The organism is Pseudofrankia coriaricola, from assembly GCF_001854805.1.
Lineage (GTDB): Bacteria > Actinomycetota > Actinomycetes > Frankiales > Frankiaceae > Pseudofrankia.
Map to the genome: position 1 here is coordinate 1 of NZ_MBLO01000011.1, position 56,925 is coordinate 56,925.

Genomic DNA, 56,925 nt, shown 5'->3' on the forward strand with positions numbered 1-56,925 from the left:
GCGCCGCGTACCAGTCGGCGGCGCCGAGGACGAGGCCGAGCACGATGAGCGTCGTCGCGATCAGCCGCAGGTCCCGGAAGGGGCCTTCGATCGAGTCCTTCAGCGTCACGCCGAGGACGGAGATCGGGATCGACCCGATGATGATCAGCCAACCCATCCGGGTTTCCTGGGTGCCGCGGTACTTCGGGTTCCTCAGGGACCGCGCCCAGCTGGAGACGATCTTCGCGATGTCCTTGCGGAAGTAGAGCAGGACCGCGGTCTCGGTGCCGATCTGGCTCACGGCCGTGAACGCCGCGCCCGGGTCCGGCCAGCCCACCAGCGCCGGCAGGATGCGCAGGTGCGCGCTGGACGAGACGGGCAGGAACTCGGTGAGCCCCTGGACCACGCCGAGGACGCCACCCTGGAACCAGTTCACGCGGCCGCCACGCGGGAGTGGCGCGCCGCGCCCGGCCGGCCGGCCTCGCGGGCGGGCGGGGTGGGGCCGTCGCCGAGGATGCCGACATGGACGGCGTCTGTGGCAAGGGCGCCGCGGCCCTCGGGCAGGCCGCCCGGAGGAGTTCCGTACCTGGTCACGACGCCTCACAGTAGCCGACGTCACCGACCGGCCGGCAGCCAGCCCACGCCCGCCCACGGCGGGCACCCCGGCCGGTCCGCTATGCCGGAGATGGGTCTACTTCCGGACCTGTTGCTCTGGCAGAGCTAGTCTGAGCCTCGACAAATCACCCAGGTGCGCCCGTCCGCGCGCGCCGTCGAGGTCGCCCCCGGAGGGGCCGGCCGCCCCGGCATCGCGCCTGGCGGCGCTGGCGGCTACCGTCGGAACCGGGCCTTCGGGCGCGGTACCGGGCCTCGCCGCCGCCGACGGGCAGTGACGGCTGGTGTCGGGTGCCTCATCGGAGGGACCTATGACTCTCGGTACGTTCAGGAAACTTGGACTGAACGGCGAGGAAACTCCGGTAGAACAGGCTTCGTGATGTGCGGACTCCTCAAGGAACCCCTCCGGGGCGAGCGGTCCACCTTCCCGCCCGTCGCCACCCCCAGCCGTCCCACCCTCCCACGCCCGCACCTCGTCCCGGCCCCGACGCCACCGCCCGCAGGCCCGGCTCCCACGCGGCCGACAGCGAACCGGCGCGGCCACACGCGGCGCCGTCTGTCCCGCTGGCGCCACTCGTCCGGGTCCCCGCGCCCCGTAGCCCCGAGCCGGCCCGACCACGGGCGGCCGACATGACCGCCTCGACCGCGCGCGGGGCCACGTCGAACGGTCGGTACCGGGTCGCCCGCGAGACCGTCCTGTCGGTCACGGCGGCCCGGGACGGACGCACCGAGGAACTCGCCGGCGAGGTCGTCGAGGCCGCGCGGCAGCTGTGGCGGGTCGTCGGCGCCGAGAAGCCGACCGCGGCCCCGGCGGTGTTCGAGAAGCTGCGGCCGCGCCACATCCAGCTGCTGCGCCTGCTCGCCAGCCAGCCGGGCATGTCGGTGCGGCAGGCCGCCGAGGCGCTGTCGATGCGCCCGCACAACCTGAGCACCCTGATCACGGACCTGGTCGGCGCCGGCCTGGTGGAGCGGCGCGGGGACCCGCACGACCGCCGCGTCGCCCGCCTCTATCTGTCCGAGACGGCCCGCGCCGAGGTCGAGGGCGTCGAGCGCGACCTGCACACCGCCGTCGTCGAGGTGCTCGCGCGCCTCACCGACGTCGACCAGGGCCGCATCCGCGCCGCCCTCCCGGCGCTCGCGCGCCTCGTGACCAGCCTCGAAAACCCGGCGCCACTCACAGGCGCCCGCTGACCCCTGCCCATAGCGAGGGGCAGCCGGACACAACCGGGCCCGGCGTGCACCCGCACTCCCGTCCATCGAGCCTCCTCGGAAAACCCCTTGAGGTCACGCCGGCTCCAAGGCATCCTTGTTCCAGGCGCTCGAACGGAGCACCAGAGCACCAGACAGCGCGACACTCAACAACACCGCGGCGAGCGACGAGCAGAGGAGGCCTGCGGCATGCGACCGACATCCACGTCCCAGCTCTCCCAGGCCGATATTCTCCGAGGTCATCGCTCATATGTGGCCACGCCCATGTGGCGCGGCGGCGAAAGCCCGGGGCGGACGTCCTGACCTGACAGGTCACTGGACTCCGACCGCCCCGGGCAGCCGCCCGCGAGGCGGTCTTCTCTTTTCCAGCCAGACAGCCATTCTTGGCCATTCCCTAGGGATGTAGCTCAAAGGTAGAGCGGCGGTCTCCAAAACCGTTCGTTGGGGGTTCGAGTCCCTCCGTCCCTGCTCGCGCGCCCTTTTCGGGAAGCGCTCGCACGATTGAAAACTCCACAGCGGACACGACATGCCAGGACGCCATCCCTGGCACACCGGTGGCCCGAGGCGCCTCGCCTCGGGCCACCGGAACGGGACGTGGGGTAGAGGTTGCCCACCTGATTTGGGATCAGGCCCACGTCGGTTCGAATCCGGCCGTCCCGACGACGCCGTCACGCCCGAGGCTGCTATCGCGGTTATCCGGGCGCCCGGCGACACACCCCTCTAGCTCAGAGGAGAGAGCGCCCGGTCGCGACCCGGGAGGCCACAGGTTCGACTCCTGTGAGGGGTACCAGCGGGGCCACCTGCCCCGTGGCACGCGGTCGTAGCTCAGTGGCAGAGCAAGTGCCTTCCAAGTCGACCTCCCAGATCGCTTACCTCCCCGATCACGACCTCCCAGATCGGCTTCGCCGATCCGGCAGGGACCCCGTCCGCCGATCGAGCAGGGACCCTGTCGCCGATCCGGCAGGAACCCCGAGACCGGAGTTCGATTCTCCGTGACCGCTCGAGGGGCAGGGCCTGGTAACAGGACCGGCTCCCCTGATTTGTCGGGGACCCAGGGCAATCGGCCGGTCAGGGCCGGAGGCCGATATCCGGGACCCCCACAGTGCCTCCGTAGCTCAGCTGGCAGAGCGGCCGCCTCGTAAGCGGCAGGTCGGCGGTTCGAATCCGCCCGGCGGCTCCCGGCCCGGACGAGACGCAAAAGTACTCTTTTTCGCGTCTCCCACGGACCTCGCGGTGGCATGGCGCGCCCTTGTGGCACAGCGGTAGTGCGTCCCCCTGGTACGGGGAAGGCCGGCGGTTCGAATCCGCCCTTGGGCTCGGTTTTTCGTGTGGGCGTGGTGCAGTTGGCAGCACATCACCTTGCCATGGTGAAGGTCGCCGGTTCGAACCCGGCCGTCCACTCCAGGGGTCTGTAGCTGAGAGGGATCAGCGCCCGCCTGAAGAGCGGGAGAGGAAGGCTCGATACCTTCCGGGCCCACGCGGTACACACGATGAGGTGTCGGCCAATGGCAGGCCGCCGGGCTCTGGACCCGGAAATATAGGTTCGAGTCCTCTCACCTCAGCCTTTTCACATCCGCTCCGCACGGTCGTCTAGCTCATCAGGTCAGAGCATCCGCCTGATACGCGGAAGGCGCGAGGTTCAAGTCCTCGGGCGACCACTGGAACTACTTTCCGACGCGTCGCGGCCCGCGGCGCCCCTGCATCCGCTCGCTACCGGCAGGCAGGGTTAAGGGCTAGGTACCAGCCCACGGGCCACCATGCCGCTCCAGCCCAGCGGGCAGAAGCACCGCGCCGCGATCGCGGCCATCGGCCGGACGAGACGCGACAATGTCCTTTCTTCGCGCCTCCGGAGGCCTCGATGCGAAAGGGCAGGTTCGACTCGTCCGAGCGGCACCATGCTCCGTTGGAGTAAGAAGGTCAACTCGCCGGACTCTCAATCCGGAGACTGCGGGTTCAAGTCCCGCACGGAGCACTGGGCCGCGCCCGCGGCCCTTCTGGAAGATGAAGTCACCGTTGGGGTGGCCACCGTCCCGAAAACGGATGGGCGGCGCAAGCCGTTGGGGTTCGAGTCCTCCGTCTTCCGCGCTACCCGGCCGGGTAGCCCGCCTGATGGCGGCCACGGACCGGGCACGCGGCATCAAGAAAGGCTGTGCCGCCCGTGTAGCTCAGTCGGCAGAGCGGCCGCCTCTTAAGCGGCATGGCGGAGGTTCGAGGCCTTCCACGGGCACGGCGGGGTAGAGGAGTTCGGCCGTCCTCACGGGGCTCATAATCCCGGAATCGTGGGTTCGAATCCCACCCCCGCTACCAGTGGCATGCGGTTCAGTCGGCGGCACATCTCCCCGCTGAGAGGAGGTCCGATCAAAGGAGGCACGACGGTGTTCGTCCGTCGCGTCTCCGGAGGCCGTCCGACGGCACTCGGGGCTCCCGCCACGCCAACTGTTCGGATATCAAGGGGTCTTAGCTCATTAGGCAGAGCGTCTCCTTCGCACGGAGAAGGTGCGGGGTTCGAATCCCCGAGGCTCCACTCGGCGCATGGTGACCGATGCCGAAGCGGTCGAGGCACCAGGTTGTGATCCTGGCCACGAGAGGGTTCGAGTCCCTCCGGTCACACCATTTCTCGGGGCTGTAGCTCAGCGGGAGAGCGGCGGTCTGGCAGACCGTAGGTCGGGAGTTCGAGTCTCCCCAGTTCCACGGTTCCACGATGCTGGTGTCGCCTAGCGGCCAGGGCACCTCCTTGTCAGGGAGGACATCGGGGGTTCGAGTCCCCTCACCAGCGCGACGCCCGGGTAGCTCAGCAGGGAGAGCGGCTGCCTTACAAGCAGAAGGTCGGGGGTTCGAACCCCTCCCTGGGCACGCGCGCCGGCCAGGACGGCCAGGCGCGACCGACCGCGCATAGTTCAAAGGAGAGAACGCAGCCCTCCGACGGCTGAGGTTGTAGGTTCGATTCCTACTGCGCGGACTGCACGGACGACAACCGGGGCATTCCCCCGGTGGCCACGCGGGACGCAGATGTCTCTGTGGCATCTCGCTGGCGCTGGGCACTGGTGAGCCCAACGGCCTGTAAAGCCGCCGCTTCGGCTGTGGGAGTTCAAATCTCTCCGCCAGCACCGAACACTCGGACACATACCGCCGCCGTCACCACCATCGGCGGCGCGCGCCGGATCCATGCCCACGTAGCCCAACTGGAAGAGGCGTCCGGTTCAGAGCCGGAATGTTGGGGGTTCGATTCCCTCCGTGGGTACCAGTCACCGAACAATGGAGGGTTGCCCGAGTCCGGTAAGGGACGCGCCCGCTAAGCGCAGGTCGGGTTCTGCCCGCGGAGGTTCGAATCCTCCACCCTCCGCCGCATCCGTCCCCTGGCTCGACGGAACCGACGACGCCGCCGACGCTCCGGCGCTCCGGCGCTCGCGGTTTCCATCGTCACCCGACGCCGTCACCTGACGCGCCGGACCGCCGGCCTCGTGTCCGCTGTGGATGGTGCGTGTCACCAGGCCGTTGCCTTCGAGCTCTCGGAGCCGGTCGGTGAGCGTTTTCGGGCGGCGGCTGGTCCGGTCTCCGGTCGCCGATGCCGGGCTGGTCGCGGTACGAACGGACCCGGCCTTGACGGACAACGGAGACCCCGGAGCCGTGCCCGCCGGTGTCCGCCTGGACGGCACGCTTGGCCCGATCGCGCCCAAACGCCGGATCGGTCGGCTCGGCTCCGGTCTCGGTCCTCCCCCGTCACGACGTGTCGCGGGGTCCTCGCATGGTGCGCGCGAGGACCCCGCGATCGTTCTCTCAGCTGCCCAGATCTCTCAGCCGCCCAGCTGCGGGTCACTCACCGATGGCTTGCCGTCCTCGAGGTGCCCGGCGAAGCCGCGCACCCAGGTCGTGCCGGGCGCGGACACCGTGATGTCGTACCAGCCACCGGTGCCCTTGGTGTCGACGGTGACGTTCTTCGAGCCGGCGCCGCGCGCGGCGTGGCTGTCGTACGCGTTGCGCACGTCGACGGTGACACCCTTCGGCACGTCGACTCCCTCCGTGGGTACCAGCAGCCGCAGACGATGTCCAGGTCACCTCGTTACGGGGAGGAGACAAGCCGAACGCGCAATGGGTTAAAGCCGAAGAGTTCCGTCAGCAACGTCTCCGTGTCTGGGTTCGCGCTGCGAAGCCGGGCTATGACAAGGGAATCGGCCAGCTCCTCCAGGGCGGCATCGATGACGTCGAGGTCTGCGCGATCCAACGTGGGGACTTTGCGGGCCAGCCGTCGCAGTTCGGCATCGACGACGCTACGGCTGCGATATTGCACTCGGTCGACGAGACCCGACGAGGGCTCCTCGGACCGGAGAGCAACGACCTGCGGGTCAGTGGGCATGGCTCGCGTCTTCGAAGGGTGTGCTGACGCCGTCGTAGACGAGCCGCAGCATCATGCCCTGGTTCGCATGGGGCAGGTTGTGGCAGTGGTTCATCCAGATCCCGGGGTTGGTGGCCTGGAACGCCACCTCCCAGACCTCACCCGGCCTGACGTCAAAGGTGTCCGCCCACACCGGGCTGCCGGAGGAGGGGGTCCCGTCCCTGGAGAGGATCAGCACGGTGTGGCCGTGCAGGTGCCAGGGGTGAGTCTCGAGGCTCCGGTTGACCACGGTGAACCGGACGAGGTCTCCCTCGCGGACGAGCTGGTCGGGGATCGACGGATGTCCGCGGCCGTTGACGGTGTGGGCATAGGTCGGGTGGCCGTCGATCATGGCCACACCTCGGTCCAGGACGATCGTGAAGTGCCGGTCGGCTTTGTCGGCGTCGAACGGCACGGCCGCGGGGGCGCCGTAGTGCAGCAGGTCGAGCTCCGGCCAGCCGGAGGTGTCCGGCACGGCGGGGTCGTCCCCTGCGTGGTCAGCCGGGCGCAGCAGTACGCCGACGTCGTGGTCGTGGTCGAGTACGAGCGCCACCGGTGTGTCCGGCATGTCGAAGACCACGTCGTACCGTCCGCCCGCGGGTAGGCGTAGCCCGACCTCACGCACCTCGTCTGGTTGATTGAGATCGCGGCCGTCGGCGGCCGCCACCCGAAACGTTGTGCCGGCCAGCGCGAACCAGTGGGGATCCGAGTCGGTGTTGATCAGTCGCAGCCGCACTGGCGCACCGGGGCGGGCCGTGTGGTCGGTGCGCCTGTCCTGGTCCCCGATCACCACGGTGTCGTCGAAGGTGTGCACGGGCAGGGTCAGGTCCAGCTCCCGTTCCTCCCCCTGCCGTCCCTCTCGCGGTCTCACGACGAGGGACCCGTACAGCCCCTTGCGCACGCTGGGGTGCGATGCCTGGTGTGTGTGGTACCAGTAGGTCCCCACCTGGTCGGCACGGAACCGGTAGATGAAGTCGTCGCCCGGTGTCACCGCGTGCTGTGTGGCGCCCGGCGCGCCGTCCTCACCACATGGCACGTCGTAGCCGTGCCAATGCAGGGTGACGCCGTCCTCGATGTCGGTGTTGCGAAGCGTTACCTCGATCAGGTCACCTTCTGTCGCGGTGATTGCCGGACCGGGCACCTGGCCGCTGTAGGTCCACGCGTCGATGTCGCGTCCAGACGCGAGGCCTACCGTGGCGGTCTTGGCGGTGAGTGTGTGTCGCCGTCTGGTGCCGCCCGGGGCCGGTACGTCGGGGCCTCGCAGGTCCGCCACCGAGACCGTTGCCCGGGACCCGGAGGCACGTCCCGGCCCACCTCCGGTGACCGCGGCCTCGGGAGCCCTGAACAGCAGGCCGACACCGGCCGTCCCTGCTCCTACCACGGCCACTCCACTGGCCACGCCAATGAACCCACGGCGGGAGAGTCCCGAGCGACGTCGCGCTGCCGGTGCTCGCGTGCTGTCCGAGGAATCGGCATCGGTGCGCTCCACGGCCGGTGTCGCGACCACTTGCGCGGTCAGTAGAGCGCCGGCGCAGACGGGCGAGACGGCGATCAGCGCGGCGCTCCAGGTCAGGGGGTATCCGGCGAGGAAGGTCACCACCAGGCCGGCCAGCGCGGCGTATCCGACGGTGAGCAGCGAGACAAGGCTGCTTGCCGGCAGGCCCTCGCCCGGCGTCCGTCTCGCCGCGAGCAACCGGGGCCCGGCGATGAGCACGGCGGCCAGTCCCGCGGCTCCGAGCATGGGAAGCCCCAGCAGTACCTTCTCCTGCACGAACCACCAGCCCCGACCGGACAGCGTCGCCACGGTGGCCAGTCGGGCAAGCGTCGCCAGGACAGCCCCGATGAGGAGGCCGAACGCGAGCCGATAGCGCCTAAGCGCCACCGTGACACCGGTCCCGAACCAAGTGGTGACACCCAGCAGTGCTACGACATGGTCCAGAAGGATCCACTGGACCGTGGTCATGACGCTGTGCGAGTCGAGCCTGCCGCTGGCCCGGCAGCCGGAGCGTCGTCGCCCGCACCGGCCCGGGTGGTGGGCGCCGCGGGCGTCGACAGCCCTCGCGCCTGCCGGAGGATGGTGCCGACCACGGCGATGATGACCAGCCCGTTGACCGCGTGCAGGCCGAACACGAGCTGACCAGCGGCCGTGGTGTCTCCCGTGTCCCCGAACGCCTTGGCGATGGCCGCGATCACGGGCTGCAAGATCCCAAGTCCCGCGACCAGACCGGACAGGCCGATGAGCCGGCCGGGTATCCGGACCAGCGCGGCGAACACCGTCAACACCGCGGCGAAGAGAACGATCCCGTACCCCAGGGCACGGTGGGGTTGGAATGACTCATCGTTGGGTGCGGTGTCGAACGCGCCGCTGGCGGCCAGGAAGAACTGCGCTACGACGGCGAGCAGCAACAACGCCGCCAGTCCGGCGAAAACTTTACGCATGGGAGAGCCCCTTCAGGTTGGTACGCATCCGGCCTCGGCAACGAGACGGTGGTGGCGAAGTCGCCGCCGAACGCCGACCAGAGCCCGATGGCGATGCCGAGGGCCAGCACCCAGGCGAGTAGCACGAAGCCCCGTCGGCGAAATGCGACGCTCGCCAGCCTGCACAGTGGTCCGGCCGTGACGCGGAACGCGTGACGCGGCGATCGTTGAGCGACGACACGTCGATCGTGGATGCCTCCGTCGGTGGTTGCACGGAAGCGATCGTCGCACCGACGATGTTGGGGAGTCCTCCGTCAACGGATGGCGACGTCTACGCGCTCCGACGTAGATATCTCGCCCTGACCGCGCTCCTCGTCGTAGATGCCCGCGGGTCTGACGGGGAGTCGCGTCCGTCGTCGCCTGGGTATCTATGATTGCGATATGCATGACCGCGCCGTGTCGTTCCGTCTGCCCGCGCTGGCACAGGACCTGATCCTCGCGCTCTTCATCACTGTGATGCAGGTCCAGGGAACCCTCCGCCGGGTAGCGACGGAACCTGAATCGGTGCTGCGCCCACTTACCGACCTCGGACACCTGGGTTATGTTCTGTTGATCGTCAGCGGCACCGTCGTGGCCGTGCGCCGCCGCTGGCCGGTAGCGGTGTTCGTCACGGTCGCGCTCGCCAGCCTGGCGTACTACACCCTCGACTTTCCCGACGGTCCGGGTTGGATCGGGCTCTTCGTCGCCATCTACACGCTCACCGCCCTCGGCGACGGGCGCCGGTCTCTGTTGACGGCCAGCGTGGGGATCACGGCGTTGGCCGCCTGTTGGCTGATTGCCGCAGCCGATATCGAACCTCGTGCCGCGATGGGATGGGTGTTCTTCAGGATCGGGGCGAGCATTATGAGCGCTGCCCTGGGCGAGTCGGTCCGATCCCGACGGGTCATCGCGGCCGAAGCATTGGAGCGAGCTGAATTGGCCGAACGGACCCGGGAGGAAGAAGCGCGTGCCCGAGTCGACGCCGAGAGACTCCGGATCGCCCGAGAAGTCCACGACACCGTCGCTCACGCCATCGCAATCATCAACGTCCAGGCCGGTGTCACCGCGCACGTGCTCGACAAGCGGCCGGAACGGGCACGCGAGACGCTGGAAGCCATCGAGCAGACGAGCTCCCGGGCGTTGTGGGAGATGCGGGCCATCCTCGGGGTGCTGCGGGATTCCAACGAGGGACGGGCGCCGCACCCCGGTCTCGGGCAGATCGACGAACTCACCGCGAAGGCGCGCGATGCCGGACTCGATATCAGCCTCGAGGCGACGTCGCCACCGTCGCCACCGTCGAGCGCGGTGAGCGGCGCCGCCTACCGCATCCTGCAGGAGTCGATCACCAACGTGATCCGCCACGTCGGCCCGACCCGGGTGACGGTGGCGCTGGACTACGGGATCGATACCTTGGAGGTCCGCGTGACCAATGGGGCTGGTCGTCACGATGCAGCTGACGGCCGCATAGGCCTGCACGCGGGCCTGCACGCGACAACCGCGGCCAGCAACGGCACCGCCAACCCGGCCGAGCCCGGCCGCGGCATCCTCGGAATGCGCGAACGCTGTCAGCTCCTCGGCGGCGACCTGGCCGCCGCGGCCCTGCCTGACGGCGGATTCGAGGTCAAGGCACGGCTGCCCCTAGCACCTACTGGAACGGCGCATCTATGAGCACAGCAAACGCGTCACCCGGCAGTGCTCCGATCAAGGTGCTGCTCGCCGATGATGAGTGGCTGGTGCGCTCCGGGTTCAAGGTTCTGCTCGACGTCGAGGACGATATCGAGGTGGTGGGAGAGGCCACCACCGGGGCCGAAGCCGTGGAACGGGCCCGTGCCACACGACCGGACGTCGTACTCATGGACATCCGGATGCCCAAGGTGGACGGGATCCAGGCCACCAGCCAGATCGCCCGGACCGTCGGGCTGCAGCGGGTCCGCGTGCTGATCCTGACCACCTACGAAACCGATGAGTACGTCTTCGAGGCACTACAAGCCGGCGCGTCCGGCTTCCTGCTCAAGGACGCCGGGCCGGCCGAGCTCCTGCATGCCATCCGTGTCGTCGCCGCTGGAGAGGCGTTGCTGGCGCCGCGGATCACCCGCCGCCTCATTGCCCAGTTCACCGTGGCACGGACCGCCTACAAGGCCAGCGAGGACCGACTGGCGGTGCTGACGCCACGTGAGCGTGAAGTACTGGCTCTGGTGGGTCAGGGCCTGAACAACGACGAGATCGGTACCGTGCTCTTCCTCAGCCCTGCCACCGCCCGCACCCACGTCAGTCACGCGATGGGAAAGCTGGGCGCCCGCGACCGTGCGCAACTGGTTGTCATCGCCTACCAGACGGGATTGGTGAGCCCCCAGCAACACGGTTAGCAGCGCGTGGGTGATCCTCGCGGGACTCCGTCCTGCCGCTCCGGCCGTTCATGCCTCCGTGGGAAACCGTCCAGGCTTGCGCGCATCTCGGTGAGCGCCGGTCGGGTTCGGCTGCGGGCCTCCCCCGTCGCGACGTCGCGGGGTCCTCGCGTGGTGCGCGCGAGGACCCCGCGACGTCGCGTCAGCCGCCCAGCTGCGGGTCGCTCACCGACGGCTTGCCGTCCTCGAGGTGCCCGGCGAAGACACGCACCCACGGCGTGCCGGGAACGGACACGGTGATGTCATACCAGCCACCGCTGCCCCTGGTGTCGATCGTGACCTTCTTCGAGCCGGTTCCGTGCGTGCCCTGCTTGTCGTACGCACTGCGCACGTCGACGGTGACGCCCTTCGGCGCGTCGATCGACACCTGCAGGGAAGACGACTTGCCCGAGCGGCGCACCGAGACGGAGGCCTTGTCCGCGCCGGCCTTGCCGGCGTAACGCCGGAAGAAGCCGTTGGGGCCGTGGACGTGGATGTCGTAGTTCCCGCTGACCAGCCACTTCGCCGTGAGCTTGTCGCCCGCGCCGACGGTGTAGCTGTACGGCGCCCCGGCGGGGGCGAGCAGGCGGGCCTGGAAGTGGGCGCCGAGCGCGCCGTCGTTGTCGAACTCGACGGCGATCGTGGCGGCGCCCGCCTTCGACGTCTCCTCGGCGGAGAGTTCGTACGGCGTCGGCCGGGCCGGCCGCTGGCCGCGCTCCTGCCGCGGCATCGCGCCGGTCGCCGGCACGGCCGGGTAGTAGGTGGGGTGCCGGTCGTGGTCACGCGGGGCCCACGAGCTGGTGTCGGGGAGCTTCGGCGGGTTCGCCTTCTCCTTCGAGAAGTCGAAGGCCGAGGTGAGGTCGCCGCAGATCGCGCGGCGCCACGGCGTGATGTTTGGCTCCTTGACGCCGAACCGCCGCTCCATGAGCCGGATGATCGACGTGTGGTCGAATGTCTCCGAGGCCACCCAGCCGCCGGTGCTCCAGGGTGAGACGGCGTACATCGGGACCCGTGGCCCGAGGCCGAAGTGGCCGTTGCCGAGCGGGCCGCGGTAGACCTCGTTCGTCGTCGGCACGGTGCTCGCGCCCGGGATCAGCTCGCTGTTCACGTGCGGCGGGACGAGGTGGTCGAAGAAGCCGTCGTTCTCGTCGTACGTGATGAGCAGGATCGTCTTGCTCCACACGTCGGGGTTGCTGGTGAGCGCGTCGAGGACCTTGGCGATGTACCAGGCGCCGTAGTTGGACGGCCAGTTCGAGTGCTCGCTGAAGGCCTCGGGCGCGGTGACATAGCTGATGCTGGGGAGCCGGTTGGCCTTGACGTCGGCGCGCAGCAACTCGAAGTAGTCCTGGCCCGCCGAGGCCTTGGTGCCGCGGCGCGCCTTCTCGTAGAGCGGGCTGCCGGGCTGTGCGTTGCGGTAGGTGTTGAAGTAGAGCAGCGAGGTGTCGCCGTAGTTGCCGATGTAGGGGTCGCTGGTCCAGCCCCAGGAACCCGCGGCGTCGAGGCCGGTCCCCTCGTCCTGGTAGACCTTCCAGCTGACGTGGGCGGCCTCGAGGCGCTCCGGGTAGGTCTTCCAGTCGTAGCCGAGCTCGTCGTTGTAGAGGACCGGGCCGCCGCCCTTGCCATCGTTGCCGGTCCAGCCGGTCCACATGTAGTAGCGGTTCGGGTCGGTGTTGCCGACGAACGAGCAGTAGTAGGCGTCGCAGACGGTGAAGGCGTCCGCGAGCGCGTAGTGGAAGGCCGCGTCCTGGCGCTGCAGGTAGGCCATGGTGGCCGTGCCCTTGGCGGGCACCCACTGGTCGTACACGCCGTTGTTGAGCGCCTGGTGACCGTCACTCCAGGCGTGCGGGAGACCGGTGAGGAAGGCCGCGCCGAGGTCGGCGGCGTCCGGATGGAACGGGAGCAGCTCGCCCGTGCCGCCCGGCTGGTTCCAGACCGGCTTGCCGCTCGGGAGGACCGCGGGGTGCGGCTCGCCGAAGCCGCGGACGCCGCGCAGCGCGCCGAAGTAGTGATCGAAGGACCGGTTCTCCTGCATCAGGACGACGATGTGCTCGACGTCCTTGATGGTTCCGGTCCGGCGGTTCGCGGGGATCGCGGCGGCGCGCGCGATGCTCTGGTCGAGCGTGACCAGAGCGGCCGCTCCGCCGGCCAGGCTCAGGAACCTGCGGCGATCGATGTCGACCACGGATGCTCCTTGTCGAGGTTTGGGGGCCCCAGACTGGCGCGCCCCCCTCCACAACCGGCATCCGAGAGATGACGAACAAACGAAGAGCTGAGGTGCATCCGCCGTGGACCGGGGTGCGCTGACAGCCCCGGTCCGCGCTGGTCCTGGCACCAACGACCAGGTGTCCGCCTGGTCAGGCGGGCGGATTGTCGGCGATATGGTTGGCGGCGACGTAGCCGAAGGTCATCGCCGGGCCGATCGTCGCCCCCGAGCCGGTGTAGCTGTGGCCCATCACGGCGGCGCTGGAGTTGCCCGCGGCATAGAGGCCCGGTATGACCGACCCGTTCGTCCGGAGCACCCGGGCCGACGCGTCGGTCACCATGCCGCCCTTGGTGCCGAGGTCACCTGGCACGATCTTGAATGCGTAGAACGGCGGCAGCCACAGCGCGGCCAGGCAGGAGTTCGGGACCACGCCGGGATCGGTGTAGTAGTGATCGTAGGCGCTGTTGCCGCGGCCGAAGTCGGTGTCCCGTCCCCGCAGCGCGAAGCCGTTGAACCGGCTGACCGTGCTCGCCAGCGCGGAACCAGGGACGCCGATCTTGGCGGCGAGGCCCTGGATCGTCGAGGCCTTGAACACCGCACCGCTGTTGTACCAGGAGTCCGGGAACGGCAGCAGCGGCGCCACGTCTCTGAACAGGTAGCGGTTCCGGTAGTTCTGGTCGACGATCATCCAGGCCGGGATACACGGCGAGGCCGCGTTGCGTTCGTACATCACGTGGACGACGTCGCCGTACGGCGCCGCCTCGTTGACGAACCGCTGCCCGGCCTGGTTGACGATGATCGAACCTGGCAGCGTCCGCTCGGCCAGGCAGAAGTAGGCCTGGTCGGGCAGGGGGATCGCCGGCCCCCACCAGGAGTCGTCCATCAGCGCCAGCGCGGCGCCGATCTCCTCCCCTGCCTCGATGCCGTCACCGGTGTTCTCCCGGGCGCCGACCGTCCAGCTCGTGCCGATCGGCTGCGCCTGGAACTCGCCGCGCATGCTGGCGTTGTGCTCGAAGCCGCCGGCCGCGACGACCACGCCACGGTGGGCACGGATCGTGGTGTTGGTCCCGCTCAGCGTGGCGACCGCACCGACCACCCGCCCGCCTTCCACGGCCAGGTCCACGAGCGGGGTGTTCAGCAGCACCGGGACGTTCGCCGCCGCCAGACCCGCCCGCAGCCCGCCGGCCAGCGCCTGGCCCATGGTGAGCGGCACCTGGCCGGCCAGTAACGCGGCGACTCCCCTGGCGGCGGCCTCGGCCGCGACCGCGGCTCCACGCGCGTTCACGGCCGCGATGTTGAGCCACTTGTAGTCGGCACTGTAGATCACCAGGCCGGCCGGCACCGGAATGTACGACGGATTGAGCCGGGCGAGCTCCGCGCCCAGCACCTTGCCGTCGAACATGGCCGGTTCAAGGGACCGGCCGTTCGGCATCCCGCCGGACAGCTCCGGATAGTAGTCGGAATACCCTTCCATCCAGCGGAAACGCAGCGGGCTGTTGTTGAGGACGAACGAGATCATCGCCGGGCCGTTACCGAGGAAGGCGCTCTGCCGGGCGGCGGGTACGTCGCCGCCGACCACCGCCGCCAGATAGGCCGCCGCCTTCGCCGGAGTGTCGGGCACCCCGGCCGCCAGAATCACCTGGTTGTTCGGGATCCAGATCCCGGCGCCCGACCGGGCCGCCGAACCACCGAAGGTCGGCGCCTTCTCGATGACGACAGTACTGAGGCCGCGCTTCGCGGCCCGCAGCGCCGCCGTCATCCCGGCGGCGCCGCAGCCGACGACCACGACGTCGTACTCGGTGGCGGCGAACGCGGGAGTCGCGAGGCCACTGAACAGGCCGGTGCTTAGCAGGCCGCCGGCCAGGGCCGCGCCGCGCAGCGCCGTGCGGCGGCTGAGGCCGGCGTGCTGGGCGGGGCGGCGAGCGTTCTGGGGCGACGGTAAGTCGGGATCCGAAACGGCGTCCATCGACAGGTCCCTTCGGCGTCGGCGAAGTCTGCGCCGGTACCTGGTGTGGGCACGGCTTCGCGCGGGTGAGCAAGCAGAAATGACAGCTGCGCACAGGACGTGGGGAGCGAGCGGAACCGCCATGCGGAGAGTGGAAGGACCCTGACTTCCGATCGCGGAAACCAAGCATGCGCTTGCTTGTTTACGTTGTCAACGCCGGATAGCGTTCGAAGTGTCGCTCACCGCGATCGCCGTTTCCCCACCGACAGGACCACCCCGATGACCAGCTCGGCGCCCGTCGACCGACATCGGGGCAGGCGGTGCCGACGCGCTGTCGGCGCGGGCGACGGCGGGCGACGGGCCACCGCGAGGACCGGTGGTCGGCCGAGACCCGTCGAACTGCGCCATCGTGGCGACGTCACCGCAGGTCAGGACCCGCCACCGAGCGAAAAACCTGACGATGCATCAGATTGGCGCTAGATTCGCCGCCTAACCGGATATTCGGTCCACCGCCGATGCTCGGAGGCGACATGTCAGAACTCCGCCGCTCGACCGGCCGAACCCAGCCCGCGGGCTGGGCTGGACGGCTGTTACGCCCGTCCACGACCAGATCCGAGCCGTCCTTACGGCCCACGCCACGGGCACGCCGCCTGGCGGCGGTCTCGCTGGCGACCGCGGCCACGCTGCTCGTCGCCGTCGGCTGCTCGCGCGACACCGCGGGCGATGACTTGGCCCCGGCGTCGTCCGCCTCACCCGCGAGCACCGCGGCGGCGATCGCGCCGTCGAAGAAGTTCACGCTCCCGGCACCGGTGAAGCTGGTCGCGCTGATCGGCGACAAGACGAACTCCAAGGACCCGAACGCGATCAACGACTTCAACGACGGCGCCCGGCTGGCCGTCGAGGACATCAACGCGGTTGGCGGGATCGGCGGGCACCCGGTCGAGTTCGCCGCGGTCGACACCTCCCCCACCGGGCAGGACGTCGACAACTCGTTCAACCTGGCGCTGGAGCAGAAGCCGACCGCGCTGCTCGGCCCGGTGTCGTCGACGACGGCGCTGGCGTTGCTCGCCCGGATCAACCAGGCTGGCGTCCCGATCCTGCAGAACTCCACCGACGGGCGCCTGGCCACCGACGGGCCGAGCGGCAGCCCGTGGATGTTCGGCACCCGGCCCCGCAACGACACCTCCGCCCAGCGGGCCACCGAGTTCGCGACCTCGGTGCTGGGCGCGAAGAAGCTCGGCCTGCTGCGGGTCGACACCGCGTTCGGCCAGCAGGGCGAGACCGGGGTGAAGGCGGGCCTCGCCGGCACCCCGCTGGTGTCGGACAAGAGCTTCGCCTACAACGCCACCGACCTCACCGGCGAGGTGTCCTCGATGGCGCAGGCCGGTGCGCAGGCCGTCATCGACTGGGGCACACCGAACACGCTGGCGCTGACCGTGAAGACGTTCGCCCAGCAGGGCCTGCGCGACGTCCCGCACATCGGTCCTGGCAGCGTCGGCTTCTCGTCGTTCGCGACGGGTGTGGGCGACCCGGCGCTGCTGGACAACGTCTACGGCGCCGTCGACTGCAATCCGCAGGACGACCCGAGCCGGCCGCAGGTGGGCGCCTGGTTCGACCGTTTCAAGGCGAAGTACGGCTACACGCCGTCGTACGGGTCCGCCGAGCTCTACGATTCGGTGCTCATCCTGCGCGAGGTGATCGAGAAGGCCGGCTCCGCCGACCCGGCGGCGATCCGTGACGGCCTGAAGTCGCTGTCCGGCTTCGCCGGCATCTGTAGCGCGAGCTACGCCAACAAGGACGGCTTCCTGATCAGCCAGGTCGTGATGGGCCGTTACCAGAACGGCGTCTTCAAGACCCAGAAGGTCTACGCGGACTGATCCGGCGCCCGCGGGCACGGGCGGGCACTGCCCTGTTTGTGTCCTCGCCAGCCGGCGGCGCGCCCGGCCCGCCAGCGGGGCGACGCCGCCGGCCGGCGCCCCACCCCCGACCAGGCGCGATCGCGGCCGGCCGGCCATCGGCGGGTAGTGAGCCGCCCCGGGGCGAACGTGACCGAAGCAGGACGAGGCGGAGAAGAACGCCGAGGGAGAAAGGGAGAGGCGGCGACGGTGAGCGGGTTCGTCACGGCTGTCGCGAGTGCGCTGACGCAGGGGTCCGTCATCGCGCTGATCGCGCTCGGCTTCCTGTTGATCTACCGGGCAACCGGGGTCGTCAACTTCGCCCAGGGTGACCTGGTCACCCTGGGCGCCTACATCTCCTACTGGGCGTACCACGACCTGGAGCTGACGCTGCTGTCCAGTTGGCTGATCGCCGTCGTGGCCATGTTCGTGATCGGCATCGTCCTGGAACGGTTCGCCTACGCGCCGATCCGGCACCGCTCGGAGCACACGGTGGTCATCGCGACCCTCGGCGCCGCGCTGGTCATCCGCGCGACGATCGCGATCTGGCAGGACACCAGTCCCAAGTTCGCCCCAGACCCGTTCCACGGCGACGTCTGGCAGCTCGCCGGTGCCCGCGTCCCGTACCAGAACCTGCTGGTCATCGCGACGACGGTCGTGGTCGTCACGGCGATCCTGCTGCTCGTCGGCCACACGCCGTTCGGCCGTTCGGTGCGGGCGCTGGCCGCCGACCGGGCGGCGGCCTCGCTCGTCGGCGTGCGGGTCACGCGCACCTCGATGCTCGCCTTCGGCCTGTCGGCCGCGCTCGCGGGCCTTGCCGGGGTGCTCGTCGCCCCGACGCAGGCGCTGACCGTCGATCTCGGCTTCGGCCCGATGCTGTTCGCGTTCGCCGCGGCCGTGCTCGTCGGGCTCGGCCGGATCGGGGCGGTGCTGCTCGGCGCGGTCGCGATCGGGTTCGCCCAGTACGTCGTCGGCCGTTACGTCGCCCCCGACTACCGGGAGGCCTACCCCTTCGTCCTGATGCTCGCGGTGCTGGCGATCCGGCCTCGCGGCCTGTTCGGAGAGCAGGTGGGCCGCCGTGTCTGAGCCGACCACCGCGTCCGCGGCCGCGAGCCCGGCCACCGCCGCCGTATCCGGGGCCGCCGCCCCGGACGCCGCCACCACGGCCGAGGCCGCCGCGTCCGGGGGTGCCGCGTCCGGGGGTGCCGGCTTCACCGGGGTCGCCGGTACCACGGCCGAGGCCATCGCCTCTGGGGGTGCCGGCTCCGCCGGGGCCGGCGGCGGGCTGCCGGTGCCGTACCGACAGCACCAGCTGGCCATCGTCGCCGCGGTCATCGCCGCGACCACCCTCGCCGGGGCGCTGACCCGTGGGCAGTACGGCTACGGCCTGCTCGGCGCCTGGTGCGTGCTGGCCGTCTCGACGCTCGGCTTCTACCTGGTCTTCGGCCTGTCCGGCCAGTTCGCGTTCTCGCAGGCCGCGTTCATGGCGATCGGCGGGTACACGTCGGTGGCCGTGGCGATCCACGCCGGGTTCCTCGCGGGCCTCGGCGCCGCCGTCGTCGTGTCCGCTCTGGTCGCCGCCGCGCTGGCGCTGCTGATCAGCCGCACGGAGAAGTTCGCCTACGCGATCGCGACGCTCGCCATCGGCTACCTGGTCACCGTCGTCTTCCGTCAGTGGTCGGCGGTCGGCGGCCAGGGCGGTGAGCGGCTCAACATCGCCCGGCCGAAGGTCTTCGGCCACACGTTCGCGACCGACGGGCAGCTCCTGCCGCTGCTGGTCGCGGCGCTCGCGATCGCGCTCGTCATCGTCGCGCTGGTGGAACGCTCGCCGCTGCGGCGCGAGGCGATCGCGGTACGGGACAACCCGGTCGTCGCGACGATGTCCGGGGTGTCGGTCGCGCGGCGACGGGTGCTGCTGTTCACCGCCGGCTCCGCGTTCGCCGGAGCGGCCGGCGCGCTGCTCGCGCACCGGTCGGCGGCGATCTTCCCGGAGACGTTCTCGCTGCAGCTGGCGATCAACCTCTTCCTGGCGCTGCTGTTCGGCGGGATGGGGTCGATGTGGGGGCCGCTGGTCGGTGCCCTGTTCGTCGTCCAGGTCCCGGAGCGGCTCCGCTTCGTCGGCCGTTACCAGGACCTCGTCTACGGCGCGCTGCTCGTCGTCATCATCATCGCCGTGCCCGACGGTCTCATCGGGGTGGCCGGCCGGCTCACCGAGGCGGCGCGCGCCCATGCCCGCCGCCGCGGCCGCGGCGGCGCCACGACCCGCGCTCTCGACGTGGCGACGGGCGGCCCGGCGGACCCGCCAGACCCGGCGGACTCGATGGACCCGGCGGACTCGGTGGGCCCGGCGGACTCGGTGGGCCCGGCGGACTCGGTGGGCCCGGTGGGCCCGGCGGGCCCGGCGAACTCGACGGACCCAGCCGACCCGGCGGACCTGACGGGACCTGCCCAGCCGTCCGGGCCGCCACCGGTCCCGGCTCCCACCGCCGCCGCCCGGGATCAGGCACCGGTCGCGGCCGCGCTGGCGGCCCGGGACGTCGATGTCCGGTTCGGCGGGGTGCGGGCCGTCGCCGGGGCCGGGCTCGAGGTGCGGCCGGGGGAGATCGTCGGGCTCGTCGGGCCGAACGGCTCCGGCAAGTCGACCCTGCTCAACGCCCTGACCGGGCTCGTCCCGGCGGCCGGCGGACTGTCGGTCGGCGGCGAGCCGGTCGCCTGGCGAAGCCCGGACCGGGTCCGCGCGGCCGGGGTCGGGCGCACCTTCCAGACCCCGCAGGTCGTCGACGGCCTGACCTGCGTGGAGAACGTTATGCTCGCGGTCGCGGACCGGCGCCTGTGCGGCCTCGGGAGCGCGCTCACCCGCCGCCTCGCGATGCTGCGGGCCGAGCGGGCCCGCGCCGGACAGGCCAGGGCGGCCCTGGCCCGGGTGGGCCTCGCGGCACTCGCGGACACGCCGGCCGACCAGCTCGCCTACGGCTGGCGACGGCGACTGGAGCTCGCCCGGGTGCTCGTGGCCGAGCCCCGGGTGGTGCTGCTGGACGAGCCGGCCGCCGGGCTGAACGAGGCGGAGACGGCGTGGCTGGCCGGCCTGCTGCGGGAGCTGCGCGCCGCCGGGGTCGCGCTGGTCGTCGTCGAGCACAAGCTCGCCCTGCTCGGCGAGGTCTGCGACCGCCTCGTCGTCCTGCGGCTCGGCGAGGTCGTCGCCGACGGCGACCCCGCCACCGTCTGGGCGGACGACCGGGTCGTCGAGGCATATCTCGGCCGCGCGGCGCCCGTCCGGCGGGCCGGCCCGGCCACACCGGGAACAGGGAGCGCCCATGCTGCGAGTTGAGGGGCTCACCGTCCACCACGGCCCGGTCGCCGCCGTCGTCGGCCTTGATCTCGAGGTCCGTCCCGGTGAGGCCGTGGCACTGCTGGGCGCGAACGGCGCCGGCAAGACCTCGACGCTGGCCGCGATCTCCCGGCTGGTGGCGGCGACCAGCGGGACGGTCCGCCTCGACGGCCGGCCGCTCGGCCGCCGCGGCGCCGACCAGGTCGCCCGCCTCGGCCTGCTGCACGTCCCCGAGGGGCGGCGGGTGTTCTCGACGCTGACCGTGCACGAGAACCTGCTGGTCGCGGGCAGCGCCAGGGGCCGCCGCGGCGGCGGGCGGCGGGCCGGGCGGGCGCTGCTCGACGAGGTCTACGACCTGTTCCCGATGCTCGCCGCGCTGCGCGACCGGCCCGGCTGGGCGCTGTCCGGCGGCGAGGCGCAGATGGTCGCGATCGGCCGGGCGCTGATGGGCATGCCCCGGGTGCTGCTGCTCGACGAGCCGTCGCTGGGCCTGGCCCCCACGGTCGTCGACGCGGTCTACGCGGCGCTCGCCCGGATCCGGGAGCGCGTGCCGCTGCTGCTCGTCGAGCAGGACTCCGCCCGGGCCTTCGAGCTGTGCGACCGGGCCTACGTCCTGCGTTCCGGCCGGCTCGCGCTCGCCGGCACCGCCGCCGGCCTGCGCGGCACCCCCAAGCTCGTCGCCGCCTACCTCACCTGAGCGAACCCACCGGGCCGACGCCTCAGGCCCCTCCTTTCCGCTTTGTGCATACCCAGTCCGCGATCAGTACGGCTTCCCGGTCGCCAGGCGCCCGAAGATCGCTGACTGGGTATGCGGATCGGACCTCCGCTCCGACCGGCGAGGACCTGCCGGGCCTGCCGGGCCTGCCGGGTTCCGTCCTCAGGAGCGGACGAGTCCCTCCTGCCTGCTGGCCGCGTCCCGGGTGGCCGGGATGACCGGTCCCGGCAGCTTCCTCTGCAACTGCTCGACCATCCCCAGGACGCGGGTGAGACGCAGCGAGGAGATCCGCCACTGACCGTCATCGCACTTCCGGTACTCCTCGTGGTAGTGCCCGTAGCCGTCCAGCTCGAGATCCCCCTCCGGGCTGACGAACTTCACGTAGTCGTACATCGCCCAGATCCCGCGGGCCTTGCCGGGACCTACGACCTCGATCTCCGGCATATGGCCGTGGTGAACAGTGACCGCGGCCCCGATCGCCCGGCGGATGAAGGCGATGAATTCGTCGCGGCTGTTGAACTCCTCCTCGGGGACGTCGCCGAGCCATCCACAGAAGTCATCGGTGAAGACGTCGGCCCACTCGTCCCATTTCTTCTCGTCCGCGAGTCTCAGGTAACGGGCCTTGAGCTGCTTGATCTGCTCGATCTCGCCGAGTGTATGGATGTCCATGGTTTCTCCCGCTGTAATCGGTAACGATTGATGGTCGGGACCATACGGCACGGCCTCGTCGACGGTCGGCTCGCCCGGGGCACGGGCCGGCACGGCGGTCGCGCGGGTCGACTGTGAACAGTCATACAGCCGGGCCGCATTTGCCACGGCTGCCCGCCCTGGCCGGCTGTGATCAGGTACCGGCCGCAAAGACCCTCGCCGGCCCGCTCGTCGGGGTGGCCGGCGCCGAGCGCGCCAGGGCGACCGGTCGAAGCGACTACCGGAAGAGGTCCCGATCTCCGTCAGGCGACCGGAACCACGGCGTGACGACCGGTAGTGAGAACGGGACACCGTTACCCGACGGCGTCCCGCGCTCTTATCGCGAACCGATCTCGCTGGAGCTGCTCGGCAGCCACGGTAGCCGTTGCCGTAGGCGCTCGCCAGACCGGCCGGTGCATTGCTCGAAGAAGCGTGTCGTTCGGTCGCCGGTGGCTGTCGGGCAGGTATACAGAGGCGTTCGGCCGCACGCGGGCAGCCCCATATCAGGCGGCATCCCGTCGGCGGGCGCCGAATTCCTGCCCGCCAAGTCACCCATCATCCGACCACGGCCGCGGGCATCGGCACGGACACGGGCACGGTGTCACACACTGGCCGGAGACCACAAACATGCGCTATTCCGCTCCTATGGTGCGGCAGACGTCGCGACAGAGACCGGTCGGAATCCGAAACCGTGGCAGGAACGAGCGGGGCGTCGCCTCTGCTGAGCGCGTTCGACTGATCCCGCTATAGAGTCGTCGGGGTGCGAGTATTGGTAACCGGAGCCACGGGCAAGGTCGGCGGCGCCGTGGCAAGGGCCGCGTTGGCGGCCGGTCACGAGGTGCGCGCGCTCGTCCGGGATGTCGCCCGGGCCAGCACGGCGTTTCCTCCCGGGATCGAGCTGGTTTCCGGGGACGTCCTGGACCCGCCCGCGCTGGCGGAGGCCTGCGCCGACCGCGAGCTCGTGTACAACGCCATGGGCGTGCCCGAACAGTGGCTGGCGGATCCCGCGCTGTTCGACCGGGTCAACGTCCAGGGATCGGCGAACCTCGCCCAGGCGGCCGCCGCGGCCAAGGTGGCCCGCATGGTGCACACCAGCACGATCAACGTGTTCGACGCGCCGCGGGATGGCCTCTTCGACGAGACGAACCTCGCGGTCAAGGACAAGGGAACGCCCTATCAGTGTTCGAAGCAGCGGGCCGAAAAGGCGGTGCTCGCGGCATCCGGCCACATGGAGGTCGTCTTCGCCAATTCTGCGACGGTCTACGGGCTGGGCCCGACCGGGTACGCCTCCTTGGAGACCCAGATGTTCCGCCCGGTACTCCGCGGGCTGCTCCCCGCCGTCCCCCCTGGTGGGTTCGGAGTGGTGTTCACCGAAGGACTGGCGCAAGGGCACCTTCTTGCCGCCGAAAACGGACGGCCCGGTGAACGGTATATCTTCTGCGATGAGCACGCGACCGTCGCGCGCCTCACGCGGACCGTGGTCGAGGTCGCCGGCCGGGGCCGAGCACCGGTCGCCACCATCCCCGCACCGGTCATGACGGTGATGGCCGCGGCGGGTGAGGCTGTCGCCAGGATCACCCGCAGGCCGCCGCCGATCGCCCACTGCCAGCTCCAGTACCTGCTGTGGAACGCCACGCCCGACTCGTCCAAGGCGCAGAAGGAGCTCGGCTGGCTTCCCACCCCGCTGGCGGAGGGCATTCGCCGGACCATCGTCGAGACCGGCCTCTGAGTTCACCACCGCGGAGGCACCCCCCGCTCCCGCGCTCCCCCGTTCCCGCATTTCTCGAGGTCGCCTTGCTCAGGTGTGGGTCAGCTCGTCCGTTTCAGGACGCGGCATCACCAAATCCACCGGGCCGCCAGCGGGAACTCGCGCCGACGGCAGCACCTGCCTGTCCCGCCCGTATCGCGCATGCATTCCGGAATACGACCCGGGTCGGCCGTGATAAAGCACGGTCGACACAACGGCGGCAAGATATTCACAAGCTCCGCGGATCGCCCGTCGAACGGATTTTCCCACCGTTCCTCCAGACCAGCCTGAAGCACGAGCGGACATCTTCTTCCGGCAGGTTATCCGCCTTCCGCCATGACCACCACCTCAGGCCCACGGAATCGTCCAGCCCTGGTCCGCCGAACAAGGTGCAGGGAACGGCGGCCACGCCGCTTCTCCGGCGACTGGTATCAGCCGGTATCAGGGGAAGACCGCGAAGAAACGCCAGTCGAGGACGTCGCGGGCGGGGGCACCCGGGGTGTCGGCGTCGGCACGGACGAGGCATCGCAGCCGGGCCAGCCCGCCGCCGGCCGCGAGCGGGGTGACGGCCTCGACGGTGACCTCGCCGCGCAGCGTGTCGCCCTCGTGGACCGGCCCGGTGTGGTCGCAGCCCTCCCAGCCGGCGACTGTGACCAGGGACGGCAGGGCACGGGTCACCTGGGCGAACGCGATGCCGATGGTGTGGCCGCCGTAGACGAGGCGGCGACCGCCGGCGGCGGCGCTGTCGTGGTGCACCTGGGCGACGTTGAGGGTGAGCCGGGCCAGCTCCGGGGCGCTGGAGACGACGTCGCCGCCGCCGATGCGCCAGCCCTGCCCGACGGCGAGGTCCGCGAACCGCGGGCCGGCGACCTGCCCGGCGAAGGGCCCGAGGTCCCAGCCGTTGACGACCGCGGCGAGCTCGGCCGAGGTCGGCTGGGCACCGACGGTGTCGGTATCGTCGCAATGGCCGGTGACCCGGTCCGGGTCGCGCAGCGGCAGCATCGCGCAGCGCCAGAAGTCGAGCACGCCGCGGCCGTGCTGGTCGACGGTCGTGATCCGCAGGACCGCGAGACCCGTCGGACGACGGCCGGGACGCGACTTGTTCTGCCGCAGCGCCACGACCTCGGTGGCGGTGCGCAGGGTGTCGCCGATCCGGGGCGTGCGCCGGAACACCAGCCCCCGGTAGAACAGGTTGGCCTTGACGTGGTGGGTGACCACCGTGGACTGGCCGATGGCGACATCCCAGACGACGTTCGGCGGGACGAGCGGCGGCACGGCCGCGGCGGTGCCGGTGACGTCCGCGCACAGCGCCGCGTCCAGCGCGAGCGCGAGCCGGCCGCCGACGATCGCCCGGTGCGCGTCGGCCAGCCCGCTGGTCAGCGTCACCCCCGGCGCCGAGCGGAACACCTGACCGACCGTCAGCTCGTCGAAGTACGGCCCCTCGGCGACCAGGGTGCCCAGAGCCGCCCCGGTCGTCATCGGCCCTCCCCGCCGGTCGTCGCCGCGTCCGCGCTCGCCGTGCTGACGCCCGCGGCGTCCGCACCCGCGCCCGCCGCGCCGGCCTTGGGGGCGCGCGCCGCCTGGCCGCCAGCGCGGCCAGCGCCGCTCTCGCGGCCCTTCCCGTTCCCGCCGCCCGCGCCGTCGGTGGCGGCGATGACGCCCTTCTGGACGAGCCCACCGATCTCGGCGTCGTTCATCCCGAGTACCTCGGCGAGCACGGCGGCGGTGTCCTCACCGAGCCGGGGAGCCTCGCCGGGGGCGCCGTAGGCGCCGTCCCAGCGCATCGGCGAGCGCGCGGTGATCGCCGGCAGGCCCTGCGACGGCACCTCGCGCCGCGGTGCGTCGTCCGCCGGCACCAGCACGTGGGCGAGCACCGGGTGCACCCCGCGGGCGTGCGCGGCGACGACCTCGGTCATCCCCCGGTAACGGCCCCACAGGACCCGGGCCGCGTCGAGCTCGTCGGCGACCTGCTTGGAGTCCCGGGCCGCGAACCAGGGCCGCAGCACGGCGGCGATCGTCTCGCGCAGCCGGTAACGCTCGTCCTCCAGCGTGAGATCAGCGTCCAGGGCCGTCTCCAGCGCGGCGAAGACCGCGCCGGTGCCGGTGACGGAGCACAGCGCCGCCCACTGCCCCTCGGTCAGCGCCACGACCATGACCCGCTGGCCGTCGCGGCAGGCGAAGTCGACGCCGAAGCTGCCGTAGACGTGGTTACCGTGCCGCGGCCGCTCGTGACCGCTGGCGGCGGCCTCCGACAGCCAGCCCATGTTGGCCACGCCGGCGAGCGCGACGTCCGAGAGGGCCAGCTCGATGTACGCGCCCTCGCCGGTGCGTGACCGGGCGTGCAGCGCCGCGAGCACACCGGTCGACACGGACAGGCCGGTGACGAGGTCCCAGGCGGGCAGCACGTGGTTGACCGGCGCGCCGCCCTCCTCGGTGCCGGTGATGCCGGGCAGGCCGACCTCGGCGTTGACGGTGTAGTCGACGGCCGGCTTGCCGTCCGGGTAGCCCTGGACGCGCAGGTGGATCAGGTCCGGCCGGCGGGCGGTGAGGAGGTCGCTCGCCATCCAGCGGCGGCCGACGACATTGTCGATGAGGATGCCGCGGTCCGGCCCCGGCGCGGTGATCAGCGCGGTAACGATCTCGCGCCCCTCGGCGGAGCGCATGTCCAGCGCAACGGAGCGCTTGCCCTTGTTCAACGAGTGCCAGTAGTAGCTCTCCCCCGTCGGCGCCACCGGCCAGCGCCGGTAGTCGCTGCCGCCGCCGACAGGGTCGATGCGGACCACGTCGGCGCCGAGCTGGGCGAGCGTCATCCCGCCGGTCGGCCCGGCGACGAAGCTCGCGCACTCGACGATGTGCAGCCCCTCCAGTGGGCGCGCGCCCGCCGCCGCGATCATGCGGCCCGCCCGGGGGCGGCGGCCGCGCCGGGAGTCACGGCGATGACAGCGACAGCGACAGCCGAGGCGGCCGCCGAAGCGCCGGCTCCGGCGGCGGCTGGCGCGACAGTCGCGACGGCGGCTGCTGACGGGTGGTCAGGTCTTACGACGGTGGGCACGTCGGGCTCCTCAGCTCACGGAGGCGCCGCCCACGGCTGGCGGTGACGACACCGCAGGTGGAACGGCAGGCGGGACGAATCGTATGGCGGGTTTCGAGGCACCCGCGCGGGGTTCCTGCCGGATCGGCGAAGCCGATCCGGCAGGTCCGGGGTGCCAGGCGCCCGTCCGAGGTGGTTTCCGGCCGATGCACAGGACGGGGCCGTCCTGGCCCGGGCCGCCTTGGTGGCTGCGTTGAGTTGATGCGGCGCCGATGCGCCGTCATGACACCGGGGCCACGCCCGCCGTCGGGCGCCTGGCCCGCGTGGAAGGCCCGTATCGGCCACGACAGGCCGCTGTCTTCAGTACCTATTCGACCTCCGGTACCTACTCGACCCGGTGGTGAGGAGGCCCGGCCGGCCGGTCAGGAACGGTAATCCTGTGCCCGCCGACCACCCGTGGGTGACCGGCCGAGCGCGGGCTGACTGCCGACGGGCATGTCGATCGCCCCGGCGTCGGGTGCGACAAGAGGACGGTTCATCCTGAGACGCGTGGATGATGACATTCGCGAACTCATCAAGGCCCCGCCGGCCTATTTGTTCGGATGGCCCGTCCCCCTGATCGACGAGATCGGCGGCCTGTCACGCGCTGCTTACGACGGCCGGATCGACCTCGACGAGTGGCGCCGGCGCGACCGGGACCTGCGCGCCTCGATGCCGCCACTCGCGAGCCCGGGCATGGTCAGCGCGATGCACCGGCGGGTCACGGAGGCCTGGCGGGAGGCACGGCGCGGCTCGTCGGACACCGCCGACGCCGAGGCGCTGCTGACGATGATGGGCCGGCTGCGCTATCTGACCGAGCCGGCCCCGACCGACGCGGAGCTGTTCCACGAGCTCGCCGGCATCACCCGCCAACTGCGCGAGTACAGCCAGCACGACAACCTCAACCGCTCGCTCGGCCGGCGCGCCGAGCTGATCCGCGGCTGGCTCGCCACCTCGCCCGAGTACGACCTGGCGAGCGGACTGGAGTGGTCGGTCGTCGGGCGCTACCGCTGGGTGAGCACCTCACTCGGCGCGGTCCCGACCTATGTCGACGAGGCCCGCAGGCTCGCGCTGACCGACGCCGGGAACGCGGAGAAGGCCGCGGTGAGCGCCGGCATCCGCGGCCACCACGAGCTGCCGCCCGAGATCGCGGCGGCCGAGATCCGCCAGGCGATGCTGTACTCGTCGTTCGCCGTCCTCCTGGAGGAGGCCTGGCGGCGCGAGGGCTACGAGGAGCTCGGCGACGGCCTCGCGGCGCTGTGGAACCGGCCGGCCACCCGGCGGCTGCTGATGACGGTCACCGCCGACGGCTGGCCCCGGCGGCTCGCCGCCTACGACCCCGGCCTGCCCACCATCGCCACCGGCCCGACCGGCCGCACCCTCCGCGCGGCGTCATCCACCCCCATCTTCCACGCCACGGAGACCGACCTCTCCGCATCCCCCCTGGACTAGCTTCTCGGGCGTCCGTCACGTGACCGGCCTAGGCGGGCTGCCCGGCGCCGCCCCAGCCGTGTTGCTCGCACAGGGTGCGCCGCTCGGAGAGGCCCTGCGCGGTGCTGATGTCGCTGGTCATGGCGAGCCAGGCGCTGCGGAAGTCCAGCGGCATCGACCGCTTGGCCTCGACGCCCGCGATGTACACCGCGTACGCGAGGTCGATGTCGCCGACCTGCTTGCCGCCGTCATTGAGCTCGCGGGCGTAGTCGAGCCAGAAGCAGGCGCCCTGGGCGTAGGCGTCGAGGGTCCTGTCGAGCGGCGCGTTGCCGTCGGTGGCCAGCTCGGCGGTGTGGTTGGGGCAGTAGTTCGGCACCGCCGCCTTGGCGAGGATCGCCGCGTCCCCGACGGTCAGCCTGTCATCGGAGACCTGCGCCGACGTGGTCGCCGCCCCGCGCAGTGTCATCCCGGCGTCGAGCAGCGTGCAGGTCCAGGTCGCCTGGTCGATCTTCCACTGCTCCTCGGCGTCCAGGTCGGGCAGCGTCCGGGCGAGCTGGGCCAGGTATGCCTTGTCACCGGGCGGCAACGAGGCGCTCGCCGTCGGCTGGGGGGCCGCCGTGCCCGCCGAGGGAGGCGGCGTCGACGCCGGGCTCGCGGTCATCTGTGGTGGGATGTCGTCCTTCAGGCTCGGCGAGCAGCCGGCGACCGCCAGCGCCAGCATGCCGACGAGCACCCCGGTGGCGGTCCGCGCCGCCAGCCCCAACGGCCGCATCGCCGTCCTTCCTGCAGCGCTCCGAAACCCGGGCGGCCGCGGTAGGAGAAGAACGCAGCGCGGGCGCCAGGCCGGGGAACGAATCGGGCATTAGACGCCACCATCATGGACCTATCAGGCGGCGCCCGCTGATCGGTGTCGGCTGAAGGACGCCGCCGATGATGATCATGACCATCGACGCGGGGCGTCAACGGCGTGGACAACGCCGCGGGAACTGCTCGGCCATGCCGGCGGACGCCCAGCGGTCGTCACGTCCCGGCCACCAGTCACACCGATCAGCCCTACCGCCCGCCGCCCGCCACCGGCCAGCCGCCGCGCGGCTCGCGGCTCGCGGCCTCCTCCGCTCGGTCATGGTCGACTCGTCTGCGTCGTCACCCTGAGTGAGGATGCCGAGGTGGACAGACGTAACGGATCATCGCCCCGCCGGCCCCGACGCGGGCCGGCGACCCGTGCGACGACCGCCGCCGCGGGCGTCGCCAGCTGCGTGCTCGCGGCCGCGCTGGTGTCCGGATGTGGTGACGGCCAGCCTGGCGCCTCCGCCCAGACCTTCATGACGGGCGGCCCGGGCACACCGACGACCATGTTCCCCGCCGAGACCGGGACGGCCTCCCCCGGCGGCACCGGCACGCCCACCGGCACTGCTTCACCCACCGGCACCGCTTCACCCTCCGGCACGGCGAGCCCCTCCGGCACGGCGAGCCCTGGTGCCGGCGCGCTGACCGCCTCGAACGCGCCGTTCACCCTGCCTACCGCGGTCACCGAAGCCAGCGCCGTCTCGGACAACGGCAAGGTGCTGGTGATGGGCGGCAAGGACACCAATGGCAAGGCCGCCAACCAGGTGACCGCCATCGACCCGGACGCGGGCACGGCGACCTCCGCCGGCACGCTGTCCAAGCCGGTGACGAACGCCAGCGCCGCGGTCGTGAACGGAACACCTACCGTCTTCGGCGGCAACACCAGCGGTTCGGGGGCTGGCGGCGTCACCGACGTCGTCCAGACGTTCTCGAACGGCACCAGCCAGGAGGTCGGCAAGCTGCCCGCGCCGCGGGAGAACCACGGCGCCGCCACGGCGAACGGCAAGACCTACCTGGTCGGCGGCGACGACGGCAGCAAGATCCAGAGCGGCATCCTGGCTACCAGCGACGGCAAGACGTTCCAGAACGTCGGCAAGCTGGAGACCCCGGTGCGCAACGCGGCCGTCGCGACCATCGGCTCCGGTTCCGACCAGAAGGTCACCGTCTTCGGCGGCGAGTCCGACAACGGCGCGACGGACGCGATCCAGCAGTTCGACCCGTCGACCGGCAAGACCTCGACCGTCGGCAAGCTGCCCCAGGACCTTAAGGGCGCCTCGGCCTTCACCGTCAACGGCACCACCTACCTGGCGGGCGGCCAGGCGGGCGGCCAGGCGTCTCCGAAGATCTACAAGTTTGACCCGAGCGACAACTCGGTCACCGACGCCGGCGACCTGCCGGACGGCGTCCAGAACGCGGCGGCCGCGGCCACCGGCGACAAGGCCTACCTCGCCGGTGGCGAGGTCAAGGGCAAGGTCTCCAACGCGGTCACCCAGCTCATGCCGAAGTGACCCGGCCGCGCCGGCCGCCCGGCCGGCGCGGCTCCTCCCCGGCCGGCGCCCACCGGCCCACGCCCCCTCCCGTGTCGGGGAGGGGGCCCACTCGCGAGCCGACCGTCACGCTGTAACGCCGCGGCGTCGTAGCGTATACATCTGATCAACACACAGAAAGCGACGAAGCCACAGTTCTCCATCCAAACTGCTACCGCATGCTTCACCACAGGAGCATGAGGTAGCGGTGGTGACGCTGGCCGATTCACCTCGCGCGCAAGGACTGTCAAAAAAGTGGCAGTTGGTGCCATCTGCCATTTCCTGTCATACGATCTCCTCAGACAAGGTGGCGGCCGTCCAGCGGCGAGCCACCCTCCTGGGGGAGGACGCATGGCGACGGGCACCTCGAAGGGCACCGCGGCGCGTCGCCTGCTGGCCGGCCTGACCGCCCCGGCCGCGGGAACCCCGGTGATCCGCCCGGTCGGGCGGCAGACCGCGGCGTCACCCGCCGAGCGGGGGCAGCCCGCGGGCGGCGCGGTATCTACCGGCGAACCCGGGGACCTGGACGAAGGGGTCCCGGCCGGGCTGCGGGAGCGCAAGAAGCTGCGCACCCGCCGCACGATCGTCGACACCGCGCACGCGCTGTTCGCCCAGTACGGCTACGACGCGACCACGATCGAGGCGATCGCGGTCAGCGCCGAGGTCTCGGTGCGCACCTTCTTCCGGTACTTCGCCACCAAGGAGGAGGTCGCACTCGCCCCGCTCGACGAGGTCGGCGAGCTGGCGCTCGCGGCGCTCGCGCGCCGCCCGGCCCACGAGCCGCCGCTCGCGGCGCTGCGCTCAGCCTCGCTGGACGCCTGGGCCACGATGGCGCCGCACCCGGCGGCGTTCCGCGGCTACGTCGAGCACCTGCTCATCGCCGACGCCGCGCCCGCGGTGAGCGCCGCGATGCTGCAGCGGATGATGCGCCTCGGCGACCGGCTCGCCGCGGCGATCGCCCCCCGTTTCCCACCGCAGACCGGCCGCGTGCCGGGCCGTGGCATCGACCTGCGCCCCCAGCTGACCGCCGCGGCGTTCCTGGCCGCCGTGCAGGTCGGTGTGCGCGGCTGGTTCACCCGCGGCGGCCACGATCTCGACGAAATGCTCGCGATGGTCGAGTACTGCATCGACCAGCTCGTCCCTGCTGACTCCACTCATCCCACGTCCGAACGGCCGGAGCCGGTACGGCCCGCCCCGGCCGGCGCGGCCTGTGGCCCGACCTCGGTGCCTACGGCCGCCCAGCCCACCGGCCCACCGGCCGGCCTGGGCGTCGGTGGCCCGGCCGGCGGCAACCCCGCCGAAGGCTAGGCCGGCCGGGCCGCCGCGTCCGTCACCATCGCCCTGCCCCGCCCTCCTGGGGCCTCACAGCATGCCCGACCGCCCCGCTCGGCGGTCGAGTAGCGGCCAGCGCGGCCGAACCCCGCCCGCTGCCGTCCCTTATATCCCGTTATGTCACGTAGTCGCCAGTCGCCTTGGCCATGCCGCGTCTGCGCGGAGAAAGGGCATTCTCGTGACCACCACTAACGAGACGACGCTCGCCGCTGGGTCGCCGACCACCGCGTTCGCCCCCGCGCCGCGCGGCGCGGCGGACGACGACCTCGCCGCCGGCCTGACCGCCGGCGGCGTCTCGGCGGCCACCGCAACCGTCTCGGCCACCACCAGCGCCATCTCGGCCACCACCACGGCCGTACCCCGGGCTCGGACCGCGCCCGCCCGCCTCCGCCCGCCCGCCGGCACCCCGGCGAGCGCCGCGCCCACCACGGCCGCGCCCACCCTCGCGGCCGTCCCGGCCCCCGCCGCGACGGCGTCCCGGGCCGCGCCCGTGGCTCGGCCCGCCGCGTCCGCCCTGGTCGTGCCCACCGTCGCCCCGGCCGGCGCCGAGATCCACGGCGACGTGCTCGACGACATGCTGGACCGCGCCGTGACGCAGCTGCGCTCGTTGCAGGACGACGCCGGCTGGTGGAAGGGCGACCTGGAGAGCAACACCTCGATCGACGCCGAGGACCTGATGCTGCGCAAGTGGCTCGGCCTCTGGAACCAGGAGCAAGCCGAGCTCACCGCCAGGTTCATCCGGTCGCGGCAGAACGCCGACGGCTCCTGGCCCATCTACCACGCCGGGCCGGGCGACCTCGCGCCGACGGTGGAGTCCTACGTCGCGCTGCGCCTCGTCGGCGACAGCCCGGACGCGCCGCACATGCGCGCCGCCGCCGCGTGGACGCGCGCCCACGGCGGCGTGCCGGCGGCCCGGATCTTCACCCGCATCTGGCTGGCGCTGTTCGGCTGGTGGCGCTGGGAGGACCTGCCGGTACTACCGCCGGAACTGATGCTCCTACCGGCGAAGGTGCCGCTGTCGATCTACAAGTTCGCCTCGTGGGGCCGGCAGACGATCGTCGCGATCACCGTGCTCATGGCCCGCCGGCCGACGGGGACCCCGCCGTTCCCGATCGACGAGCTCTTCCCGGCTCCGGCCCCGTCCACGAAGTCCCGTCGGCGTGGCCGCGCCGCGGGTGCCTGGGTGGACACGACCATCGACGGCCTTTTCCACGTCGGCGACGGTGACGTGGACGGCAACGGCTCCCTGGCGGCGCACCCACCGGCGGGCGGCGCACCCGCGGCCCGCCTCGCCACCCCGGCGGCGCCGGTCGACGCGCCGAAGCGCCGAAGCGGCCGGGACGCCGCACCGGAGCCGCCGGACGTGGCCGGCCGGGCCAAGGACGGCGGCGGGCCCGGCGTTCCGCTGCCCGGCGGCCTCTTGCGCAGGACCGGCACCCGCGCCGCCCGCGGGCTCAAGTCCGCCGCGCTCGAGCACCTCCCGTGGGACTGGATGTTCCACCGGGTCGACCGGGCGCTGCACATCTACCACCGGCACCCGGTCCGGCCGCTGCGCGCACTCGCCCTCGGCATCGCCGAGCGGTGGATCGTCGTACGTCAGGAGGCCGACGGCTGCTTCGGCGGGATCCAGCCGCCGACCGCCTACTCGATCATCGCGCTGCGTGTGCTCGGCTACCCGATGGACCATCCGGTCATCACCGCGGCGCTGCGCTCCCTCGACCTGTACAGCGTCACCCGCCCGGACGGCTCGCGGATGCAGGAGTCCTGCCAGTCGCCGGTCTGGGACACCTGCCTGGCGACGATCGCTCTGGCGGACGCCGGCCTCGCCACGAACGACCCGGCGCTGGTCCGCGCCGCCGACTGGCTGGTCGGCCAGGAGGTGACCGCCCGGCGCGGCGACTGGTCGGTTCCCATCCCCGACGTGCCGGTCGGCGGCTGGGCCTTCGAGTTCGAGAACGACACCTATCCGGACGTCGACGACTCCGCCGAGGTGATGCTGGCGCTGATGCGAGTCGCCCATCCCCGGCCGGAGAAGGTCATGGCCGCGACCTACCGGGGCCTGCAGTGGGTGTTCGGCATGCAGTGCGCCGACGGCGGCTGGGGCGCGTTCGACGTCGACAACGCCGGCCACCTCGTCTACAAGATCCCGTTCGCGGACTTCGGCATGCTCACCGACCCGCCGTCGGCGGACGTGACCGCCCACGTCGTCGAGCTGCTCGGCGAGCTGGGCCTGGGCGACGACCCCCGCACGAAGCGCGGGGTCGAGTGGCTGCTGCACTCCCAGGAGGTCGACGGCTCCTGGTACGGCCGCTGGGGCGTCAACCACATCTACGGCACCGGCGGCGTCGTCCCGGCCCTGCGCGCCGCGGGCCTGCCCGCCTCCCACCCGGCGATCCAGCGCGCCGCCGACTGGCTGGTCTCCCGCCAGAACCCCGACGGTGGCTGGGGCGAGGACTGCTACTCCTACAACGACATGTCGACGGCCGGCATGGGCGTCTCCACGGCGTCGCAGACGGCGTGGGCGCTGCTCGCCCTGATCGCCGCCGGCCGGGTCGGAGACGGGGCCAAGGGCGAGGCCGCCGCCCGCGGCGTCGCGTGGCTCGCCGCCACCCAGACCGACGAGGGCAGCTGGGACGAGGACTACTACACCGGCACCGGCTTCGCCGGCTACTTCTACATCAACTACAACCTGTACCGGCTGGTCTGGCCGGTCATGGCCCTCGGCCGCTACCGCCGGGCGCTCGCGGGCGACGCCCACTGAGCCCTGGTCGCCTGGGTCTGGTTCGTGGGCCCGCCGGCCTTGCCGGCGGGCCCACGTCCGTTCTGAGGGTCGACGGCTCCGCGCGGTGCTCGCGCGCCACACCCCACGGCTCACCCGGCTGACCGGTGCCCGGGGCGGCGCTAGCCGACGGGGGTCTGGGTGCCGAGGACGGCGAGGAGGGCGAGGCGGTCGGCGTCCCCGGAGCCGCGCTCCGCCGTGTAGATCATGATCCGCAGGTCGGCGCCGGCGACGGTGAGGATGTCGCAGTCCAGCGTGAGCGCGCCGGCGCGCGGATGGTCGATCGTCTTGCGGGCCGACTCGTGGTGGCCCACGGCGCCCGAGTCCCACAGCTGGGCGAACCGGGGGCTGTCCGCCCGCAGGTCCGCGACCAGCCGCCGCAGCCGCTGGTCGGCCGGGTAGCGGGCCGCCGCGGCCCGCAGGTCGGCCACGATCGCCCGCTGGAAGGCGTCCAGCGCCTCTGGCGTGTGCCGTACGGGCGCGCCCAGGCCGTGGAAGTGGCGCCACACGGCGTTGCGCTCGTTGCCACGCCACCCCGACGGGTCACCGATCAGAGCCGTGTAGGGCTGGTTGGCGACCAGCAACGTCCACGACGCGTCGTAGACCGCGACCGGCGTCCCGGCCAGCCGGTCCAGCAGCCGGTGGACGCCGGGGGTGAGGTGGACCGGCACCGTCTCCGGGCCGGGCGGCGCGAGGCCCGCGAGCCGGAACAGGTGCGCACGTTCGGCACCCGCGAGGCGCAGCGCCCTGGCGAGGGACTCGACAACCTGCGCCGACGGGTTGGACGCCCGGCCCTGCTCCAGGCGGGTCACGTAGTCGACGGAGATCCCGGCCAGCAGGGCGAGCTCCTCGCGGCGCAGCCCGGGCGCGCGCCGGGGGCCACCCGCCGGCAGCCCGGCCGTGTCGGGCGGGACGCGGTCACGCCAGCGGCGCACCGCCCGCCCGAACTCCGCCGTCGCCATGTCCCCAGTGTGCGCGGGTCCGCCCCGCGGCAACCTGGTACCGGTGTTCCCAGGAAGACGGGACGCCTGGCAGGGTTCGCAGACCGGACGCAGCCTGGACGCATGACAACGACACTGGTCACGGGAGCGAACAAGGGCCTCGGCTTCGAGGCCGCCCGCCGGCTGATCGCCGCCGGCCACATCGTCTACCTCGGTTCCAGGGACGCCGAGCGCGGCAGGCGGGCCGCGGACGAGCTGGGGGCGCTGCTGCTGCCGCTCGACGTCACCGATGACGCGTCGGTCGCCGCCGCCGCGAAGACCGTCGAGGAGGGCGGCGGGCTGGACGTCCTGGTCAACAACGCCGGCATCGAGGCCCGCGGCGCCGGCAACACCGTGCCCCCGCCCGCGGAGCTGACCGCCGACGCGATGCGGCACCTGTTCGAGACGAACGTCTTCGGCGTCGTCCGCGTCACCCATGCGTTCCTGCCGCTGCTGCGCCGCTCGGCCGCGCCGGTCATCGTCAACGTCAGCAGCGGCCTCGGCTCACTCGCCCAGGCCAGCGACCGCGGCGTGCCCGCCTACCACTACCCGGGCGTCGAGTACCCGGCGTCGAAGGCCGCGCTCAACATGGTCACCGTCCAGTACGCGAAGGCGTTCCCCGCCATCCGGGTCAACGCGGCCGACCCGGGCTTCACGAACACCGACCTCAACGGCCGCACGGGTACTCAGACCGTCGAGGAGGGTGCCGAGATCATCGTCCGCCTGGCCCAGCTCGGCCCCGACGGCCCCACCGGCGGCTACTTCTCCGCCGCCGGCCCGGTCCCCTGGTAGCACGGGGTCCCGGCGGCGGGCACCGCCAACCGGAGGCACACCAGGGCGTTCCCGTGGACGCTTTCCCGTGGATCCTTTTCGCGCGGCTCCTGGCGGTCAGACGACATGGTCGGGGGCGGGGGTGGCGGCCATCAGGTCGCCGAGGCGGCGGGACTGCTCGCCGGCGCCACCGAGGGTGAACTCGAGCTGCTTGGCGTGCAGGAAGTAGCGGTGGACGAAGTACTCCTCGGCGATGCCCATGCCGCCGTGCACGTGGACGACGGCGCTCGCGACCCGGTGGCCGCCGTCGGCCGCCCAGAACTTCGCGGTGGCGACCGCCGCCGAGGCGTCCCACCCCTCGGCGAGCTGCCAGGCGGCCTGCCACATCGTCAGGCGGATCGCCTCGACGTCGATGTAGCAGTCCGCGAGCCGGTGCCCGACCGCCTGGAACGAGCCGATCGGGCGGCCGAACTGGTGGCGGTTGCTCGTGTATTCGGCGGCCGCGCGCATCGCGCGCTCGGTGACGCCGAGCTGCAGCGCGCACAGGCCGAGCGTCGCCCGGTCGCGCAGCGCCACCGCCGCGGCGTTGCCCTCGGGCGCCGCCAGGCCGCCGAGGAGCGCGTCGTCGCCGACCACGACGCCGTCCAGCCGTAGCAGGCCGGCGATCTCGCGGGCCGTGGTGAGCTGCGGCTCGACGGTGGCCCCGGCGGCGGCCGGGTCGACGAGGAACAGGCCGACGCCCGTCTCGGTGCGCGCCGGGACGAGGACCGCGTCCGCGACCGTCGCGAACGGCACGGCCGTCTTGATCCCGTCCAGCCGCCAACCGCCGCCGGGGCCGACGCCGCCGTCCGGGCCTGGGCCGGCGCCAGCCAGTCTGGTCGCGATCGTGGCCGGAGCGGCGGCGTCCGCGCCCCGCGGCTCGGCGAGCGCGACCGTGAGGATCTTCTCGCCGGCGACGAGGCCGGGCAGCCAGTCACGCCGCTGGGCCTCGGTGCCGTAGGCGGCGACCGCGCCGGCGGCGACTGTCGCCGAGGCCCACAGCGGCACCGGTGCGAGCACCCGCCCGGCCTCCTCCAGCACCAGGCACTCCTCGAGGACCCCGTAGCCCAGGCCGCCGTACTCGGCCGGCACGCCGACGCCGAGCAGGTTCGCCTTCGCGAGCTCCGCCCACAGCTCGCGGTCGAACCGCGGCTCGCCGGTGCCGGCGAGGACGCCCGCCTCCAGCGTGGTCAGGCGATCGGGGGTGACCCGTTCCGTGAGGATCTGCCTGGCCAGCGCGGCCAGGTCGCGCTGTTCCTCGGTCTGGGCGAAGTCCATGCCGTGGCTCCTCGCGAGAAGGCTTGGTCGTCAGCGGGCCACCCGCCGAGGACCCGGTGGTCCACGGACGGGCGAGTAACCAATAACGAGAACTTGTTCTAGTACCGCGCTAGCATCGGGTCAACCGCGACCTGATGACCCATCAGGTCTCGTCGGGTACGCCGGGCTCACGGGATACGCCGTGACGGCCGGCCGCGACAGGAGAGCGCCGATGCGAGTCGCCTACACCGCGGCGCAGGAGGACCTGCGCCGCGAGCTGCGCGAGTACTTCGCCGCCATGGTCACGCCCGAGCTCGGCGCCGAGCTCGCCGGCGGCGAGTCGACCCTGAAAGGCAAGGACGGCGCCTACTGCCGGGCCATCCGCCAGATGGGCAAGGACGGCTGGCTCGGCATCGGCTGGCCGACCCAGTACGGCGGCCAGAACCGGTCGATGCTGGAACAGCTGATCTTCGGCGACGAGGCGACGCTGGCCGGGGTGCCGATCCCGCTGCTGACGCTGAACAGCGTCGGCCCGGCGATCATGGAGTACGGCACCCAGGAGCAGAAGGACTTCTTCCTGCCGAGAATCCTCGCCGGCGAGCTGCACTTCTCGATCGGCTACTCGGAGCCGGGCGCCGGCACCGACCTCGCGAGCCTTCTCACCCGCGCCGAGCGCGACGGCGACGGCTGGGTGATCAACGGCCAGAAGATGTGGACGTCCGTCATCCAGGTCGCCGACTACGTGTGGCTCGCCGCCCGCACCGACCCCGACCTGCCGCGCCACCGCGGCCTGTCGGTGTTCTGCGTGCCCACCGACGCCCCCGGGTTCTCGTGGACGCCGGTGCCCACCATCTCCGGCGGCATCACCAGCCAGACCTTCTACACCGACGTCCACGTGCCGGCCGAGGCTCTGGTCGGCGAGGTGAACGGCGGCTGGAAGCTGATCACCGGCCAGCTCAACCACGAACGGGTCGCGCTGTGCTCGGCCGCCGGCATCCAGCAGCTGCTGCTGTGGACGCGGCGGTGGGGCGAGGCGACCGAGGCCCCGGAGGGCGGCCGGGTCATCGACCGCCCGCTGGTCCGGCGCAACCTCGGCACGGTCCACGCCAAGGTCGAGTTCCTCAAACTGATCAACTGGAAGATCGCCTGGGGCGTCGACCACGGCGCCCAGCTCGGGCCGGCCCAGGCCAGCGCGACGAAGATCTTCGGCACCGAGTTCGCCGTCGAGGCATACCGCCTGCTGATGGAATGCCTCGAGGACGAGGCGGTCCTCATGTCGGGCTCGCCGGGCGCGGTGCTCGCCGGCCGGCTCGAGCGCGCTTACCGACAGATCCTCATGCTCACCTTCGGCGGCGGCACCAACGAGATCCAGCGCGACATGATCGCGATGCTGGGCCTCGGCATGCCGCGCCCGCCGCGGTGAGGCCGTCTCCGCCGGCGGCACCCCCGACGTCGATCACTTTTGGTAGCGGTGTCGACACGGCTGAACGGGCGTCTGAGGCCCCGTTCAGGGATGCCCGGGGTGCCGGGAAGGGAGCATCACCCCAGCTCAGGGGTGCCACCCGCCCGCCGCGCCCACCCCAGCGCCGAACCGTGTCAGATCAGCCCGTCTATAGACAGGCCCATCCAACACACATCGCTGACCCCGTTTCGAACCGTGTCGGATCAGCCTGCCTATAGGCAGGGCCATCCGACACGGTTCGCGCGTCCGAGGAGAGTCCGCGTGACCGAGTCCGAGCCGCACGCGCTCGTCACCCGCGACGGCCATGTCCTGGTCGTCACGATGAACCGCCCGCACGCCCGCAACGCGATCACCCCCGAGATGATCGGCATCCTCGAGAAGGCCTGGGACGAGGTCAACGCGGACCCGGAGATCCGGGTCGCCGTGCTCACCGGCGCCGGCGGCGCGTTCAGCTCCGGAGCCGACCTCAAGCAGATGTCCGCTCGCCCGCCCGGCGAGGCGTTCCGCGGTGACGGGGACGGCACCCGCCTCACGATGGACCTGTCCGTCATGAAATGGATCATGAAGCGGTTCGTCCTCACCAAGCCGCTCATCGCGGCCGTCGAGGGGCCGGCGATCGCCGGCGGCACCGAGATCCTGCAGGCGACCGACATCCGGGTCGCGGGCGAGTCGGCGAGGTTCGGCGTCTCGGAGGTCCGCTGGGGCCTGTTCCCGCTGGGCGGGTCCGCGGTCCGGCTGCGCCGCCAGGTCCCCTACGCGGTGGCCGCGGACCTGCTGCTCACCGGCCGGCACCTCGGGGCGGCCGAGGCCAAGGAGATCGGCCTGGTCAACCACGTCGTCCCGGACGGGACGGCCCTGGAGCGGGCCATGGAGATCGCGCGCGCGATCGCCGCGAACGGGCCGGTGGCCGTGCAGGCCGTGCTGCGCGTACTGCGGGAGACCGAGTCGCTGCCCGAGGACGAGGCGTTCCGCGTCGAGTCCGAGCTCGGCATGCGGGTGTACCTCAGCGACGACGCGAAGATCGGCCCACGCGCGTTCGCCGCGAAACAGACCCCCCGGTTCAGCGGCCGCTGAGCCCCCGGCGGGCCTGTGACCTCTCGTAACGGCGCATCAGCGCTGTGCCCGGGGTCCCTGCCGGATCGGCGAAGCCGATCTGGGAGGTCTGCCAGCCACCTCGCCGGCCCGGACCCGGCCGGCCGCAGTCGCCCAGTGGGAGACGTCATGGAGTTCAACCTCGCCGACCTGTTCGAGCACGCCGTCGACCGCTACCCCAACCGGGAGGCCGTCATCGCCGGCCCCGCCCGGCGGACCTACACCCAGCTGGAGGAACGCGCCAACCGCATGGCGCATCACTTATCCGGCGCCGGGGTGGGACCCGGCGACCACGTCGCGATCTACGCCTACAACGTGATCGAGTGGGTCGAGACGATGCTCGCGGCCTACAAGATCCGCGCGGTGTGTGTGAACGTCAACTTCCGGTATGTAGCCGAGGAGCTGGCCTACCTGCTCGGCAACGCCGCGCCGGTCGCGCTCGTCTTCCAGCGGCAGTTCGCCGACCGGGTGGCCGAGGTGGCGCCGAAGATCGCGAGCCTGCGCCACCTCGTCGTGATCGAGGACGGCACGATCCCCGGTGCCGGCACCGGCACCGGCGAGAACGGCGCCGACGCGCTGGGCGCCACGCCCTATGAGGAGGCACTGGCGGCGTCCCGGCCGGACCGGGACTTCGAGACGCGCTCCGGCGACGACCGGTACCTGCTCTACACCGGCGGCACCACCGGCATGCCGAAGGGCGTGCTGTGGCGGCAGGAGGACGTCATCTTCGCCCTCGGCGGCGGCATCGACCTGATGACGGGCGAACGGGCCGGCCGGCCGGAGGATCTCACTGAGAAGGGCGCGGCCGGCGTCACCACCGCGCTGCCGATCGCGCCGCTGATGCACGGCGCCACCCAGTGGTGCCTGCTGACCAACCTGAGCAAGGGCCAGCGCACCGTCCTCGTCGACACGTTCGAGCCTGACGAGGTCTGGCGGCTGGTCGAGGCCGAGCGGGTCAACCTGGTCATGATCACCGGCGACGCGATGGCGCGCCCGCTGCTCGACACCCTCGACGCGTTGGAGGGCGCGGGCAGCCGCCCGGAGCTGTCGTCGCTGTACGCGCTCTCGTCGAGCGCCGCACTGTTCTCCCCCGTCCTCAAGGAGTCGTTCATGCAGCGCCTGGGCGTCGTCGTCACGGACGGCGTCGGCGCGTCGGAAGCCGGTTCGCACGGCGTCGGCATCGCGGACAAGAGCCGGGTCCGCGGTGACGCCGGCGTGCGCATCCGGCCGATCGACGACGCGCTCGTCGTCGACGACGACCTCACCCCGCTCGGGGTCGGCGAGGTCGGCCGGCTCGCCCGCAGGGGCAACATCCCGATCGGCTACCTCGGTGACCCGGCCAAGACCGCCCAGGTGTTCCGTACCGGCCCGGACGGCCTGCGCTACTCCGTCCCCGGCGACTTCGCCCGGCTGGAGGAGGACGGCACGATCACCCTGCTCGGCCGCGGCTCGGCCACCATCAACTCGGGCGGCGAGAAGATCTTCCCCGAGGAGGTCGAGGGCGTGCTGAAGACCCATCCGGGCGTCTACGACGTCCTCGTCGTCGGCGTGCCTCACAAACGCTGGGGCGAGACCGTCGCCGCCGTCGTCGCGCCCCGGCCCGACGCCAAGCCCACCCTCGCCGACCTGCAGCGACACTGCCGTTCCCACCTCGCCGGCTACAAGGTGCCCCGGGTGCTGACCCTCGTCCAGACCGTCGTGCGCACCCCCAGCGGCAAGGCCGACCTCGCCTGGGCCCGGCGGGTCGCCGCCAGGGCCGCCGAGGACACAGCCAGCGCCCAGGGCACCGAGAATGCCGAGAACTGACGGCGTGGCGGGGATCCGGTACCAGCGGAGGCCCGTGTGACCGTGCCGCCGGCCACGCCCGTCCTGGTCGGCGCCGCGGCGGCGGCCCGGCTGCCGGACGCGGTCGAGCTGATGGCCGCCGCCACCGAGGCGGCCGCCGCGGACGCCGGGGCACCGGGCCTGCTCGCCGCCGTCGACCGCGTGTACGTCGCGCGCGGCACCTGGGACTGCCCCGACCCGGGCCGCCAGGTCGCCGACCGGTTCGGCGCCCGCGAGGCCCGCACGGTCGTCGCCGAGCTGGGCATCCTGCAGCAGAGCCTCATCACCCGCGCGTGCCTCGACGTCACCGCCGGCCGGGCAGGCGTCGTACTCGTCCTCGGCGCCGAGGCGGCCCACCGGGGGCGAGTCCGCCTCACCCCCGGCCGTCCCACCTCCCGCGCCCACGCCGCTTCGGGTCGCGCGGGCGGCGAAGCCGGACCACCAGGACGGGCCACAGTGACGCGCGGTCCGGGCGAGGCGGGCGGGGCGGAAGGCGACGCGGGGGCGGGCGGGCGGCCCGGGAGCGGTCCGGACGAGATCATCGCCCCTGACGCGGACATTCTGGCGCCGCTGGAGATCCGCCGCGGGCTGCACCTGCCAGTGCGGCAGTACGCGGTCCTCGAGTCGGCGCTGCGGGCGGCGAGCGGGCTCGGCCTTGCCGCGCATGCCGCCGAGGTCGCGGCGCTGTGGGCCGGGTTCTCCCGGGTGGCGGCCGGAAACGAGGACGCCTGGGCACGGGACCCGGTCACCCCGGCCGGCCTGGCGCCGTCGGAGCGCAACCCGATGATGGCCTGGCCGTACACGCGGTCGCACTGTTCCCGGGCCGGCGTGGACCAGGGGGCGGCGCTGCTGATCTGTTCCGCGGCCGCCGCTCGGCGCTTCGGCGTGCCGCCGGACCGGTGGGTCTTCCCGGTGACCGCCGCCGAGTCCAACGTCATGACGCCGCTGGCCGCCCGCCCCGACCTCGCCCGCTCGCCCGGTTTCCGTGCCGTGGGCGAACGCCTGGCCGCCGTCGCCGGCGTCGCCCCGGCCGACGCCGACTACCTGGACCTCTACAGCTGCTTCCCGGCGGCGGTCCGCGTCCAGGTCCGGGAGCTGGGCCTGACCGGACGCTCCGACCTGACCGTCACGGGCGGCATGACGTTCGCGGGTGGCCCGCTGAACAACTACGTCCTCCAGTCGACGGCGGCCATGGCGCGGGTGCTGCGCGCCGCCGAGCCGGGCGCCCACGGGCTCGTCACGTGCGTCTCCGGGATGGTCACCAAGCAGGCCGGCCTGCTGTGGAGCGCCAGCCCGCCGTCGACGGGTTTCCGCGCCGAGGACGTCTCGGTCGACGTCCGCGCCGCCGAGACGACGCTCCCCCTCGTCGACGAGCCGCCGGATGGCACCGGCGCCGGCGTGGTCGCCGGGTTCACCGTCGCCTGCGAGCAGGGCGCCCCGGTTCAGGCCCTCGCCGTCGTGACCCTCGGCGGCGCCACTCCAGCCCGCGCCGAGGGGGACGGAGCAGGAGGCGACGGAGATGAGGGTGGCACCGGAGGTGACGGCGCTGGCCACGGTCACGCCATCCGCACGGTCGCGGCCAGTGCCGACTCCGACGTCATCGCCGCGATGACCCGTGAGGAATGGGTCGGGCGCCCCGTCACCGTCCGCGCCGGCACCCTGCTGCCCTGACGCGCCCCGCCGGCCCGACAGCCGGTGCCGTCCGTCGTGGGGCCCCGCCGGCCCGTCCGGTCGGTGGACCGATGACACTGGCCACCGTGACGTCAGGCGAAAATCCCGTGATCAGTACCGCTACGGTGGCGGCGGTGGAGGCCGAGGTGGCACGGGCGCACCGCAAGCACGGGGAGCGGTCGATCCTGAACCCGGCGATGCCGGACGCGGTGCGGCTGCCCGTGCTGGTCGAGGAGGTCGGCGAGGTCGCCCGGGCCATGCTGGAGGGCGCCGACCCCCGCCACCTGCGCGACGAGCTGATCCAGGTCGCCGCCGTCGCCCTCACCTGGGTGGAGGCGCTACGCGACCGCACGGATCAGGCGCCTTTGTTCGACCCCGGTCAGGCAGTCACGGAGTCTGACGCGGTCGGGTGACTCGCGCCCGGTCTCACCCGGGAAAGCTCACCCAGGAGGGCCAGTCCGACCAGGATCATTGATCACCGGGCTGGCTGACAGCAAGATCACCGGGATGGGCTGGTTTCCGGTCCGCCTCAGATCCGAGGGTCGCCGAGGTCGCGGTGGCCGCCGCGCTCCCCCTCCGTACCTTGCCCCTACCCGACGTCGGTCGTGGGCGGGGCGTTGAGGTAGGTGATGACGGCGCGGACGCGGCGGTTCTCGTCGGCGGCGGGCAGCAGGCCCAGCCGGGTGAAGATGCTCGCGACGTGCGTCTCGACGGTGCGCAGGCTGACGACGAGCCGGGCCGCGATCGCGGTGTTGGACAGTCCCTGCGCCATCAGGCTGAGGACCTCGCGCTCGCGGTCGCTGAGGGTGGCGACGGTGCCGACCGGCGACCGGCGCTGGACGAGGGCGCGGATCACGACCGGGTCGACGACCGACCCGCCCGCCGCGACCCGGCGGACCGCGGCGAGGAAGTCGTCGATCTCGATCACGCGGTCCTTGAGCAGATAGCCGAGCCCGCCCGCGCCGTCGCTGAAAAGGTCGAGCGCGCCACCGACCTGCACGTGCTGGCTCAGCAGCAGGACCGCCGTCCCGGGATGCGTGGCCCGGATCGCGCGGGCCGCGCGCAGCCCCTCGTCGGTGAACGTCGGCGGCATGCGGATGTCGACGATGGCCAGGTCGGGCGCCTCACGGGCGACGTGGTCAAGCAGGCTGTCTGGGTCACCGACGACTCCGGTGACGGTGATCTGGTCGTCGGCAAGGATGCGCAGCACGCCCTCGCGCAGCAGCACCGCGTCGTCCGCGACCACCACCCGCGGGCCCCGATCGCCGCCGAGGTCGCCACCGTCGTCCGCTATCCGCATGGCAGCTCCGCCCGTAGCTCCGTCGGTCCACCAAGCGGGCTGGCAACGACGAGCTGGCCGCCGCAGGCCTCGACCCGGTCCGCGAGTCCACGCAGCCCGCTGCCAGCGGCGGGGCCTGCGCCCGCGCCGGCAGCGGGGTGCGCCGCGACGGGGGCGCTCGCGCTGGCGGCGAGCGCTCCGGGGGCATCCGAAGCGATCACGGCGCCGCCCGGGCCGCCGTCGACGACGGTGACGGTCAACGACGACTCCCGGCAGGAGGCGCTGACGGTCACCCAGGCGCCGGCGGCGTGCTTGGCGGCGTTGGCGAGGCCTTCCGCGACGACGAACCAGCCCGTCGCCTCGGTCGACGGGCCGTGCCGGTGCGCGGGCAGGTCGAGCAGCCGGACGTCCGCGGGCGCGCGGTCGACGAGCTCGCGCAGCGCCGGGCCGAGGCCTTCGGAGGCCAGCGCCGCCGGCAGCAGCCCCGCAGCCAGCGTTCGCAGGTCGTCGACGGCGGCGCGCAGTTCGTCGACGGCCAGGTCGAGCAGCGGGAGGGTCGCCGGGTCGAGCGCGCCGCCGAGGCGGCGCTGCTCGGAACGCAGCCGCAACGCCAGTGCGACAAGGCGCTGCTGGGCGCCGTCATGCAGGTTGCGCTCGATCCTGCGGCGCTCGGCGTCGGCCGCCGCCACGATCCGGCCTCGGGACGCCTCGACGGCGGCCAGCTGAACCCGCAGCTCGGCCTGCAGGCGGGCGTACTCGAGCGGCATCGCCGCCGCCGCGAGCACCGCGTCGAGCAGGTCCCACTCATGCGGCGGCAGCGGCCGGTGCACCAGCACTCCAAGCTCGCCGCCACCGCCACCGCCGCTATCGGTGTCGTCGGCGGCCCGGCCCGAGCCGTCCCCGCCAACACCGATCCGGCTGCCAAGCCGCCGGACCGCCCGGATGCCGCTGCGTGCGCCGCCCGTCGCCACCTCATCCGGTCCGGCCGTGGAAGTGGGGCCAGCCGCGTCGATGGGCAGGGCGGCGGGCGCGCCGGCCGCGTCGACCAGGCGGCCGTCGGCAAGCGTGAACAGCAGGGCCAGCTCGGGGTCGCGCAGCGCCGCGGCGAGCACGCCGCGCAGTTCGCCGGGCGCGGCGGGCGCCGTCCCCAGCCGGTCGGCGTAGGCGCGGACCCGGGCGACCGCGTCGAACCGGCGCCGGTCGAACCAGCGGTCGATCGTCGCCTGGACGGTACGCCGGGCCGGGCTGACCAACGCGGCGGCGGCAAGGGTGGCGCCGACGATCGCGACGCTGCGCCCGTGCGCGAGGCCGGCCGTCAGCATGCCGAAGCCGGCGGCGCATCCCGCGTAGGTGGCGGCGGCGAGCACGGTCAACGTGCCGTAGACCAGGGTGCGGTTGATCAGTCGGTCGATGCTCCACAGCTGGTAGCGCTCGATCGCGAGGAGCATCGCGGCGACGACGGCCAGCGTGCCGGCCAGGTTGAGGCCGACGCGGGGGGTGACGAGATCGCCGGCCAGGTTCAGGACGACACCGGCGACGCCGCCGAACAGCTGCCACTTCACCTGCTGACGCGTGACCGGTTCGGCGTGGCGCAGCCGGCTGACGAGGCTTGCGAGCCCCGCCGCGAGCCCGGCCAGTGCGGCGACGATCACCACGCCGAGGGCGCCCACCACGATGGCCGGCAGCACGCCGGGCGGGGTCGGGGCGTCCGGCAGCGTCCGCGGCCCGCGGAACGGCCAGCTCAGCACCGCGACGACGACGACCGCCGCGCCTCCGACGGCGGCCGTCAGCTGCGCGGCACGCCATCTCCGGCCAGGCGGGGGGCGGCCGTCCGGGAACCACAGCAAGATCAGTGGTGCGAGCACGGGTGCCGGCAGCCGGGACCAGAGGGTCAGCCAGGAGGCGACCGGGCCGCCTGTTCCCGTTCCAGGGCCGGTCACGTAGACGTGGTCGGCCCACACGATGGCCGCGACGAAGACCGCCCTGGAGACCCCGGCCACCGCGAAGATCCAGGCCAGGCGGTTGCCGGGTTCCCGGTACAGGATGGCGGTGCCCAGCAGCGGCAGCATCACCGCCAGCACCACCGAGAACCCCGGATCGCCGCTGACGAACCGCCCCCAGGTCAGGCCGTCGCGCACCGCGACGACGAGCGCCACCGCCGTCACGCCGACGGACCCCGCCGCCAGCAGCCACGACACCCAGGTCCGCCACGACCAGCCGGGGACCAAGGACGAGCCTCTTCGCGACGACGAGCCGAGGGCGGCGGACGAGCCGAGGGCCGAAGGCGAGCCGACGCGCGATGACGAGCCGGCCAGCACGGTCGAGCCGAGGCCCGGAGGCGAGCCGGCCGGCGACGACGAACCGGGGCCCGACGAGGAGCCGGTTCCCCCAAGCGAGTCGAGGCGCGACGACGAGTCCGCCCGCCGCGACCTTGACGGCCACGACCAGGCCGTCGGCCCCGCGCGGCCGGGGGTTACGGGGCCACCGGCGCCGAGCGGGGCGACGGCGGCGCGCGCCGATGCCCGCTCCGGCACCTGGTCATGGGCACGCCTGGGCGACGGGCCTTCCTCGGTCACCTGCCCATGGTCACCCACGGGGTCGCGGCTTCGCCTCCGTGGCAGCACGGAGCGGGCAGTCCCGCGCGGCCACGGGCGCCGACGACCCGGGTGGCGACGGACAGTTCACGGCGACAACAACCCGGTCCCACCGGGACCCGACGGCCGCTTCCGGGCGTCGCCGTCGGTCCTCTCGTCACAGGAGGTTTCCATGACCGCCATCCTTCCGCTGCTCGGCGGCCTGCTGCTCGGTCGGTTCGCCGCCATCCGCGTCGCGGTCGGCATCCAGATCGCGCTGTACGCCGTGGCCGCCGCGTCCCTCATACTGACCGCGCCGGACCACGGCGGCAGCTACACCGATGGTGTCCTGCTCAGCCTGGTGCTCGCGCCCCTGTCCGCGCTGACCTTCTTCCTCGGTCGGCTCTGGCGCAAGCGCGCCCAGCGCACCCAGAACGCCTAGCGCTGGGCACGCTGCGATGAGGCGCCGGCGCGCGACGTTGATCGGGGCCTTCGACCGCCGGCCTCGGGCCCGAGGTCGACACCAACCCCGCAGCGTCGACGAACAGTCCTGGCCTGGCCCGCCACCGCCCGACGTGCCAGGCCAGGGCTGGCGCCCGCCGCCGGCGGATGAGAAACCGGCGTCCGCGATCCGTCGGCTGCCACCTCGGCGCGGTCCATGGGCCGGGCCGTACCGTCGGACGGGTGGACGCGACGACTTCCCGCCCCGATGCGGATCAGATCTCGGCGACGGCCGGCGCCGGCAGTGGCGGTGGGGCCGTCGGCGCGATCGTCGTGCCGGCTCGGTTCAACGGGCCGCCCGGGAGCGCGAACGGCGGATGGATCTCCGGAACCCTCGCCGGGTACCTCGACGATGCGGGCACGGACACCGCACCCGGCCGGGTGGCAGAGGCGGTGCTGCGTGCGCCGACCCCGCTGGAGGTGCCGCTGGCGGTCGAACCGGCGGACGACGGTGGGGTGCGTCTTGTCCGGGGCGGGACGGTCCTCGTCGAGGCGCACGCGGCGGAGTCCACCGATCTCGGCGACTCGCCGCCGTTTATCGAGCTCGACGAGGCCGAGCGCGCCGCGGCCGCCCTTTTCGCGACGTCGACGCATCCCTTCCCGGGATGCTTCGGCTGCGGGACGGGACGGCCTGTCGGCGACGGCCTGCGGATCCTCCCCGGCCAGGTCGCCGGCGGGCCGCCCGGCCTCGTCGCCACGGCCTGGACCGTCGACCACTCCCTCGCCGAGGCGGACGGAACGGTCGGCCGGCACCTGCTCTGGTCGGCGCTGGACTGCCCGTCGTTCTGGGCGCACCAGGCGACGATGCCCACCGACGGCCTGGCCGCCCTGCTGGCCCGGCAGGCCGTCTCCGCCACCGGCACGGTCACGCCCGGCGAGACCTACGTCGTCGTCGCCCGCGCCGACGCCGCCGACGGCCGCAAACTGCGCGCCTCCTCCGCCCTGTACACCGCCGACGGCCGCCTGCTTGCCTCCTCGACCTCCCTGTGGATCCGCATCCAGTCCGTTCCCCGGCCGTGAACCGGCGCGGCCGAGGCTGGGCATCCAGGTGGGCGGTGCGCCGCGGGTGGGGTCAGTCGACTGCCGGTCGGGCCATGTCCTGGTAGATGTCGGGGATGCCGTCGTGGTCGCGGTCGGCCGTTTCGGCTTCCTCAAGCCGGCGGAAGACACGATTGCGCAGACCTAGCGCCACAGCGGCCAGCAGGGCGGCGAGCAGCGAACTGGCCAGGACCGCGATCTTGACGTGGTCGTCGCGCGCGCTGCCGACGCCGAAGGCGAGCTCGCCGACAAGCAGGGAGACGGTGAATCCGATACCGGCCAGGACCGCCAGCCCGAGGACGTCGACCCAGGCCAGCCCGTCGCCGAGGGTGGCACGGGTGAAGCGGGCTACCAGCCAGGTGGCGGCCATGATCCCCAGCGGCTTGCCGACGACGAGACCGACCACGACACCGAGGGCGGCGCGGTCGGTCAGGGCGTCGGTCAGTCCACTCAGGCCGCCGAGGGTGACGCCGGCGGAGAGGAACGCGAAGACCGGCACCGCCACCCCCGCCGACAGGGGCCGCCAGCGGTGCTCGAAATGCTCGGCCAGCCCCGGTCCCGCGTCCGGCCCGCCGGTACGGGTGCTGCGCCGCACCGGCACCGCGAATCCCAGGAGCACGCCCGCGACGGTGGCGTGCACGCCGGAGGCGTGGACCAGCGCCCAGGTGGCGGCGGCCAGGGGCAGCAGGAGCCACCACGAGCGCACCCGGCGCTGCACCAGCAGGGTGAACACCGCCAGCGGCACCAGCGCGCCCAGCAGCGGGAGGACCAAGAGGTGGCGGGTGTAGACGACAGCGATGATGACGATGGCGAGCAGGTCGTCAACCACGGCGAGCGTGAGCAGGAAGGTCCGTAGCGCGGACGGCAGGTGCCGGCCGATGACTGCCAGCACCGCCAGCGCGAAGGCGATGTCCGTGGCCGTCGGGATCGCCCAGCCGCGTCCGGCGTCACCACCGAGGTTGACCAGCGTGTACAGGACAGCCGGGACGACGACGCCGCCGACGGCCGCGAGGACGGGGACCACGGCCCGCCGCGGGTCGCGGAGGTCTCCGGCGATGAACTCGCGTTTGAGCTCCAGCCCGGCGACGAAGAAGAAGATCGCCAGCAGGCCGTCGGCGGCCCACTGGGCCAGGGTCAGGTTCAGGTGCGCCCAGGAGGGGCCGAGCTGGTAGGACAGCATCGACCGGTAGGAGTGCGACCACGGCGAGTTCGCCCATACGAGAGCCAGTACCGTGGCGGCGAGCAGCAGGCCGCCGCCGATGGTCTCCCTGCGCAGGATCGCGGCGATCCGGCGGGTCTCCGGCCACGACCTGCGGTCGAACAGGCCGAACCGGCGAGGCGGGGTCTGGCTCACGGCGGTGCTCCTAGCCAAGGGGTCGAGTCAGACGCTGCCGACCAGACTTCCCGGCACACCAGACCCACCGTAGCCGGGCCAACGAGCGCGGAGCCCGTCGAGCGGCCGGCGGTGCCCGGATCAGGCTGGCGACCCCCGGGGAAATGTGCCTATGATCTTGGCCATGAACGCCTTGCGCCGGATGCTGTTCGGCGCGGGTCAGCTACCCGCGGATCTGCGCGCCACGCTGGAAGCAGAAGGCCTTGTCCTCCTGGAGGAGGGTCTCACCGGCTCGATCACCTACCGCAACTATCGGGCGCCCGGTCAGCGTTCCAGCTGGCGCAAGGAGGCGGTCTCCGGCGCGATCGCGGTGAGCGCCGGGCGCCTCGTGGTCTGGGCCGGGCGCGGCAAGCACATCGACGTGCCGCTCGCCAGCCCCTTCCTGACCGCGATCGACATCGGCGTCGAGCCCCCGGACCGGGTGCGATTCGCCTACGACGCCGGGAAGTTCAACCCCACCAGGTCTGGCACCGTGGAGGTACGCCTGCGGACCCCGCGGGCCACCCACGTGGCCGAGCTGCTCACACCCCCAGGCTGAACCGGCCGAGCTCACGGACAGCCCGCGGGCGAGCCGTCCGGGCGGACGCGTGGATGTACGCGCCCACCCGGCGGCAGCGGTGGACCCGGCCGAGGAGGACCCGGCGCTGGTTGGTCGCCGGTTTTCAGTCGAGGACGGCGACGACCGTGCCGGCGCCGACCGTTCGGCCGCCCTCGCGGATCGCGAAGCCGAGCCCGTTCTCCAGCGGTACCGGCTTGCCGAGCCGCACCGTCATCTCGGCGGTGTCTCCTGGCAGCGCGACGCCGACCTCACCCAGGTCGACCTCGCCGACCACGTCCGTGGTCCGCAGGTAGAACTGCGGGCGGTAGCCGGACGCGATGCCGGTGCGCCGGCCACCGGCGCCCGGCGCGAGCAGGTGGACCCGGGCGGCGAACCGCTGGTGCACCGTCACGCTCCCCGGCGCCGCGAGGACGTTGCCCCGTCGCAGCTGCGTACGGTGCACGCCGCGCAGCAGCAGCGCGACGTTGTCACCGGCGAGGGCGGACTCCATCGGCTTGCCGAACGTCTCCAGCCCGGTGACCACCGTCGCCAGCCGCGTGCCGAGGCCGCACACGTCAGCCCGGTCGCCCACGCGGACGGCGCCACGCTCGATCGCCCCGGTCACCACCGTTCCACGACCGGTGATGGTCAGGACGTTCTCCACCGGAAGCAGGAACGGCGCCGTGGTGTAACGGTCAGGAACCGGGACGTACTTGTCGACGGCGTCCAGCAGTGCCTGGATCGAGGCCGTCCACGCCGGGTCGCCCGCCAGGGCGCGCAGCCCGGAGACGCGGACCACCGGCACCTCGTCGCCCGGGTAGCCGTGCCCCGCCAGCAACTCGCGGATTTCCAGCTCCACCAGGTCCGTGATCTCCGGGTCCGCGGCATCCGCCTTGTTCAGCGCGACCACGACGTGCCGGACCCCGACTTGCCGGGCCAGCAGCACGTGCTCGGCCGTCTGCGGCATCACGCCGTCCTGGGCCGACACCACCAGGATCGCGCCGTCGAGCTGAGCCGCACCCGTGATCATGTTCTTCACGTAGTCGGCGTGGCCCGGCATGTCCACGTGGGCGTAGTGCCGACTGGCGGTCTCGTACTCGACGTGCGCGATGTTGATGGTGATGCCGCGGGCGATCTCCTCGGGGGCGCGGTCGATCCGGTCGAACGGGACGAACGAGCCGGAGCCGGTGTCGGCGAGAACCTTGGTGATCGCGGCGGTCAGCGTCGTCTTCCCGTGGTCGACGTGACCCATCGTGCCGATGTTGAGATGCGGTTTGGTGCGGACGTAGGCCTGCTTGGCCATTGTTCTTCCTCGGTGCTCGAAGCCGCGAGCCCCTGGGCCTACCGACCCTTCCCTGCGGGGCTCCGGACGATCCGGGAAGAGTCAGCGTCGCGCGCCGCCGGGCAGCGCGTCGGCGGCCAGCGCCGAGAAGGGCAGCACGACAGCACCCGCGACCAGGGCGGGCGACGAGGCGTCGTGCCGGAACATGGCTCTCATGGTGGCCGGCCGAGGAAGGGCTGGCGAATGCTTTTCCGCGCCGCACCGCACCGCACCGTCCGCCGCCGCGCCGTTCCCGGACGGGCGCTTCACCGGCGCGGTAAGACGGACCACGGGCCCGACGACGGTTGACCAGGCGACCAACCAGTACCCCGTCACCTTGCCTTCGGCGACCACCGACACCACAGAGCCGGGTCAGGAGGCTGGCGCCAGCGCCGAGCCAGCCGGCAGTCGTCAGCGGTGGTCGCCCGGATCGCGCCGTCACTAGTGATCAGAACCGGCCTGGGCTGGCCACACGGGGCGACGAAAATCGCTGGTGGCCGGCTGGGCGGAACCAGTGGGTGATCTGGTGGAGTTGTGGGAGCCAGAGCGAGGAAACGAAATTACTCAAGTCCAGGCCAGCAGATCTGCGTGACGTCGGTCACGTGTGCGACCCGCCTGAACTGCCTGTCTCTCTCGGTCAACGGCGGCCGGCGACCCTCCTGATGGGGTTGCCGGCCGCCGTAGGCTGTCTCGGGGCCGAGGGGCCTTGGCCCTTCTCATGCCTCGGGCTGAGCGGGGCTCCTCCGGCGGGCAGGCAAGCTCTGCTTTGCGCCAGGGTTCTCGGCCGGGCAAGACCCGTCGGCGCCACTTTCACCGGTCGTGACGGATGTGGGTCTTGCGCGGTCGGGGTTCCTGGGGCAACCCTCCGGGTGCCTGCTCGCCGGAGGAGACACTCGGACTCCCGCCGTCCCTCCCCTCCTTTGGTGACTGGTCGGGGGCACGGGGGCAGCGCCCCCGCTTCCACATGGGAACTGCTCGCGCCCCGCGTGGGCCTCGTCCAGCGGATGCCGCGACGACATGATCGAAATTGCGCGGCCAACGCCGACACGGCTCGGGGTCATCAAAATGGTTTGGCTCCAGCAGGCGAGGGGGCCAACAATGGCCGGGTGACCAGGAGTGTCGCGGTTCGACCTGCGACAGCGGCAGACGTTGTCGCGCTCGGTAGGTTGAACGCCGTCGTACAAGAACTACATGCCCGCACTCATCCAACCGAATTTTGTGCGCCTGACGCTACCGCCGCCGCCTCGTTCTTCCGCGAGAAGTTGGACCAGCCGAACGTGTTGGTGCTGCTCGCCGAAGAAGGCGGCCGGACGGTTGGCTATCTTTACGCCGAAGAACAACATCGAGAAGCGAACCTCTTCAGACCGCGATCGAGCGTCCTGGAGATCCACCAAATCTGCACACGTTCCGACAGGCGTAGAGGGGGCGTCGGCCGCGCTCTAATGACCGCCGCCGAGCAGCATGCGGTCAGCTGGGGGCTGGACGGTTTACGCCTAAGTACCGGGAGCTTCAACACGGACGCGCAACAATTCTTCGCCAGCCTTGGGTATGTACCGTACAGCATACGGCTCATGCGGCGTCTCTGAACTCTCGCTCATCCGGGGCTTGGATGAGCGTCGTGGACGGGGAGACTCTGGGATTCGGGTACTGCGCGACAAGGCGCCAGGCCGACGGCGGTGGGTTGCGACGCGCCGCCGCTCCGCCACGTGCGGGCGGGGTGGCGGCCCGACGCGCCCGGGGTGCCGAGCGAAGCGAGGCGGGGCCCCGGGGCGTGGCGGGGCTGACGGGACCCGCCCGCGCGTGGCGTGTGCGGCGCTGCGCGGCGCGCGCCCCGAAGGGACGCCTTGAAACCGTGTAGAAATTCTGCGCCAGCGATCTTCGCTCAGATCTTCGCCCAGATTCGCCCGCGCTGCCAGGAGGAACGGCCACGCGGAGATCGACACTGACGACCTCCGCGTCCCCTGACGGCTCGGGAGTGCCGTCGCAGACCGACGCGCCTACCCGGCCGACACGGCGCCCCAAGACCGACGTCGAAGGGCAACCGCTCCGGCGGGAGGACGGGCCCTGGGATTAGGAGGAGCCGGCGCGACGTCTACGGACGTCTGTGGACGTCCATGCAGTTTGGCCTGCCAGCGCGCCGAGTCCACAGACGTCCACGGCCGTCCAGGGGCGTCCCCCGGCTCGGATACACGGTTGGGTGCAGTGCCCCGGCTGTACCCGGCTGCTTCGGCTCGGCGTTCGTCCGGTCGCGGCGGCCAGCGCCTTGGCACCGCAACCTTATGTTCCGTAGTCCTCGGAACCCCGTCCGGGCTATCGACAAGGGTTTACTGGCGGACCGGGGTACCCGACATTTATGCGTCTTCGGTGCGACGATCCCCCGAATTGCAGTCGAGCGCTGGGAGCTGCGAGCTTGCTCGAACAGCACATTCGAGTGCAGCAGAAGTGATCGAGTCACTACGGCTACCCGACAGCCAAGAAACGGCGTAGATCTACGGCACGAATCGGAACAAAAAGTACAACTTACGCTAAATCGGCAAATCAATCTTGTAGAATTTTGCAATGGTGGTAGACGCCCCGTACGGATCGCGGGACTATCAGCGGTAGTCCGGCGCAATCGGAGGCTTCTGTGGGCTGCCTGCTTGATCGACTTCCTTTCGACTACTCTTATCCAGAGGCTCGCGAGCTCCGGGACCTACTAGCGGGTCTTTATTATAGAGACTCAGACGTATTTGCACTGACAGACGCTATTGGGTTACCTCGCCGCTCAGTGCATTTTGGTCAAAATTCGGACGAAACATGGCATCAGCTTCTCATTGATACGAGATCTCGCGGTACGCTGGAAATGCTGATGGGCCTTGTGTTGCAGGATGAGAAAGTCGTCTCGCACCACGCGAGGATCGAAGAACTACTCCGCGATAGCCCTGTGACATCGGTGCCAGAGACAATCGATGCGCCCATCGAGGATACCGATGTCATATCTCCCGATGTCCTAGAACTCGTTGAGAGGCAAACGGGCGACCGCTCGACGCTAATAGATATTTCGCTTCTCCGGGGCGCGTTGCGTGTATCGCCGGCCGTTGTGCGCTTGGTCGTTCACTTTGGCCGCGTTCCTTACACCGCGACTGGTGTCTGCATCTCACGTAACACTATTTTGACAAACCATCACGTTATCTACGACTGGGATAACGGAGAACGGCGCTTGACGTCAGGAGTTGCTTGGTTGGGCTATGAGACATCTTCGGGAGGTCTTGTTCGGGATCCGATAAAACTGAATTTGACCCCCGAGAGTGCGATCGGTGACAGGGCGCTTGACTGGTGTGTCATAAGCACTCACGCGCCGATTCCTGAGACGTTCGGTTACCTTCGGCTGCCCACAGATTCGGAACTTGAGGTCGGAGATGCGGTATCAATTATTCAGCATCCAAATGGTCGGCCAAAACAGATCTCCCTGCAGCACAATGCAGTCGTATCAATTGCGGGTAGCACGGTCAGCTATTTTACAGATACTGAGGAAGGTTCTTCTGGCAGCCCGGTCTTCGACGAGCAGTGGCGGGTTGTGGCACTCCACAAAGGGTCCGGTAATGAGCGGATTGGAAGTGCAAGAAAGATTGTAAATCGTGGCACACTGATAGGTGCAGTCATCCGTGGGCTGGGGAATGCCCAAGTCCCGTTTGAGACGATGCGATGAACTCCAGAAATCGGATCCTAGATGAACCTCGCCTAACGTTCGACGATGAGCGAGTCCGGATTCTAGAGGATCTGCTGGGGCAGGCATACCAAACTAGTGGTGCAGTCCGACGACTGGCAGAGGAGGTGTCTGGTTTCCCAACAGAGAAAGTTGTCTGGGATGCGGCTGCACAGAATTTGTGGCGTGATGTTCTGCGGAACGCCGCCGCAGCCGGAGTACTGCGATCTTTGGTAGGGCGCGTTGTGGACGACGCACAGGTAGCTGGATTTCGCCAAAAAATCATCGACATTGTATCGAGGTTGGACCAGACCATCAGCGATAGTCGTGATCAAGAAAAAGCGGGCACGGTCGCAGGCAAAGCGAACGAATCGCAACTAGGCGAGGTAATTCAATTTCGCCCACGCCGCGAGGGCGTGCGTTCGCCCGGCCAGAACCCTCCGGACCTCTGGCACAACTTTTTTGATGTATTGCTCGGTACCTCTTTCGACAGCCGAGATCCCGCCACCTTCGCCGCTGACACCATGGCTCTTAGAATGATGCTCTTGGGTGCTCACCCACGTGCCCCAGTGCAGCCTGACAGAATTGCGGAGATTGTCGACGAGCTTCGTCGATGCCTACAGAATGCCGTTACCGCTGGCACTAGTGCCTCGGAGCTAGCCCGCTGCGCCGACTCCTGTGAACAATTTCGTGGCTGGCTAGTCGGAATTACTAATCAGCGTAGATCGATAACCTGACTAGATGGCCGCGGCAGCTCGATGGTCGGAGCGCGACCCGTCCGGAGACGCCGCGCTGGAGATCCTTGGGGAATTTGAAACAGTATCGCGCAGGGTCGTACTTCTCTCACACAAAGAGATCGGCGGACTCGAGTCTAAGCTCGACGAACTAATTTCTATTTTGAAAGAAATAGAAGGCGACATGCAAGATGTTGCCGTCAGGAATGCGCTGCGGAAGATGAGAAGAGAGTTTATTGGTGCCGCTGGC

Annotated in this window: 43 protein-coding genes and 21 tRNA genes (1 of these 64 only partly in view); 46 read left to right on the plus strand and 18 right to left on the minus strand. The window is 71.5% G+C overall.

Going from position 1 to position 56,925, the window contains the following annotated elements; translation table 11 throughout:
* Together BCD48_RS02535 and BCD48_RS51005 are read right to left on the minus strand one after the other, a co-directional pair.
* The coding region (locus BCD48_RS02535; RefSeq protein ID WP_274536488.1) for an undecaprenyl-diphosphate phosphatase at positions 1–415 on the minus strand (415 nt) is incomplete at its 3' end.
* The gene (locus BCD48_RS51005) at positions 412–573 is read right to left on the minus strand and encodes a hypothetical protein (protein WP_157910420.1); all 162 of its coding nucleotides are present in this window, start codon (positions 571–573) and stop codon (positions 412–414) included. The genes BCD48_RS51005 and BCD48_RS02535, both read right to left, overlap by 4 nt.
* A 648-nt stretch (positions 574–1,221) precedes the next feature.
* Between BCD48_RS51005 and BCD48_RS02540 the strand changes: the two genes are divergently transcribed.
* The 22 genes from BCD48_RS02540 to BCD48_RS02645 all read left to right on the plus strand — a co-directional run bounded on the left by BCD48_RS02540 (position 1,222) and on the right by BCD48_RS02645 (position 5,143).
* Positions 1,222–1,782: a MarR family winged helix-turn-helix transcriptional regulator gene (locus tag BCD48_RS02540; protein WP_083418075.1), complete on the plus strand. Its 561-nt coding sequence runs from the start codon at positions 1,222–1,224 to the stop codon at positions 1,780–1,782.
* Between the two features lie 414 nt (positions 1,783–2,196).
* Positions 2,197–2,268, plus strand: a tRNA-Trp gene (locus BCD48_RS02545).
* Positions 2,269–2,388: 120 nt separating this feature from the next.
* Positions 2,389–2,460, plus strand: a tRNA-Pro gene (locus BCD48_RS02550).
* 54 nt (positions 2,461–2,514) lie between these two features.
* A tRNA-Arg gene (locus tag BCD48_RS02555) sits at positions 2,515–2,590 on the plus strand.
* Between the two features lie 314 nt (positions 2,591–2,904).
* Positions 2,905–2,977: transfer RNA gene (locus BCD48_RS02560), tRNA-Thr, on the plus strand.
* 68 nt (positions 2,978–3,045) lie between these two features.
* A tRNA-Thr gene (locus BCD48_RS02565) sits at positions 3,046–3,117 on the plus strand.
* Positions 3,118–3,128: 11 nt separating this feature from the next.
* A tRNA-Gly gene (locus BCD48_RS02570) sits at positions 3,129–3,204 on the plus strand.
* A 1-nt stretch (position 3,205) separates the two neighbouring features.
* Positions 3,206–3,277: transfer RNA gene (locus BCD48_RS02575), tRNA-Phe, on the plus strand.
* 14 nt (positions 3,278–3,291) lie between these two features.
* Positions 3,292–3,362: transfer RNA gene (locus BCD48_RS02580), tRNA-Gln, on the plus strand.
* Between the two features lie 22 nt (positions 3,363–3,384).
* A tRNA-Ile gene (locus tag BCD48_RS02585) sits at positions 3,385–3,458 on the plus strand.
* 239 nt (positions 3,459–3,697) lie between these two features.
* Positions 3,698–3,772, plus strand: a tRNA-Glu gene (locus tag BCD48_RS02590).
* Between the two features lie 182 nt (positions 3,773–3,954).
* Positions 3,955–4,027, plus strand: a tRNA-Lys gene (locus BCD48_RS02595).
* Position 4,028: 1 nt separating this feature from the next.
* Positions 4,029–4,107: transfer RNA gene (locus BCD48_RS02600), tRNA-Met, on the plus strand.
* A gap of 144 nt (positions 4,108–4,251) precedes the next feature.
* Positions 4,252–4,324: transfer RNA gene (locus BCD48_RS02605), tRNA-Ala, on the plus strand.
* An 11-nt stretch (positions 4,325–4,335) separates the two neighbouring features.
* A tRNA-His gene (locus tag BCD48_RS02610) sits at positions 4,336–4,413 on the plus strand.
* 6 nt (positions 4,414–4,419) lie between these two features.
* Positions 4,420–4,491: transfer RNA gene (locus BCD48_RS02615), tRNA-Ala, on the plus strand.
* A gap of 12 nt (positions 4,492–4,503) precedes the next feature.
* A tRNA-Asp gene (locus BCD48_RS02620) sits at positions 4,504–4,576 on the plus strand.
* A gap of 4 nt (positions 4,577–4,580) precedes the next feature.
* Positions 4,581–4,653: transfer RNA gene (locus BCD48_RS02625), tRNA-Val, on the plus strand.
* A gap of 33 nt (positions 4,654–4,686) precedes the next feature.
* Positions 4,687–4,759 (plus strand) — tRNA-Arg (locus BCD48_RS02630).
* Positions 4,760–4,827: 68 nt separating this feature from the next.
* A tRNA-Tyr gene (locus BCD48_RS02635) sits at positions 4,828–4,907 on the plus strand.
* Positions 4,908–4,967: 60 nt separating this feature from the next.
* Positions 4,968–5,044 (plus strand) — tRNA-Leu (locus tag BCD48_RS02640).
* 13 nt (positions 5,045–5,057) lie between these two features.
* Positions 5,058–5,143, plus strand: a tRNA-Ser gene (locus BCD48_RS02645).
* 451 nt (positions 5,144–5,594) lie between these two features.
* Here the strand turns inward: BCD48_RS02645 and BCD48_RS02650 are convergent.
* From BCD48_RS02650 to BCD48_RS02665, 4 genes are read right to left on the minus strand one after another with little or no spacing between them, the layout of a single operon-like run.
* Complete coding sequence (locus BCD48_RS02650) at positions 5,595–5,807, minus strand: phospholipase domain-containing protein (protein WP_071046619.1); 213 nt, start codon at positions 5,805–5,807, stop codon at positions 5,595–5,597.
* A 53-nt stretch (positions 5,808–5,860) separates the two neighbouring features.
* Positions 5,861–6,154 (minus strand): hypothetical protein, encoded by a 294-nt coding sequence (locus BCD48_RS02655; RefSeq protein WP_071046620.1) that lies wholly within the window; start codon positions 6,152–6,154, stop codon positions 5,861–5,863.
* Positions 6,144–8,135, minus strand: coding sequence for a multicopper oxidase family protein (locus BCD48_RS02660; RefSeq protein ID WP_071046621.1), 1,992 nt, complete (start codon positions 8,133–8,135; stop codon positions 6,144–6,146). Before BCD48_RS02660 ends, BCD48_RS02655 begins: the two co-directional genes overlap by 11 nt.
* Positions 8,132–8,611, minus strand: coding sequence for a DUF6220 domain-containing protein (locus tag BCD48_RS02665; RefSeq protein ID WP_071046622.1), 480 nt, complete (start codon positions 8,609–8,611; stop codon positions 8,132–8,134). Before BCD48_RS02665 ends, BCD48_RS02660 begins: the two co-directional genes overlap by 4 nt.
* 420 nt (positions 8,612–9,031) lie before the next feature.
* Here BCD48_RS02665 and BCD48_RS02670 point away from each other — a divergent pair, with 420 nt between their 5' ends.
* Both BCD48_RS02670 and BCD48_RS02675 read left to right on the plus strand, forming a co-directional pair.
* Positions 9,032–10,297 carry a sensor histidine kinase gene (locus BCD48_RS02670; protein ID WP_071046623.1) on the plus strand — a complete coding sequence of 422 codons (1,266 nt, stop codon included), beginning with the start codon at positions 9,032–9,034 and terminating at the stop codon, positions 10,295–10,297.
* Positions 10,294–10,995, plus strand: coding sequence for a response regulator transcription factor (locus tag BCD48_RS02675; protein WP_071046624.1), 702 nt, complete (start codon positions 10,294–10,296; stop codon positions 10,993–10,995). The genes BCD48_RS02670 and BCD48_RS02675 overlap by 4 nt, the downstream gene beginning before the upstream one ends.
* A gap of 181 nt (positions 10,996–11,176) precedes the next feature.
* On the opposite strand, the gene BCD48_RS02680 is transcribed toward BCD48_RS02675, so the two are convergent.
* Complete coding sequence (locus BCD48_RS02680) at positions 11,177–13,195, minus strand: phosphocholine-specific phospholipase C (protein ID WP_071046625.1); 2,019 nt, start codon at positions 13,193–13,195, stop codon at positions 11,177–11,179.
* 172 nt (positions 13,196–13,367) lie between these two features.
* Positions 13,368–15,182, minus strand: a complete 1,815-nt coding sequence (kstD, locus tag BCD48_RS02685) for a 3-oxosteroid 1-dehydrogenase (protein WP_198543049.1) — start codon at positions 15,180–15,182, stop codon at positions 13,368–13,370.
* Positions 15,183–15,691: 509 nt separating this feature from the next.
* Here kstD and BCD48_RS02690 point away from each other — a divergent pair.
* The 4 genes from BCD48_RS02690 (at position 15,692) to BCD48_RS02705 (ending at position 21,081) form a co-directional block, all read left to right on the plus strand.
* A complete protein-coding gene (locus BCD48_RS02690) occupies positions 15,692–17,038 on the plus strand; it encodes an ABC transporter substrate-binding protein (RefSeq protein ID WP_157910421.1) in 1,347 nt (448 codons plus the stop codon).
* A gap of 228 nt (positions 17,039–17,266) precedes the next feature.
* Positions 17,267–18,142, plus strand: coding sequence for a branched-chain amino acid ABC transporter permease (locus BCD48_RS02695; RefSeq protein ID WP_071046627.1), 876 nt, complete (start codon positions 17,267–17,269; stop codon positions 18,140–18,142).
* On the plus strand, positions 18,135–20,384 hold the full coding sequence (locus tag BCD48_RS02700) for a branched-chain amino acid ABC transporter ATP-binding protein/permease (RefSeq protein ID WP_071046628.1): 2,250 nt from the start codon (positions 18,135–18,137) through the stop codon (positions 20,382–20,384). The genes BCD48_RS02695 and BCD48_RS02700 overlap by 8 nt, the downstream gene beginning before the upstream one ends.
* On the plus strand, positions 20,371–21,081 hold the full coding sequence (locus tag BCD48_RS02705; RefSeq protein WP_071046629.1) for an ABC transporter ATP-binding protein: 711 nt from the start codon (positions 20,371–20,373) through the stop codon (positions 21,079–21,081). The genes BCD48_RS02700 and BCD48_RS02705 overlap by 14 nt, the downstream gene beginning before the upstream one ends.
* Before the next feature lie 180 nt (positions 21,082–21,261).
* Here the strand turns inward: BCD48_RS02705 and BCD48_RS02710 are convergent, their stop codons facing one another.
* On the minus strand, positions 21,262–21,768 hold the full coding sequence (locus tag BCD48_RS02710) for a nuclear transport factor 2 family protein (RefSeq protein ID WP_083418077.1): 507 nt from the start codon (positions 21,766–21,768) through the stop codon (positions 21,262–21,264).
* Between the two features lie 778 nt (positions 21,769–22,546).
* Here BCD48_RS02710 and BCD48_RS02715 point away from each other — a divergent pair.
* Entirely contained in the window at positions 22,547–23,515 is a 969-nt protein-coding gene (locus tag BCD48_RS02715; protein WP_071046630.1) for an NAD-dependent epimerase/dehydratase family protein, read from the plus strand.
* A 459-nt stretch (positions 23,516–23,974) separates the two neighbouring features.
* On the opposite strand, the gene BCD48_RS02720 is transcribed toward BCD48_RS02715, so the two are convergent.
* Together BCD48_RS02720 and BCD48_RS02725 are read right to left on the minus strand one after the other, a co-directional pair.
* Positions 23,975–25,012, minus strand: coding sequence for a hotdog family protein (locus tag BCD48_RS02720; protein WP_071046631.1), 1,038 nt, complete (start codon positions 25,010–25,012; stop codon positions 23,975–23,977).
* Positions 25,009–26,427, minus strand: coding sequence for a CoA transferase (locus BCD48_RS02725; RefSeq protein ID WP_241841464.1), 1,419 nt, complete (start codon positions 26,425–26,427; stop codon positions 25,009–25,011). The genes BCD48_RS02720 and BCD48_RS02725 overlap by 4 nt, the downstream gene beginning before the upstream one ends.
* A gap of 686 nt (positions 26,428–27,113) precedes the next feature.
* On the opposite strand from BCD48_RS02725, the gene BCD48_RS02730 reads away from it, so the two are divergent.
* Positions 27,114–28,055 (plus strand): hypothetical protein, encoded by a 942-nt coding sequence (locus BCD48_RS02730; RefSeq protein WP_071046632.1) that lies wholly within the window; start codon positions 27,114–27,116, stop codon positions 28,053–28,055.
* 28 nt (positions 28,056–28,083) lie between these two features.
* On the opposite strand, the gene BCD48_RS02735 is transcribed toward BCD48_RS02730, so the two are convergent.
* The gene (locus BCD48_RS02735) at positions 28,084–28,806 is read right to left on the minus strand and encodes a DUF732 domain-containing protein (protein ID WP_071046633.1); all 723 of its coding nucleotides are present in this window, start codon (positions 28,804–28,806) and stop codon (positions 28,084–28,086) included.
* Positions 28,807–29,200: 394 nt separating this feature from the next.
* Between BCD48_RS02735 and BCD48_RS02740 the strand changes: the two genes are divergently transcribed.
* From BCD48_RS02740 to shc, 3 genes are all read left to right on the plus strand, one after another.
* Positions 29,201–30,388, plus strand: a complete 1,188-nt coding sequence (locus BCD48_RS02740; RefSeq protein ID WP_071046634.1) for a Kelch repeat-containing protein — start codon at positions 29,201–29,203, stop codon at positions 30,386–30,388.
* A 369-nt stretch (positions 30,389–30,757) separates the two neighbouring features.
* Entirely contained in the window at positions 30,758–31,714 is a 957-nt protein-coding gene (locus BCD48_RS02745) for a TetR/AcrR family transcriptional regulator (RefSeq protein WP_071046635.1), read from the plus strand.
* 202 nt (positions 31,715–31,916) lie between these two features.
* Positions 31,917–34,499: a squalene--hopene cyclase gene (shc, locus tag BCD48_RS48505; RefSeq protein WP_071046636.1), complete on the plus strand. Its 2,583-nt coding sequence runs from the start codon at positions 31,917–31,919 to the stop codon at positions 34,497–34,499.
* 140 nt (positions 34,500–34,639) lie between these two features.
* Here the strand turns inward: shc and BCD48_RS02755 are convergent, their stop codons facing one another.
* Complete coding sequence (locus tag BCD48_RS02755; RefSeq protein WP_071046637.1) at positions 34,640–35,479, minus strand: helix-turn-helix transcriptional regulator; 840 nt, start codon at positions 35,477–35,479, stop codon at positions 34,640–34,642.
* A 102-nt stretch (positions 35,480–35,581) separates the two neighbouring features.
* Between BCD48_RS02755 and BCD48_RS02760 the strand changes: the two genes are divergently transcribed.
* Entirely contained in the window at positions 35,582–36,289 is a 708-nt protein-coding gene (locus BCD48_RS02760; RefSeq protein ID WP_071046638.1) for an SDR family NAD(P)-dependent oxidoreductase, read from the plus strand.
* A 96-nt stretch (positions 36,290–36,385) separates the two neighbouring features.
* Here the strand turns inward: BCD48_RS02760 and BCD48_RS02765 are convergent, their stop codons facing one another.
* Positions 36,386–37,585, minus strand: coding sequence for an acyl-CoA dehydrogenase family protein (locus BCD48_RS02765; protein WP_071046639.1), 1,200 nt, complete (start codon positions 37,583–37,585; stop codon positions 36,386–36,388).
* A 211-nt stretch (positions 37,586–37,796) separates the two neighbouring features.
* Here BCD48_RS02765 and BCD48_RS02770 point away from each other — a divergent pair, with 211 nt between their 5' ends.
* The 5 genes from BCD48_RS02770 to BCD48_RS02790 all read left to right on the plus strand — a co-directional run bounded on the left by BCD48_RS02770 (position 37,797) and on the right by BCD48_RS02790 (position 44,026).
* Entirely contained in the window at positions 37,797–38,987 is a 1,191-nt protein-coding gene (locus BCD48_RS02770; protein ID WP_071046640.1) for an acyl-CoA dehydrogenase family protein, read from the plus strand.
* Positions 38,988–39,287: 300 nt separating this feature from the next.
* A complete protein-coding gene (locus BCD48_RS02775; protein WP_071046641.1) occupies positions 39,288–40,100 on the plus strand; it encodes a crotonase/enoyl-CoA hydratase family protein in 813 nt (270 codons plus the stop codon).
* A 147-nt stretch (positions 40,101–40,247) separates the two neighbouring features.
* Complete coding sequence (locus BCD48_RS02780; RefSeq protein ID WP_071046642.1) at positions 40,248–41,924, plus strand: acyl-CoA synthetase; 1,677 nt, start codon at positions 40,248–40,250, stop codon at positions 41,922–41,924.
* Between the two features lie 36 nt (positions 41,925–41,960).
* Entirely contained in the window at positions 41,961–43,613 is a 1,653-nt protein-coding gene (locus tag BCD48_RS02785) for an acetyl-CoA acetyltransferase (RefSeq protein WP_083418079.1), read from the plus strand.
* A 107-nt stretch (positions 43,614–43,720) separates the two neighbouring features.
* A complete protein-coding gene (locus tag BCD48_RS02790) occupies positions 43,721–44,026 on the plus strand; it encodes a nucleoside triphosphate pyrophosphohydrolase family protein (protein WP_198543050.1) in 306 nt (101 codons plus the stop codon).
* A 176-nt stretch (positions 44,027–44,202) separates the two neighbouring features.
* Here BCD48_RS02790 and BCD48_RS02795 read toward each other — a convergent pair whose 3' ends face one another.
* A complete protein-coding gene (locus BCD48_RS02795) occupies positions 44,203–44,913 on the minus strand; it encodes a LuxR C-terminal-related transcriptional regulator (RefSeq protein ID WP_071046644.1) in 711 nt (236 codons plus the stop codon).
* Positions 44,904–47,468, minus strand: coding sequence for a histidine kinase (locus BCD48_RS02800; protein ID WP_157910422.1), 2,565 nt, complete (start codon positions 47,466–47,468; stop codon positions 44,904–44,906). Before BCD48_RS02800 ends, BCD48_RS02795 begins: the two co-directional genes overlap by 10 nt.
* A 190-nt stretch (positions 47,469–47,658) precedes the next feature.
* On the opposite strand from BCD48_RS02800, the gene BCD48_RS02805 reads away from it, so the two are divergent.
* The gene (locus tag BCD48_RS02805; RefSeq protein WP_071046646.1) at positions 47,659–47,907 is read left to right on the plus strand and encodes a hypothetical protein; all 249 of its coding nucleotides are present in this window, start codon (positions 47,659–47,661) and stop codon (positions 47,905–47,907) included.
* A gap of 242 nt (positions 47,908–48,149) precedes the next feature.
* Positions 48,150–48,986: a hypothetical protein gene (locus BCD48_RS02810; protein WP_083418085.1), complete on the plus strand. Its 837-nt coding sequence runs from the start codon at positions 48,150–48,152 to the stop codon at positions 48,984–48,986.
* 52 nt (positions 48,987–49,038) lie between these two features.
* Here BCD48_RS02810 and nhaA read toward each other — a convergent pair whose 3' ends face one another.
* Complete coding sequence (gene nhaA / locus BCD48_RS02815; RefSeq protein ID WP_071046647.1) at positions 49,039–50,358, minus strand: Na+/H+ antiporter NhaA; 1,320 nt, start codon at positions 50,356–50,358, stop codon at positions 49,039–49,041.
* Positions 50,359–50,521: 163 nt separating this feature from the next.
* On the opposite strand from nhaA, the gene BCD48_RS02820 reads away from it, so the two are divergent.
* Positions 50,522–50,935 carry a hypothetical protein gene (locus BCD48_RS02820; RefSeq protein WP_071046654.1) on the plus strand — a complete coding sequence of 138 codons (414 nt, stop codon included), beginning with the start codon at positions 50,522–50,524 and terminating at the stop codon, positions 50,933–50,935.
* Between the two features lie 124 nt (positions 50,936–51,059).
* On the opposite strand, the gene tuf is transcribed toward BCD48_RS02820, so the two are convergent.
* Positions 51,060–52,238 (minus strand): elongation factor Tu, encoded by a 1,179-nt coding sequence (tuf, locus tag BCD48_RS02825; RefSeq protein WP_071046648.1) that lies wholly within the window; start codon positions 52,236–52,238, stop codon positions 51,060–51,062.
* Between the two features lie 1,022 nt (positions 52,239–53,260).
* Here tuf and BCD48_RS56350 point away from each other — a divergent pair.
* The 4 genes from BCD48_RS56350 to BCD48_RS50460 all read left to right on the plus strand — a co-directional run.
* Positions 53,261–53,842: a GNAT family N-acetyltransferase gene (locus BCD48_RS56350; protein ID WP_397428725.1), complete on the plus strand. Its 582-nt coding sequence runs from the start codon at positions 53,261–53,263 to the stop codon at positions 53,840–53,842.
* 1,262 nt (positions 53,843–55,104) lie between these two features.
* A complete protein-coding gene (locus tag BCD48_RS45325) occupies positions 55,105–55,944 on the plus strand; it encodes a trypsin-like serine peptidase (RefSeq protein WP_157910424.1) in 840 nt (279 codons plus the stop codon).
* On the plus strand, positions 55,941–56,678 hold the full coding sequence (locus BCD48_RS56355) for an effector-associated domain EAD1-containing protein (RefSeq protein WP_491677106.1): 738 nt from the start codon (positions 55,941–55,943) through the stop codon (positions 56,676–56,678). Before BCD48_RS45325 ends, BCD48_RS56355 begins: the two co-directional genes overlap by 4 nt.
* Before the next feature lie 4 nt (positions 56,679–56,682).
* On the plus strand, positions 56,683–56,925 hold the 5' portion of the coding sequence (locus BCD48_RS50460) for a hypothetical protein (protein ID WP_131803734.1). 147 nt of this gene lie beyond the right edge of the window; 243 of the gene's 390 nt are visible here — the first part of the coding sequence; the start codon lies at positions 56,683–56,685; its stop codon lies beyond the right edge, outside the window.

Bases quoted from the DNA above. Each gene is read 5' to 3' on its own strand.
- BCD48_RS02780 (WP_071046642.1), top strand. From the start codon at position 40,248: ATGGAGTTCAACCTCGCCGACCTGTTCGAGCACGCCGTCGACCGCTAC.
- BCD48_RS02540 (WP_083418075.1), top strand. From the start codon at position 1,222: ATGACCGCCTCGACCGCGCGCGGGGCCACGTCGAACGGTCGGTACCGG.
- BCD48_RS02770 (WP_071046640.1), top strand. From the start codon at position 37,797: ATGCGAGTCGCCTACACCGCGGCGCAGGAGGACCTGCGCCGCGAGCTG.
- kstD (WP_198543049.1), bottom strand. From the start codon at position 15,182: ATGGACGCCGTTTCGGATCCCGACTTACCGTCGCCCCAGAACGCTCGC.
- BCD48_RS02765 (WP_071046639.1), bottom strand. From the start codon at position 37,585: ATGGACTTCGCCCAGACCGAGGAACAGCGCGACCTGGCCGCGCTGGCC.
- BCD48_RS02670 (WP_071046623.1), top strand. From the start codon at position 9,032: ATGCATGACCGCGCCGTGTCGTTCCGTCTGCCCGCGCTGGCACAGGAC.
- BCD48_RS02725 (WP_241841464.1), bottom strand. From the start codon at position 26,427: ATGATCGCGGCGGCGGGCGCGCGCCCACTGGAGGGGCTGCACATCGTC.
- BCD48_RS02710 (WP_083418077.1), bottom strand. From the start codon at position 21,768: ATGGACATCCATACACTCGGCGAGATCGAGCAGATCAAGCAGCTCAAG.
- BCD48_RS02805 (WP_071046646.1), top strand. From the start codon at position 47,659: ATGACCGCCATCCTTCCGCTGCTCGGCGGCCTGCTGCTCGGTCGGTTC.
- BCD48_RS02705 (WP_071046629.1), top strand. From the start codon at position 20,371: ATGCTGCGAGTTGAGGGGCTCACCGTCCACCACGGCCCGGTCGCCGCC.
- BCD48_RS02720 (WP_071046631.1), bottom strand. From the start codon at position 25,012: ATGACGACCGGGGCGGCTCTGGGCACCCTGGTCGCCGAGGGGCCGTAC.
- BCD48_RS02665 (WP_071046622.1), bottom strand. From the start codon at position 8,611: ATGCGTAAAGTTTTCGCCGGACTGGCGGCGTTGTTGCTGCTCGCCGTC.
- BCD48_RS02760 (WP_071046638.1), top strand. From the start codon at position 35,582: ATGACAACGACACTGGTCACGGGAGCGAACAAGGGCCTCGGCTTCGAG.
- BCD48_RS02745 (WP_071046635.1), top strand. From the start codon at position 30,758: ATGGCGACGGGCACCTCGAAGGGCACCGCGGCGCGTCGCCTGCTGGCC.
- BCD48_RS02675 (WP_071046624.1), top strand. From the start codon at position 10,294: ATGAGCACAGCAAACGCGTCACCCGGCAGTGCTCCGATCAAGGTGCTG.
- BCD48_RS02820 (WP_071046654.1), top strand. From the start codon at position 50,522: ATGAACGCCTTGCGCCGGATGCTGTTCGGCGCGGGTCAGCTACCCGCG.
- BCD48_RS56355 (WP_491677106.1), top strand. From the start codon at position 55,941: ATGAACTCCAGAAATCGGATCCTAGATGAACCTCGCCTAACGTTCGAC.
- BCD48_RS02735 (WP_071046633.1), bottom strand. From the start codon at position 28,806: ATGCGGCCGTTGGGGCTGGCGGCGCGGACCGCCACCGGGGTGCTCGTC.
- BCD48_RS02755 (WP_071046637.1), bottom strand. From the start codon at position 35,479: ATGGCGACGGCGGAGTTCGGGCGGGCGGTGCGCCGCTGGCGTGACCGC.
- BCD48_RS02690 (WP_157910421.1), top strand. From the start codon at position 15,692: ATGTCAGAACTCCGCCGCTCGACCGGCCGAACCCAGCCCGCGGGCTGG.
- BCD48_RS45325 (WP_157910424.1), top strand. From the start codon at position 55,105: ATGGGCCTTGTGTTGCAGGATGAGAAAGTCGTCTCGCACCACGCGAGG.
- BCD48_RS02795 (WP_071046644.1), bottom strand. From the start codon at position 44,913: ATGCGGATAGCGGACGACGGTGGCGACCTCGGCGGCGATCGGGGCCCG.
- BCD48_RS02660 (WP_071046621.1), bottom strand. From the start codon at position 8,135: ATGACCACGGTCCAGTGGATCCTTCTGGACCATGTCGTAGCACTGCTG.
- BCD48_RS02655 (WP_071046620.1), bottom strand. From the start codon at position 6,154: ATGCCCACTGACCCGCAGGTCGTTGCTCTCCGGTCCGAGGAGCCCTCG.
- BCD48_RS56350 (WP_397428725.1), top strand. From the start codon at position 53,261: ATGCCGCGACGACATGATCGAAATTGCGCGGCCAACGCCGACACGGCT.
- tuf (WP_071046648.1), bottom strand. From the start codon at position 52,238: ATGGCCAAGCAGGCCTACGTCCGCACCAAACCGCATCTCAACATCGGC.